The sequence below is a fragment of the Methylotuvimicrobium sp. genome (assembly GCF_050611805.1).
Classification (GTDB): Bacteria; Pseudomonadota; Gammaproteobacteria; order Methylococcales; family Methylomonadaceae; genus Methylotuvimicrobium.
Map to the genome: position 1 here is coordinate 282,690 of NZ_JBNGHF010000001.1, position 43,410 is coordinate 326,099.

General features: G+C 46.7%; 43 protein-coding genes and 1 tRNA gene. 36 read left to right on the forward strand and 8 right to left on the reverse strand.

The genetic code is table 11. From position 1 onward, the window contains the following. Nucleotides 1–218 precede the first annotated feature (218 nt). From ACRJJO_RS01270 to tatC, 14 genes are all read left to right on the forward strand, one after another. Nucleotides 219–2,216 carry a polysaccharide biosynthesis protein gene (locus tag ACRJJO_RS01270; protein WP_431064172.1) on the forward strand — a complete coding sequence of 666 codons (1,998 nt, stop codon included), beginning with the start codon at nucleotides 219–221 and terminating at the stop codon, nucleotides 2,214–2,216. A 561-nt stretch (nucleotides 2,217–2,777) separates the two neighbouring features. Then, complete coding sequence (locus ACRJJO_RS01275; RefSeq protein ID WP_431064173.1) at nucleotides 2,778–3,683, forward strand: LysR family transcriptional regulator; 906 nt, start codon at nucleotides 2,778–2,780, stop codon at nucleotides 3,681–3,683. Next, nucleotides 3,673–4,260 (forward strand): class I SAM-dependent methyltransferase, encoded by a 588-nt coding sequence (locus tag ACRJJO_RS01280; protein WP_431064174.1) that lies wholly within the window; start codon nucleotides 3,673–3,675, stop codon nucleotides 4,258–4,260. The genes ACRJJO_RS01275 and ACRJJO_RS01280 overlap by 11 nt, the downstream gene beginning before the upstream one ends. 248 nt (nucleotides 4,261–4,508) lie before the next feature. Continuing rightward, nucleotides 4,509–4,901 carry a rhodanese-like domain-containing protein gene (locus ACRJJO_RS01285; protein ID WP_431064175.1) on the forward strand — a complete coding sequence of 131 codons (393 nt, stop codon included), beginning with the start codon at nucleotides 4,509–4,511 and terminating at the stop codon, nucleotides 4,899–4,901. Nucleotides 4,902–4,996: 95 nt separating this feature from the next. After that, nucleotides 4,997–6,817, forward strand: coding sequence for a translational GTPase TypA (gene typA / locus ACRJJO_RS01290; RefSeq protein WP_404359077.1), 1,821 nt, complete (start codon nucleotides 4,997–4,999; stop codon nucleotides 6,815–6,817). 290 nt (nucleotides 6,818–7,107) lie between these two features. Continuing rightward, entirely contained in the window at nucleotides 7,108–7,701 is a 594-nt protein-coding gene (gene hisB, locus ACRJJO_RS01295; RefSeq protein ID WP_431064176.1) for an imidazoleglycerol-phosphate dehydratase HisB, read from the forward strand. 13 nt (nucleotides 7,702–7,714) lie between these two features. Next, on the forward strand, nucleotides 7,715–8,365 hold the full coding sequence (gene hisH / locus ACRJJO_RS01300) for an imidazole glycerol phosphate synthase subunit HisH (protein WP_431064177.1): 651 nt from the start codon (nucleotides 7,715–7,717) through the stop codon (nucleotides 8,363–8,365). A gap of 48 nt (nucleotides 8,366–8,413) precedes the next feature. Further along, nucleotides 8,414–9,151 (forward strand): 1-(5-phosphoribosyl)-5-[(5-phosphoribosylamino)methylideneamino]imidazole-4-carboxamide isomerase, encoded by a 738-nt coding sequence (gene hisA, locus ACRJJO_RS01305; RefSeq protein ID WP_431064178.1) that lies wholly within the window; start codon nucleotides 8,414–8,416, stop codon nucleotides 9,149–9,151. Nucleotides 9,152–9,154: 3 nt separating this feature from the next. Continuing rightward, entirely contained in the window at nucleotides 9,155–9,931 is a 777-nt protein-coding gene (hisF, locus tag ACRJJO_RS01310; protein WP_431064179.1) for an imidazole glycerol phosphate synthase subunit HisF, read from the forward strand. Next, on the forward strand, nucleotides 9,928–10,317 hold the full coding sequence (gene hisI / locus ACRJJO_RS01315) for a phosphoribosyl-AMP cyclohydrolase (protein WP_431064180.1): 390 nt from the start codon (nucleotides 9,928–9,930) through the stop codon (nucleotides 10,315–10,317). The genes hisF and hisI overlap by 4 nt, the downstream gene beginning before the upstream one ends. Continuing rightward, entirely contained in the window at nucleotides 10,314–10,631 is a 318-nt protein-coding gene (locus ACRJJO_RS01320) for a phosphoribosyl-ATP diphosphatase (protein ID WP_431064181.1), read from the forward strand. The genes hisI and ACRJJO_RS01320 overlap by 4 nt, the downstream gene beginning before the upstream one ends. Nucleotides 10,632–10,832: 201 nt before the next feature. After that, nucleotides 10,833–11,045: a twin-arginine translocase TatA/TatE family subunit gene (tatA, locus tag ACRJJO_RS01325; RefSeq protein ID WP_431064182.1), complete on the forward strand. Its 213-nt coding sequence runs from the start codon at nucleotides 10,833–10,835 to the stop codon at nucleotides 11,043–11,045. Nucleotides 11,046–11,048: 3 nt separating this feature from the next. Continuing rightward, on the forward strand, nucleotides 11,049–11,354 hold the full coding sequence (gene tatB, locus ACRJJO_RS01330) for a Sec-independent protein translocase protein TatB (protein ID WP_431064183.1): 306 nt from the start codon (nucleotides 11,049–11,051) through the stop codon (nucleotides 11,352–11,354). Nucleotides 11,355–11,359: 5 nt separating this feature from the next. Next, nucleotides 11,360–12,148 carry a twin-arginine translocase subunit TatC gene (gene tatC, locus ACRJJO_RS01335; protein ID WP_431064184.1) on the forward strand — a complete coding sequence of 263 codons (789 nt, stop codon included), beginning with the start codon at nucleotides 11,360–11,362 and terminating at the stop codon, nucleotides 12,146–12,148. A 417-nt stretch (nucleotides 12,149–12,565) separates the two neighbouring features. Here the strand turns inward: tatC and ACRJJO_RS01340 are convergent, their stop codons facing one another. Then, entirely contained in the window at nucleotides 12,566–13,183 is a 618-nt protein-coding gene (locus ACRJJO_RS01340; RefSeq protein WP_431064185.1) for a GDSL-type esterase/lipase family protein, read from the reverse strand. A gap of 18 nt (nucleotides 13,184–13,201) precedes the next feature. Here ACRJJO_RS01340 and ACRJJO_RS01345 point away from each other — a divergent pair, with 18 nt between their 5' ends. Continuing rightward, the gene (locus ACRJJO_RS01345) at nucleotides 13,202–13,933 is read left to right on the forward strand and encodes a pteridine reductase (protein WP_431064186.1); all 732 of its coding nucleotides are present in this window, start codon (nucleotides 13,202–13,204) and stop codon (nucleotides 13,931–13,933) included. 31 nt (nucleotides 13,934–13,964) lie between these two features. Here ACRJJO_RS01345 and ACRJJO_RS01350 read toward each other — a convergent pair whose 3' ends face one another. From ACRJJO_RS01350 to folB, 3 genes are all read right to left on the reverse strand, one after another. After that, nucleotides 13,965–14,798, reverse strand: a complete 834-nt coding sequence (locus tag ACRJJO_RS01350; RefSeq protein WP_431064187.1) for a hypothetical protein — start codon at nucleotides 14,796–14,798, stop codon at nucleotides 13,965–13,967. Nucleotides 14,799–15,389: 591 nt separating this feature from the next. Next, nucleotides 15,390–15,890 (reverse strand): 2-amino-4-hydroxy-6-hydroxymethyldihydropteridine diphosphokinase, encoded by a 501-nt coding sequence (gene folK / locus ACRJJO_RS01355; protein WP_431064188.1) that lies wholly within the window; start codon nucleotides 15,888–15,890, stop codon nucleotides 15,390–15,392. Nucleotides 15,891–15,893: 3 nt separating this feature from the next. After that, nucleotides 15,894–16,247, reverse strand: a complete 354-nt coding sequence (folB, locus tag ACRJJO_RS01360) for a dihydroneopterin aldolase (RefSeq protein ID WP_431064189.1) — start codon at nucleotides 16,245–16,247, stop codon at nucleotides 15,894–15,896. A 135-nt stretch (nucleotides 16,248–16,382) separates the two neighbouring features. Here folB and plsY point away from each other — a divergent pair, with 135 nt between their 5' ends. Next, nucleotides 16,383–16,958, forward strand: a complete 576-nt coding sequence (gene plsY, locus ACRJJO_RS01365; RefSeq protein ID WP_431064219.1) for a glycerol-3-phosphate 1-O-acyltransferase PlsY — start codon at nucleotides 16,383–16,385, stop codon at nucleotides 16,956–16,958. A gap of 128 nt (nucleotides 16,959–17,086) precedes the next feature. On the opposite strand, the gene tsaD is transcribed toward plsY, so the two are convergent. Beyond that, entirely contained in the window at nucleotides 17,087–18,097 is a 1,011-nt protein-coding gene (gene tsaD, locus ACRJJO_RS01370; RefSeq protein WP_431064190.1) for a tRNA (adenosine(37)-N6)-threonylcarbamoyltransferase complex transferase subunit TsaD, read from the reverse strand. A gap of 104 nt (nucleotides 18,098–18,201) precedes the next feature. Between tsaD and rpsU the strand changes: the two genes are divergently transcribed. The 10 genes from rpsU (at nucleotide 18,202) to ACRJJO_RS01420 (ending at nucleotide 27,809) form a co-directional block, all read left to right on the forward strand. Next, entirely contained in the window at nucleotides 18,202–18,435 is a 234-nt protein-coding gene (gene rpsU, locus ACRJJO_RS01375; RefSeq protein WP_014146611.1) for a 30S ribosomal protein S21, read from the forward strand. A gap of 22 nt (nucleotides 18,436–18,457) precedes the next feature. Next, nucleotides 18,458–18,907 carry a GatB/YqeY domain-containing protein gene (locus ACRJJO_RS01380; protein WP_431064191.1) on the forward strand — a complete coding sequence of 150 codons (450 nt, stop codon included), beginning with the start codon at nucleotides 18,458–18,460 and terminating at the stop codon, nucleotides 18,905–18,907. 41 nt (nucleotides 18,908–18,948) lie between these two features. Continuing rightward, nucleotides 18,949–20,673, forward strand: a complete 1,725-nt coding sequence (gene dnaG, locus ACRJJO_RS01385; RefSeq protein WP_431064192.1) for a DNA primase — start codon at nucleotides 18,949–18,951, stop codon at nucleotides 20,671–20,673. A gap of 87 nt (nucleotides 20,674–20,760) precedes the next feature. Continuing rightward, entirely contained in the window at nucleotides 20,761–22,572 is a 1,812-nt protein-coding gene (rpoD, locus tag ACRJJO_RS01390; protein ID WP_431064193.1) for an RNA polymerase sigma factor RpoD, read from the forward strand. Nucleotides 22,573–22,580: 8 nt separating this feature from the next. Then, nucleotides 22,581–22,657: transfer RNA gene (locus ACRJJO_RS01395), tRNA-Ile, on the forward strand. A gap of 63 nt (nucleotides 22,658–22,720) precedes the next feature. Next, nucleotides 22,721–23,881, forward strand: a complete 1,161-nt coding sequence (gene metK, locus ACRJJO_RS01400; RefSeq protein ID WP_431064194.1) for a methionine adenosyltransferase — start codon at nucleotides 22,721–22,723, stop codon at nucleotides 23,879–23,881. Between the two features lie 19 nt (nucleotides 23,882–23,900). Continuing rightward, nucleotides 23,901–25,193: an adenosylhomocysteinase gene (ahcY, locus tag ACRJJO_RS01405; RefSeq protein WP_431064195.1), complete on the forward strand. Its 1,293-nt coding sequence runs from the start codon at nucleotides 23,901–23,903 to the stop codon at nucleotides 25,191–25,193. A 60-nt stretch (nucleotides 25,194–25,253) separates the two neighbouring features. After that, on the forward strand, nucleotides 25,254–26,105 hold the full coding sequence (metF, locus tag ACRJJO_RS01410) for a methylenetetrahydrofolate reductase [NAD(P)H] (protein ID WP_431064196.1): 852 nt from the start codon (nucleotides 25,254–25,256) through the stop codon (nucleotides 26,103–26,105). A gap of 91 nt (nucleotides 26,106–26,196) precedes the next feature. Next, on the forward strand, nucleotides 26,197–26,937 hold the full coding sequence (locus ACRJJO_RS01415) for a 16S rRNA (uracil(1498)-N(3))-methyltransferase (RefSeq protein ID WP_431064197.1): 741 nt from the start codon (nucleotides 26,197–26,199) through the stop codon (nucleotides 26,935–26,937). Further along, the gene (locus ACRJJO_RS01420; RefSeq protein ID WP_431064198.1) at nucleotides 26,934–27,809 is read left to right on the forward strand and encodes a CPBP family glutamic-type intramembrane protease; all 876 of its coding nucleotides are present in this window, start codon (nucleotides 26,934–26,936) and stop codon (nucleotides 27,807–27,809) included. The genes ACRJJO_RS01415 and ACRJJO_RS01420 overlap by 4 nt, the downstream gene beginning before the upstream one ends. Nucleotides 27,810–27,815: 6 nt before the next feature. On the opposite strand, the gene ACRJJO_RS01425 is transcribed toward ACRJJO_RS01420, so the two are convergent. Both ACRJJO_RS01425 and ACRJJO_RS01430 read right to left on the reverse strand, forming a co-directional pair. Then, a complete protein-coding gene (locus ACRJJO_RS01425) occupies nucleotides 27,816–28,298 on the reverse strand; it encodes a YajQ family cyclic di-GMP-binding protein (protein WP_431064199.1) in 483 nt (160 codons plus the stop codon). Nucleotides 28,299–28,348: 50 nt separating this feature from the next. Next, on the reverse strand, nucleotides 28,349–29,596 hold the full coding sequence (locus tag ACRJJO_RS01430) for a multifunctional CCA addition/repair protein (RefSeq protein WP_431064200.1): 1,248 nt from the start codon (nucleotides 29,594–29,596) through the stop codon (nucleotides 28,349–28,351). Nucleotides 29,597–29,688: 92 nt separating this feature from the next. On the opposite strand from ACRJJO_RS01430, the gene ACRJJO_RS01435 reads away from it, so the two are divergent. From ACRJJO_RS01435 to tadA, 4 genes are all read left to right on the forward strand, one after another. Further along, nucleotides 29,689–30,480 carry a sulfite exporter TauE/SafE family protein gene (locus ACRJJO_RS01435; protein ID WP_431064201.1) on the forward strand — a complete coding sequence of 264 codons (792 nt, stop codon included), beginning with the start codon at nucleotides 29,689–29,691 and terminating at the stop codon, nucleotides 30,478–30,480. 116 nt (nucleotides 30,481–30,596) lie between these two features. Then, nucleotides 30,597–32,063: an IMP dehydrogenase gene (gene guaB, locus ACRJJO_RS01440; protein WP_431064202.1), complete on the forward strand. Its 1,467-nt coding sequence runs from the start codon at nucleotides 30,597–30,599 to the stop codon at nucleotides 32,061–32,063. A gap of 80 nt (nucleotides 32,064–32,143) precedes the next feature. Next, entirely contained in the window at nucleotides 32,144–33,733 is a 1,590-nt protein-coding gene (guaA, locus tag ACRJJO_RS01445) for a glutamine-hydrolyzing GMP synthase (RefSeq protein WP_431064203.1), read from the forward strand. Beyond that, nucleotides 33,724–34,188 carry a tRNA adenosine(34) deaminase TadA gene (gene tadA, locus ACRJJO_RS01450; RefSeq protein WP_431064204.1) on the forward strand — a complete coding sequence of 155 codons (465 nt, stop codon included), beginning with the start codon at nucleotides 33,724–33,726 and terminating at the stop codon, nucleotides 34,186–34,188. Before guaA ends, tadA begins: the two co-directional genes overlap by 10 nt. An 11-nt stretch (nucleotides 34,189–34,199) precedes the next feature. Here tadA and pgi read toward each other — a convergent pair whose 3' ends face one another. Then, the gene (gene pgi / locus ACRJJO_RS01455; protein ID WP_431064205.1) at nucleotides 34,200–35,843 is read right to left on the reverse strand and encodes a glucose-6-phosphate isomerase; all 1,644 of its coding nucleotides are present in this window, start codon (nucleotides 35,841–35,843) and stop codon (nucleotides 34,200–34,202) included. A 529-nt stretch (nucleotides 35,844–36,372) separates the two neighbouring features. Here pgi and ACRJJO_RS01460 point away from each other — a divergent pair. The 6 genes from ACRJJO_RS01460 (at nucleotide 36,373) to msbA (ending at nucleotide 43,102) form a co-directional block, all read left to right on the forward strand. Then, entirely contained in the window at nucleotides 36,373–36,966 is a 594-nt protein-coding gene (locus tag ACRJJO_RS01460; protein WP_431064206.1) for a hypothetical protein, read from the forward strand. 802 nt (nucleotides 36,967–37,768) lie between these two features. After that, on the forward strand, nucleotides 37,769–38,611 hold the full coding sequence (locus ACRJJO_RS01465; RefSeq protein WP_431064220.1) for a copper oxidase: 843 nt from the start codon (nucleotides 37,769–37,771) through the stop codon (nucleotides 38,609–38,611). 65 nt (nucleotides 38,612–38,676) lie between these two features. Next, nucleotides 38,677–39,108: a YqaA family protein gene (locus ACRJJO_RS01470; RefSeq protein WP_431064207.1), complete on the forward strand. Its 432-nt coding sequence runs from the start codon at nucleotides 38,677–38,679 to the stop codon at nucleotides 39,106–39,108. A 44-nt stretch (nucleotides 39,109–39,152) separates the two neighbouring features. Beyond that, on the forward strand, nucleotides 39,153–39,938 hold the full coding sequence (locus ACRJJO_RS01475; RefSeq protein WP_431064208.1) for a hypothetical protein: 786 nt from the start codon (nucleotides 39,153–39,155) through the stop codon (nucleotides 39,936–39,938). A gap of 284 nt (nucleotides 39,939–40,222) precedes the next feature. Continuing rightward, nucleotides 40,223–40,795: a YceI family protein gene (locus ACRJJO_RS01480; protein WP_431064209.1), complete on the forward strand. Its 573-nt coding sequence runs from the start codon at nucleotides 40,223–40,225 to the stop codon at nucleotides 40,793–40,795. A 531-nt stretch (nucleotides 40,796–41,326) separates the two neighbouring features. Further along, entirely contained in the window at nucleotides 41,327–43,102 is a 1,776-nt protein-coding gene (gene msbA, locus ACRJJO_RS01485) for a lipid A export permease/ATP-binding protein MsbA (protein WP_431064210.1), read from the forward strand. Nucleotides 43,103–43,410 lie beyond the last annotated feature (308 nt).

Sequence of the window (43,410 nt, forward strand, 5' to 3'; positions counted from 1 at the left end):
TGCCGATACATTTGATCGGCGTCGAATTCAGCAAGGAAAGCCGTTCGGTAGTCGGATTCGACATCGAAATGCTAGGTGACGGTGCATGAGCAAAAACTGGCGATCGGCATACAAGTCTTTCGATTGGAAATCCTTCATGTTACCGAGTTCGATTCGGATCAGGCGAGACCTGTACGTTTAGCAATTCGGTGAGTTTCATTTTGGAAGGGTTAAAGAGCATGGAAAATTTAGCGGACTGGTTTTTAAGATTATCGCGGCCTAAAAAAGCGTCGATAACGATGAGTGCTGACGTGTTTTTTGCGGTTTTCGCACTGTGGCTAGCGTTTTCTTTGCGGTTTGGTGAGTTTTATGTTCCAGAAGACCGCGTTTGGATCTTGTTTGTGTTGGCTCCTTGCATCGTCATTCCTATTTTTATCAGAATGGGATTATACCGGGCGATTATTCGTTATATCGGCGTCAGAGCGTTAGCGACGATCATTCAAGCGGTTACTTTGTATGCGTTGATATTTGCCGCATTGGTGTTTCAATTGAGAGTAGGCTTGGTGCCGAGGACGGTTCCGCCGCTAAATTGGTTGATCATGTTGTTATTTGCCGGTGGGAGCCGGTTTATGGCGCGATGGTGGTTTGGCGAGCAATATGCGCGCATGGCAAGGGGTGCCGATCCGGAATTGTGTCGCCGCAACAATGTCATCATTTATGGAGCAGGAAGTGCGGGGGTGCAGTTGTCTTCAGCATTGGCGCATGGTCATGATTTTCGGCCGATTGCATTTATCGACGACAATGCCTTATTGCATGGGCAAAAAATTAACGGCATTAAGATTCATCCGTTTACCGCGTTAAGTTATTTAATCGATAAATTTGCCGTTACCGATATTCTGTTGGCGATGCCGTCGGTTGCTAGAAGCCGGCGAAGTGAGATCATTCGCCTTTTGGAGCCTTATCCGGTCCATGTTCGGTCAATGCCCGGAATGTCCGATATCGCGCAAGGGAAGGTGACGTTCGATGAATTGCAAGAAGTGGATATCGCCGATTTGTTGGGTCGGGATGCAGTGGTTCCGGATCAAACTTTATTGACCGCCAATACGACCGGTAAAAAAGTAATGGTTACCGGTGCCGGCGGTTCGATCGGCTCGGAGTTATGCCGGCAAATTATTCAGTTGCAACCTAAGGTATTGATTTTATATGAGCAATGCGAGTTTGCGCTCTATGAGGTCGAGAGGGAGTTAAATCTTTATTTGGCAAAATCGGATGCTGTCGATACGCAAATCATTGCTGTTCTCGGATCGGTGGTTAACGGGAGTCGAGTCGAAAAAATTTGCCGGGCATTCGGCGTGGAAACGATCTATCATGCCGCCGCTTATAAGCATGTGCCGATGGTTGAGAAAAACCCGGGCGAAGCGGTTCGGAATAATATATTCGGCACTTTACACACTGCCCGCGCCGCTATCAACGCGAATGTAGAGACTTTCGTATTGATATCGACGGATAAGGCGGTACGGCCAACTAACACGATGGGGGCGACCAAGCGCTTTGCCGAGCTGATTTTACAAGCCTTAAGCATTGAAAATCAAAACCCGCGAGCAACGCGGTTTACGATGGTGCGTTTCGGCAATGTGTTGGGCTCGTCGGGTTCTGTCGTGCCGTTATTCCGTGAACAAATTGCCAAGGGAGGGCCGGTGACTGTGACCGATCCGAAAATCATTCGTTATTTCATGACGATACCCGAAGCCGCTCAATTGGTGATACAGGCTGGTGCAATGGGTCAGGGCGGCGATGTTTTTGTTTTGGATATGGGCGAACCGGTCAAGATTTTGGACTTGGCGAAACGTATGATCAAGCTTAGCGGTTTAACGGTCAAGGGTGATGCGCGACCTGACGGCGATATCGAGATTGTATTTACCGGTTTGCGATCGGGAGAAAAGCTCTATGAAGAGTTGTTGATAGGCGATAATGTTTCCGTAACCGACCATCCGCGTATCATGCGGGCCGAAGAAGAGGTTATTGCTTTGAATGAGCTTGAAAAATTGTTGTCGGCAATGGAGCAGGCTGCCTTAGTTGACGATTATCGGCAAGTCCGGATGATTTTGAAACAAGCGGTATCGGGCTTTTCCCCTCAATGCGATATCGACGATTGGCTATTCAACAACTCGACGAATAGTTATGCCGCGAATAATTCATCGCCGAATTATTTGGAAAAAATAGTAGAGCATGATTAAAGAGACAAAAAAAACCTCCCAATGCTTGAAAGCAGAGGGAGGTGAAAAATCAAGCAGAGTTTTGAGGAGGAACTGCTTGTTGGTACTACACCAGGAGGGTTAGAACATGGTAAACGAATCTGCATAGGAATTTTCTATCAAGTCGATGGTATTCCGGCAAGTTGCAGTTAAATTCAACGAATAAGGGTTCTCCGATGCATGGGTATCGTTGACTATTAGCGAGCCAATGAAGTTTTACAGCGGGCTTGGGAAATACTATACAGAGATTATTTCAGCAGACAATAGGCTGATTTGTTGATAAATTGTTTCTTGATTGGAAACAAAAAGGCATGCAAACTAGCGATCTTTTTCTTGGGCTAATTTATCGAGATGTTTGTTTGGAAGGTGGAGTCTTGAAATTTCGCTTATGGCGCTACTATAGCGGCGGGAATATTAAGTAAAAACGAAATAAATGGCAAGCGATAGTTGCGTATTGTAGTGGCGGATCGATTCTAAAACGGAATTATCGTAAGCAACGGGTTAAGCTGTTGACTCGAGCAATTGAAACTCAAAGAGAGATAAATGGACAAATTAACCAGTATGAATGTTTTCGTTCGGGTGGCAAAGGCCGGCAGTTTTGCCGGCGGCGCACGCGATTTGGATATTTCGAGAGCCATGGCGACCAAGCATATCATGCAATTGGAAGAACATTTAGGCACTCGGCTGTTTAATAGAACCACGCGAAGTCTGAGTCTGACAGAAATGGGCGCATCGTATTTGGAGCGTTGCCAACAGGTATTGGATGATATCGAAGAAATGGAAGCTACTGTAACGCAACTGCAGACCGAGCCGCGCGGAACGCTGAAAATCAGTGCGCCGCAAGTCATCGGCGCCACCCAAATTGCGCCGGCGATATCGGAATTTCTCAAGTTGTATCCCGATCTGGAGGTGACTATCATTTTGCAAGGCAATATGGGTGACCTGATCGATGAGGGTATTGATCTCGCGATAAATTTGGGCGGTGTCGAAGATTCCAGTATGATTGCGCGCAAACTCGCCAGTTCGCCTTTGGTGGTTTGCGGAGCTCCCGGTTATTTCCAACAATATGGCATTCCTAAAACGCCCGAGGACTTAACCGATCATAGCTGTTTGGTAAATTGGTCGATTCCGCCGAGGGATCAATGGCGGTTCAAGGGCCCTTATGGTGATTTGATGATCAAGGTGAAAGGGCGCATCGTCGCTAACGTGGCCGATCCGATTCGAGTCGGTGCGATAGAAGGCCTAGGAATGGTGATGTTGCCTAGATATATTGTCGGGAGGGATATAGAAAAAGGTAAGTTGATGCCGGTATTGGAAAGCTATGAGTTGGCGCCCCTGGAGATACACGCCGTTTATCCGCATCGAAAATATCTGTCTACCAAAGTCAGAAAGTTTTTGGATTTTTTGCAGGAGTGGCTGCCTAGGCGAGTCGGTATCGATGGGATCTAACGCAATTAATGAAATTGCGGCAAAATGGGATGCCGTTTACCGTCAAGCCAATATTTCGGAATACAGGCCTGCTGAAGTTTTATCGGAAAATGCTTTTTTGTTGCCGCAAAATGGCGCTGCTTTGGATTTGGCTTGCGGCTTAGGTGCTAATGCTCGATTACTTGCTGCGGCAGGTTTGTCTGTTTTTGCCTGGGATATATCGACCGTAGCGGTAGAAAAATTGCAGAATGATGCCGACAAGAAAGGCTTGGCTATTCAGGCGAAGCAATGGGCCATAGATAAAAAATCTTTCTCCGGCTATCGCTTCGATGTCATTGTTATCAGTCGATTTCTTGACCGGAGTCTGTGTGATGCGATAATAGACGCGTTGAATCCCGGCGGTTTGTTGTTTTATCAGACGTATACCCGCGAGAAAGTCGTTGAAAGAGGGCCGAACAATCCCGATTTTTTATTGGCTGAAGGCGAATTATTGGAATTATTTGCCGAATTAAAGCCGATTTATTATCGGGAATACGGATCGATAGGCGACATAGAGTTAGGCCTCAGAAATGAAGCTCAATTCATTGGTAGAAAATGATATACCGTTCACACTTGAAATTTCGGCAGTGCCAGAGGAGGCGCCTGGGTGTCCGATAATGGCTTTGCCTGCATGGACGTATTTACGGCGTCCTTTAGCGGACACCCAGTCGCCGAATTTTGATCTACGACGGGTATAATTTTATTCAAATTCTAATGGTTTTAAAAGCAAGAAATTGAATCCGTCCCGATCTGTTTGAAAAGCATCTCCCGAATACCATCCGTTAAATTTAGTCGATCGATTCCATTATGGTAGAAAACTTAGAACCGAAACAAGCATGGCAATTATTGCAAACCGATCGGAGCGCCGTACTGATCGATGTCAGGACTAAAATGGAACATAGCCACGTCGGACACCCGATAGGCGCGGTTCATATTCCATGGAAAGAATATCCGGATTGGCAAGTCAATAGCTCGTTTGTCGAGCAGGTAGCCGAAGCGGTTCCCGATAAAAATGCGCCGGTGTTGTTGCTGTGCCGAAGCGGGCAGCGATCGTTGGATGCGGCGGCGGCTTTAGCGGCGGCTGGGTATTCTCGTCCTATCAATATATTGCAAGGCTTCGAAGGGCCTCTCGACGACGGCAAACACCGCGGCAACCGGGGCGGTTGGCGTTTTCATGATTTACCTTGGGAACAAAGCTAACCATTCAATCTTGCCTTTCTCAATGTTCGGCGTCTGACTTCTCAATCAGAAGTTCAGGTTGCCACATAATTCATTAATCTTCAGAGTTTATTTAAGTGATCGAAAATTTAAGAAATATCGCAATTATTGCGCACGTAGACCACGGCAAAACCACCTTGGTCGATAAGTTGTTACAACAGTCCGGCACGTTCAAGAGCCATGAAAAGGTTTCCGAGCGGATCATGGATTCGAACGACATTGAAAAAGAACGGGGCATTACGATTCTGGCCAAAAATACCGCGTTGGATTGGAACGGTTATCATATCAACATCGTCGATACTCCAGGCCATGCCGATTTCGGCGGAGAAGTCGAGCGCGTATTGTCGATGGTCGATTCTGTGTTGTTGTTAGTCGACGCCGTCGACGGGCCGATGCCGCAAACTCGTTTCGTGACGCAAAAAGCGTTTGCATTGGGTTTAAAGCCGATTGTCGTGATCAATAAAATCGATCGCCCCGGCGCTCGTCCGGATTGGGTGGTCGATCAAACCTTCGATCTTTTCGACCGTCTTGGCGCGACCGACGAGCAATTGGATTTTCCGATCGTCTATGCGTCGGCGCTAAACGGTTATGCCAGTTTAGATACCGATGCGACCGACGGCGATATGACGCCGTTGTTCGAAACGATTGTCGAAAAAGTCAGTCCGCCGGATGTCGACTTGGACGGGCCGTTCCAAATGCAGGTCAGTAGCCTGGATTACAACTCCTATGTCGGCGTGATAGGAATCGGGCGTATTCAGCGAGGCAAAGTGAAAACCAATATGCCATTGACGTTGATCAATCGCGAAGGGGCGATCCGCAAAGGCCGTATCTTACAAATCTTCGGTTTCCATGGCTTGGAGCGCGTCGAAGTACCGGAAGCGCAAGCCGGGGACATCATCGCGTTTACCGGTATCGATAAGTTGGAAATTTCCGAAACCTTATGTCATCCCGATACGGTCGAGGCCTTACCGGCCTTGTCGGTCGACGAACCGACCGTGACCATGACTTTCCAAGTCAATACCTCGCCGTTTGCCGGTCGGGAAGGTAAGTTTCTCACCTCGAGACAAATTCACGATCGCTTGCAAAAAGAATTGCAGCATAATGTCGCATTAAGAGTCGAGAGCACCGACGATCCGGATAAGTTCAAAGTGTCCGGACGCGGCGAGCTGCATCTATCGGTATTGATTGAAAACATGCGCCGCGAAGGCTTCGAATTGGGTGTGTCCCGGCCGGAAGTCATTATCAAAGAAATCGACGGCGAAAAATGCGAGCCTTTCGAATTCGTGACGATCGAAGTCGAGGAAGCGCATCAAGGAACCATCATGGAAAAACTCGGCGAGCGCAAAGGCGATTTGTTGAATATGGTGCCGGACGGCAAAGGCCGTATTCGGCTGGAGTATATGATCCCGTCACGCGGTTTGATCGGGTTCCAAACCGAGTTCATGACATCGACCTCCGGCTCAGGGTTGCTGTATCATGTTTTCGATCATTACGGACCTATTAAGAAGGGCGAGTTGGGCGCGCGTAAACGCGGCGTGTTGGTCTCTATGGCTCAAGGTAAAGCATTGGCCTATGCCTTGTTTGCGTTACAGGAGCGTGGCGAGTTGTTTTTGGTGCATGCCGATGAAGTTTACGAAGGCATGCTAGTCGGCATTCATTCGCGAAGCAACGATTTAGTCGTGAATCCGACTAAAGCGAAGCAGTTGACTAACATCAGAGCGGCGGGAACCGACGAGAATCTGATTTTAACGCCGATTCAGAAAATGTCGCTGGAGCAAGCCTTGGAGTTTATCGATGAAGACGAACTGGTTGAAGTGACGCCGGTATCGATTCGCTTGCGTAAGAAATTGCTGCAGGAGCATGAGCGCAAAAAGGCATCGAGAACCGCGGCGGCCTAAGAAACATAAAAAAAGCCTCGAATCGACTAGCGATTCGAGGCATTTATCGCCGAGTGGTTGGCTTATGCGATCGTCCTTAAGACATCCTGTCGAAATCTATCCCTAACTCCTATGTTTTGGCGACGGCTTATTGTGCCGCAAAATGACTAAAAAAGAAGTCAGTCAAAGCTGAAATTTATGTACGCTTAGGCTTACAAAATAAGACTAGCCTTAATTTAGCAGCGAATCGCTGCATAATTGATTTTTTTCATAGTAGAATAAGCCCGCTAATTACTAACAACGCAGTCTTTATGACCTCACGAAGCGCGCGAATCGAGCGCAATACACTCGAAACACAAATAACAGTCGCAATTAATCTGGATGGTACCGGACGCGCGGTTTTTTCGACCGGCGTGCCTTTTCTCGAACACATGATGGATCAAATTGCGCGGCATGGTTTGATCGATCTCGATATTACCGCTAAAGGCGATCTGCATATCGACGATCATCATACCGTCGAAGATATCGGTATTACACTCGGTCAAGCTTTTGCCCAAGCGGTCGGCGATAAAAAAGGCCTGTATCGCTACGGTCATGCTTATGTGCCGCTCGATGAAGCCTTATCTCGCGTCGTAATCGACTTTTCAGGTCGTCCGGGATTGGTGTACGATGTCAAATTTCCTAGAGGCGCAATCGGCCGCTTCGATGTCGATTTATTCCGCGAGTTTTTTCAAGGCTTTGTCAACCATGCCGGCGTAACCTTGCACATCGATAACCTTAAAGGCTCCAATGCGCATCATATTGCCGAAACCATATTCAAAGCGATGGGCCGGGCGCTACGCATGGCGGTCGCGCAAGATCCACGAATGGCCGGAATGATGCCGTCAACCAAAGGAACTTTGTAACCCTACCCCCACTATGTCATCAGTCGCAGTTATCGATTATGGAATGGGCAATCTGCATTCCATTGCTAAAGCTTTGCAACATGCGGACCCTCGTACCGAAGTCAGGGTCGTATCCGATATCGAATCCGTTTTGCGGGCCGATCGAGTCGTTTTCCCCGGCGTTGGGGCGATCGGCGATTGCATGCAAGCGCTCAATGCTTCAGGTCTTGCTTCGGCGATCAAGACCGCCGCGCAAGAAAAACCGATGCTCGGTATTTGTCTAGGCATGCAGGCCTTATTAACCGATAGCGAGGAAAGCGATGCGACAATGTGTTTGAATATCATTCCGGGTCACGTGCAGCGCTTTTCGGATAACCTTCAGGATAACAACGGCGAACGGCTGAAAATTCCCCACATGGGTTGGAATCGGGTTAAGCAACAACCGCATCCGCTTTGGCAAAATATCGAGCCGGGCAGCCGATTTTATTTTGTGCATAGTTATTATGCCGTTCCCGAGGATGAATCAGTCGTATCCGGTACTTCGGATTATCCGAAGCCATTTGCCTGCGCATTGGCAAAGGCAAATATTTTTGCCGTGCAATTTCACCCTGAAAAAAGTCAATCAGCCGGCTTACAGCTGTTGAAAAACTTTTTGCAGTGGGATGGACAATTTAACGTTAATTGATAGGGCGTCCGGTTAATCCGGCATTAAAATCTTGAGGATGTTGATCTTATGTTGTTGATACCTGCAATCGATTTGAAAGAAGGAAAATGTGTCCGTTTGCGGCAGGGCAATATGGACGATGATACGGTGTTTTCAGACGATCCGGTGAGTGTTGCCGGGAAATGGGTCGAAGCCGGTGCGAAGCGCATTCACTTGGTGGATTTGGACGGTGCGTTTGCCGGTAAACCGAAAAATGCTGCGATTATCCGGAGTATTGTCGAAGCCTATCCGGATATACCGGTACAAATCGGTGGCGGTATTCGCGACGAGGATACGATTCAGGCGTATCTCGAAGCCGGCGTGCAATATGTCATCATCGGAACTAAAGCGGTCAGCGAGCCGCACTTTATCAAAGATGTTGCAATCGAGTTTCCGGGGCATATCATCGTCGGGCTCGATGCTAAGAACGGTAAAGTGGCCATCGACGGTTGGTCTAAACTTTCCCATCATGATGTGATCGATATGGCGCAGAAATTTGAGGCAGACGGTGTTGAAGCGATCATTTATACCGATATTTCACGCGATGGCATGATGAGCGGCGTCAATGTCGAGGCGACCGCCGAATTGGCCCGTTCGATCCGAATTCCGGTGATCGCCTCGGGCGGTATAACCAATTTGGACGATATCAAGGCGCTCGGCAAGCATGTCGGCGATGGTATTGTCGGTGCGATAACAGGGCGTGCAATCTATGAAGGAACGTTGGATTTTGCCGAAGCTGCGAAATTGGCCGAGTCTTTCGGCGATTGATTTATGAGTCTGGCTAAACGCATCATTCCTTGTTTAGATGTCGATAACGGGCGTGTCGTCAAGGGTGTAAAATTCGTCGATATCCGCGATGCCGGCGATCCGGTCGAAATCGCCAGGCGCTATGACCGAGAAGGCGCGGACGAACTGACTTTTCTTGATATTACTGCGACGCATCATGATCGCGATACGATCGTGCATGTGGTCGAACAAGTGGCCGGCGAGGTTTTTATTCCGTTGACGGTCGGCGGCGGTATCAGAACGCTCGACGATATCCGGCGCATGCTGAATGCCGGCGCCGATAAAGTCGGTATCAATAGTGCGGCGGTAAGCAATCCCGAATTTGTGCGCGAAGCAGCTTCGCGATTCGGTTCGCAATGTATCGTCGTTGCGATCGACGCCAAAAAAGTTAGTGAAGCGGGACAACCCGATCGTTGGGAAATATTCACTCATGGCGGCCGCAAGCCGACCGGTATCGATGCGGTCGAGTGGGCAAAAAAAATGACCGATTACGGTGCCGGCGAAATATTATTGACCAGTATGGATAGGGACGGAACGCGCGAAGGTTTTGATTTGGCTTTGACTCGCGCGGTCAGCGAGGCTGTGGCCGTGCCGGTGATTGCTTCGGGCGGGGTCGGCAATTTGGATCACTTGGCTGACGGCATTATAGAAGGCAAGGCCGATGCGGTCTTGGCCGCGAGTATTTTTCATTTTGCCGAATATACCGTGCAGCAGGCCAAGGAACACATGGCCGGAAAAGGTATCGAGGTGCGTTTGTCATGAGTGAAAGATGGCTAGATGAAATTCGCTGGACTAGTGACGGCTTAGTTCCTGTCATTGCGCAGCAAGCCGATAGCGGCAAGGTGATGATGTTTGCCTGGATGAACCGCGAATCGCTGGCGTTGACGGTCAGCGAAGGCTATGCGGTGTATTGGTCGCGTTCCCGTAACCGACTATGGCGTAAAGGCGAGGAATCGGGTCATCGGCAAAAAGTGCTCGGTGTTTATCTGGATTGCGATGAAGATGTTATTTTGCTGAAAATTGAACAGCAGGGCGACATTGCTTGTCATACCGGCCGTGAAAGTTGTTTTTATCGAACTTTGAAAGACGATCAATGGCAGGCAGTCGAACCGGTTTTGAAAGACCCTCAAACGATCTATAAAAAATGAATCAAGTATTGCAAGAGCTGGCTACAATTCTGGAGCAACGTAAAGAGGAGTCGGCCGACAAGTCTTACGTCGCAAGCCTTTATGCGAAAGGTTTGGATAGTATTTTAAAGAAGATCGGTGAAGAAGCGACCGAGACGGTCATGGCTGCGAAGGATGGCGATAAAGAAAAAATCGTTTACGAAACGGCCGATCTTTGGTTTCACAGCATGGTGATGTTGGCGCATCAAGGATTAGGCCCTGACGATGTGTTGCGCGAACTGCAACGCCGTTTCGGGCTGTCCGGACTCGAGGAAAAAGCGAGCCGGGGGAAATAGAGAAGGGTCAATAGTGAATAGTCAATGGATGGCGGAAAGTCATGTTGATTAGCGGGTTCATTGTGTCCTTGGTTTAAGCTTATGCTGCTGAATAGCCCGATGCATAAACACAAAAGCTAAAGTACGAACTCAATTTACGATTTTCCATTTACTATTCACCAACTATCATTCGCTATTCACTAAAACAACCGGAGTTAAGAAATGGGCATGAGTGTCACGCAATTGTTGATTATTTTGGTGATCGTGATTGTTTTGTTCGGTACCAAGCGCTTGCGCAATATCGGTTCGGATTTGGGCGGGGCGATCAAAAGTTTTCGTTCGGCGGTAAAAGACGGCGAGGAAGGTAAGCAACTGGCTGAGGACGACACCGAAAAGTCAAAAGAAAAAACGCCATCGGAGCAGGACAAAGTTTAAATTATGTTCGATGTCGGTTTTTGGGAATTAGTTCTGATCGGCTTGGTCACCTTATTGGTCATCGGGCCGGAGAGGCTGCCGAAAGCCGCCCGGATTGCCGGGTTTTGGGTGGGTAAATTGCGTAATACCGTTGCCTCGGTGAAAGCAGAAATCAAGCAGGAATTGCAAGCAGAGGAAATTCGTCAAGTGCTCAAAGAGCAATCGGCGTTCGATGAGATACAAAAAACCTTGGATGAAACCAAGGAAGCGGCACATTCGGTTCAATCCAGCATTGAATCGGCTTCGGAAGACCAAAGCAAACCAAAATAAATTTTATGAGCCGCGATAATTTTGACGAAACGCAAGAACAGCCGTTTATTTCCCATTTAATCGAACTGAGAAATCGTCTATTAAAGGTCGTTTTATCGGTTTTAGTCGTATTTCTCGGTTTAGCTTCTTATGCTAATGAAATTTATAGTTTTCTGGCGGGGCCATTACTTGCCCATTTGCCGGAAAACAGCACGATGATCGCGATCGATGTCGCATCGCCGTTTTTTACACCTTTCAAGTTAGCCTTGGTACTGTCGATTTTTATTGCGGTACCGATCATTCTGTATCAATTTTGGGCTTTTGTCGCTCCGGGGCTCTATAGAAACGAGCGTCGCATGATTTTGCCGCTCTTGATTGCAAGTACGTTTCTGTTCTATCTGGGCGTTGTGTTTGCGTATTTCGTTGTGTTTCCTTTGATCTTCGGCTTCCTGACCGCAGCCGCGCCGACCGGCGTCGCGGTAATGACCGATATTGCAAAATATCTGGACTTTGTGCTGACCTTATTTTTTGCCTTTGGCTTGGCGTTCGAGGTGCCGATTTTTACGATCGTATTGGTCTGGACCGGCCTGATTACCCCGAAAGCTTTGGCTGAAAAACGCCCTTATGTGATTGTCGGCGCTTTTATCATCGGAATGTTTTTGACGCCCCCAGATGCAATATCTCAGACTTTGTTGGCTATTCCGATGTGGCTTTTGTTCGAACTCGGTTTGTTGTTTTCCCGATTATTTGTGCGTAAGCCCGCCGAGGCGTTATCGGGTCAATTGCAGAGTTTTAACGATAGCGACAAAGATTGATAATTTTCTAAATTTTACTGTGAAAGTTCGACGATTTGCATACCTTATTTAATTTTTCGATAAGCAAAAGCTTAGCAACGAAAATGCGGTTCCGAAGAGGGTGCGGTTGCTCGTTCGACAGGCGTCGGCGGCAGGGTAGATTTTTGCTCCTCGGCAATTGCTCCTGCATTGCCCTAATACACGCCATCCATGGCGTAATGCAAAATCTGCATTCATGCCATCCATGGCAATCAGTCGCCGCCGTCGAGCCTACATGGACGTATTCACCCAGCACCTAAATTCCATAGCCATTTGGCTATGGTAACTATCTTGCATAATTTAGGTGCTGGGTTCACGGTGTCCTGTCGGGCGAGTGACCGCATCCTCCGACACGCCCGAACTTTTATTGCCGGGGCGATGATGGCTTCTTCATGATCGTTAGGCTGGCGCCAACGCGCCTGTTTTAATCAATAAATCTCGGATTTTTTCAGCGAGCTTTCTGTAGCCGGCAGGATTCAGATGAACCGGGTCCGATTTGAATTCGGTATTGCCGAGTAATTCAGGCAATGTATTCAGGTCTGCCGGAATGGCATGTTCTTCGGCTATGGTGCGATAAAATTCCGCGCTATCCAACAAAAATAACGCGGGCTTAGGGACGCCCATCATAATCACGCCGATATTGCGCTGCCGCGCTTCTGCGATCATCGAGTTGAGATGGTCGATGGTTTCCTGGGCGGAGATTTTCCGTAGCATGTCGTTACCGCCGTGAATCAAGATCAACAAGTCCGGGCGATATTCGTCGAGCAACGCCGGCAGGCGTTGCGCACCCGATTGACTGGTTTCTCCAGAGAGGCCTTCGTTGATGACTTCGCGGCCTATCAATTTGGATAATACGCGAGGATAGTCGTCACCGTCAGAGGCGCCGACGCCATAAGTCAAGCTATCGCCGAACGCGAGAATGACGGCATTTTCGGGTAGTTCGGGAAGTGTGGGTGGCGATTCGCTACAAGCGTTGATTAATAAGTAAAATCCGATGAGTAGTAAGGTTTTATTCATAAGCGAGAAGGGGCGTCCGTGCGCAAAAATGTATTAATTACCGGTGGCGCCAAGCGTATTGGCGCGGCCTGTGCAAAGTTGTTGCATGAAAGCGGATTTAATATTTTGTTGCATTATAGATCATCGGAGCGTAATGCTCTGCAGTTGCGCGATCTGTTGAACGACATTCGGCCCGATTCGGCGCAGATAATTAAGGCGGATTTGGCGGTAAAGGCTGAATTGTTATTGTTGGCCGATTATGCGAAAACGACCTGGGGCGGTATCGATGCCTTGGTCAATAATGCGTCTTCGTTTTATCCGACCGGAATCGGCCAAGTTTCCGAGCATGACTGGGATGAATTGATCGGTAGTAATCTGAAAGCGCCGTTTTTTTTAACGCAAGCCTTAGTCGAGGAGCTTTCGGCAAGGCGGGGCTGTGTCGTGAATATTACCGATATTCATGCGGAACGAGGGCTCAAAGGCTATCCGGTTTATAGTATAGCCAAGGCCGGTTTAGTGGCGATGACCCGGGTTATGGCCAAGGAACTAGGCCCCGACATCAGGGTCAACGCAGTGTCGCCCGGTGCAATTTTATGGCCGGAGCAGGATATGTCGGAAGCGGTTAAACAGGAAATTGTCGAACGGATTGCGCTGAAACGTAACGGCGCGCCCGAGGATATTGCTCGCGCGGTACGGTTTTTAATCAAGGAAGCAGATTACATTACCGGCCAAGTCATTGCGGTCGATGGAGGGAGAACATTGTTTTGCTAACCCTTCAGCGAACGCATTTGGGGAATCGTCTTTAGTTGCCGTAGTTTCTTAGGGTTTTGAGTGTTTGGTATGCGTATTTTGCATCTTTTCCTAAATAACGGTGCAGCAAAGCCAGCAGTCCGTAAATCAGCCAAACTTGTCTTGCGAAGGAAAGTGTATTGCACCACATGGATTTAGGCGCTAGCTGTCGGTAGACTTCGATGGCTTCTAGTATCATAGGCCGATCATCGGCCAGGTATCGATGTAAGCTATGGAAATAAAGCAAAGCATCGCGCAACATGCACTGAGCCGGAGTCAGTACGCCGCCCGGATCTTCCTCGAAATCTAAAAATCCGAAGAATTGACCATCGTAAGCCATGTCTCTGAAAGCGGGGCGGCCGTGCCACAGTCCTTGACTGTGAAGCAAGGCCAATTGTTCGGAGGCCTTTTTGACGATTGTGCGTTTTTGTTCCCGCGAAACTTCGGGGTCTCTAATCCAGCCTGTCAATGGGCGGCCGATATCATTAAGCATGAACCAGTCCTTGCCCTCGGCAACGATTTGGGGAACGCTGACGCCTAAAGCCGCAAGCTTTCTCAAGCGGTTAGCCTCGGCTTTCAATGCCTCGGGCCCTCCGGTAGCGACGGTGGGTTTTAGTAAGGGATTGCGGCTCAGTATCGCGACAACTGCTCCGAGCCAATGCCAAATTCTACGGTGAGCAATCTGGCTCTGTTTAATCCAAAAAGCTTGTTGTTGATGATAAATCTTGAATGTCCTTGCGCCTGCGTGTTCTTGCAGTTGTTGCTTCGCCAATCGATGTAAATCCGCGTTAAACGACTCAAGAGATTTATCGAGTCCGCGGTTTGTGTGAGAAATGTTTGAGGTCATCGAAAATTATAATGATTTATTTTAGTTAAGGATTTCGTGACAAATAAATTCCTGGGACTATGAGCTTTGTCAGCAATTCTCGGTTTGAGAAATTTCTCCGTGTTCAGGGTACGGGGTATGCCTGTCGAGGAACGCCGTAAACCCACCCATGGTGGCTTGGCGGCGGCTCCCTGCCGACGACATCCTCGCCAAGCACACTCCGCCCCCTTTTTTATTCTCAAATTGGGAATTGCTGGAGCTTTATTGAGGGGGCTTGACAGGGCGCCGTAAATACATCTGTGTAGGCTTGACGGCGACTGATTGCCAAGGATGGCATGAATGCAGATTTTGCATTACGCCATGGGTGGCGTGTATTAGGGCAATGAAGGAGCAATTGCCGAGGAGCAAAAATCTGCCCTGCCGCCGACACCTGTTAATCGAGCAACCGAACCAGCTTACCTTGCATTAAAAATAGGGAAGTTATTTATGACCGAATCCTAAGTATGAAAAATGCTGAGCGATTCGATTTTTTATCGACCAGATTTGAATGTAAGTTAAGAATGCCAGTGTAGCTTAAATTTTAATTTTAGAATGACGAAGTTAAAAAACAGATCATTGCTTAAGAGGCCAATCGGGTCGTATACGCGTTTGCTTGACATTGCCTTTGTCTAGATTTTGCCATAATTCTTTGTAACTTAATCGGCTAATCGGATGTTTGCTGTCCGGAGCAATTTCTGCGAGCGGTTCAAGGACGAAGGCGTATTGTTCGATTTCCTTGCGAGGTATTTGTAATCGCCCATCTTCGATAATTAGGTCGTCGTATAACAGTAAATCAAGATCTAGTGTTCGCGCGGAAAATTTTTTACTGTCGCGAACCCTGCCATGCTCTAGTTCGATTTGTTTGAGTATTTTGGCGACGCACTTGACATCGAGCTCGGTATCGAATCCCACGACAAGATTATAAAAATTATCGCCGTTGAAGCCAACCGCTTCCGATTCGTAAAGACTGGAAATGATCAGTTGGCCGAAATGATGGTCGAGCGCGCGCAAGCTAGAGGGGATGTTGTCATCCCGGTCAATGTTGCTGCCTATGCTTATGTAGCATCGGGCCATGATTTATTTTTTACCTCGTTCGATGATAATGCCGACATCGCTGGCTCCGCGAATGGCGCCTTTTTTGTTTAATACGATTTTTACCCATGGTACATGAAATTCGCTTTGTATCAGTTTAGCAATTTCTTCGATTAATTTTTCGACTAGAAAAAATTCGCTCGCTTCGACAAACGAGATAATGCGTTTGGAAACGGACTTATAGTCAAGGGCATGCTTGATATCGTCGGTCTCGGCTGCTTTGCTAATATCGAAGGCCATTTGGATATCCAGTACTACGGTTTGTTTTTGGGTTCTTTCCCAGTCATAGATGCCAATGATCGTTTCGATTTCTAGACCACCTAAAAAAATGATGTCCATTGAATTTTCCGTTTATTATGTCGTTGAGTTATTATCGATATAAGAATGATATAAGGCAAATTTATAGCAATTGGCCGTAAATATCATCAAATTTATTGAATATTGGGGAAATACAGTTCTATGTTGATAGGTGAAATAATGCTTGAAGGGTTGTTTGTGCTGTTCGCGTATTTGGCAGGTTCGGTTTCGAGTGCGATTATTGTTTGTCGAATGATGGGTTTACCTGATCCTCGTGAGCAGGGGTCCGGAAATCCCGGGGCGACGAATGTGATGAGAATCGGCGGAAAAAAAGCGGCCGGCATTACGTTGTTAGGCGATATGTTGAAGGGCTTATTGCCTGTGTATTTGGCAAAAATACTGGGCATGCCTGTCGATGCGTTGGCCTTGATCGGTTTGGCGGCATTTCTTGGGCATTTATATCCGGTTTTTTTCGGATTCAAAGGCGGTAAAGGGGTCGCGACATCGGTTGGCGTATTACTGGGTTTTGCCTGGCTGTTGGGTTTCGCGATCATTGCAACTTGGCTGTTAATTTATAAAATTTCCAAGATTTCGTCTTTATCGGCTTTGATTGCATCGAGCTTATCATCCGTTTATGCATGGTATATTGTCGAGAGTCCGGGTCTGGTCGGGTCTTGTGTGTTGATGACCGTATTATTATTGTGGCGTCATAAAAGTAACATACAGAGGCTATTGGCCGGCGAGGAGAGCTAAGCAAGGAGGGGTTGCTTATAATTTTAGTTAGCAGTTCAGGTGTGTTTGACGAGGGTTTCGGCGCTTCCTTAAGCAATGCCGAACCTCCACAGTGCCTAAAACTTGTAGAAGTAAATTTGTGCATATTCCTAAACCGGCAGCAGTTCTTCAATCGGCCAGCGCGCGCGTGCAAATATAACGCTTCCCTGGTGTTGGTCGGCCATCAATCGTTGGCAGCCGGCATAGGCAATCATTGCACCGTTATCGGTGCAAAATTCAGGTCGTGGAAAATAAATTAGGGCTCGTTCTTTGTAGGCCATTTCCGTCAAAGATTGGCGTATGACCGAATTAGCGCTGACGCCGCCGGCTACGACCAATTTATCCAATTGGGTTTGTTGTAGTGCGCGTTTGCATTTGATGCTCAATGTTTCAGCAACGGCGGTCTGAAAAGCGAAAGCGATATCGGCTTTGTCCTGATCGGATTGTGCTGTGTCGTGCAATGCATTCATTGTGTAAGTTTTTAGGCCGCTGAAACTGAAATCGAGCCCGGGTCGGTCGGTCATAGGCCTTGGGAATTTAAAGCGTGGCGTACCGCGTTTGGCTAGTTCGGATAGTTTGGGGCCTCCGGGATAACCCAGGCCGAGCATTTTGGCGGTTTTGTCGAAGGCTTCGCCGGCAGCGTCGTCGAGCGATTCTCCCAATAAGCGATATCGGCCAATACCTGTAACTTCGACCAGCATCGTATGACCTCCCGAAATCAATAGGGCTAGAAATGGAAATGACGGCGGATTGTTTTCCAGCATTGGCGCGAGTAAGTGCCCTTCCATGTGATGAACTGCGATCGCCGGTTTTCGCCAAGCCCAAGCTAAGCTGTTTGCGGTAGCCGCGCCGACTAGCAAGGCGCCCATTAATCCAGGCCCTGCAGTATAAGCAATACCGCCGATATCTCGGCTCGTTAGCCCGGCTTCGTTCATGCATTGTTTGATCAGCGGGACGAGTTTGCGAATATGGTCGCGGGAGGCCAGTTCGGGAACGACGCCGCCGTATTCGCTGTGCATGTCGATTTGACTGTAGAGCAAATGGTTGATGAGACCTTTTTCGGAATGATAAATAGCGACTCCGGTTTCATCGCAGGAAGTTTCTAAGCCTAAAACGTACATGGTTTTTGAAAAAATGCTAAGAGGGCGTATAATAATGAGTTCATTTTTATATAGGGACTATCGTCCCTCGATTTTTAAATATTAACACAGTTGGATCATTAATAATGCCGTCAGTAAAAGTTAAAGAAAACGAACCATTCGATATTGCTATTCGCCGTTTTAAGCGTGCTTGCGAGAAAGCCGGTGTCCTGTCCGAAGTCAGACGTCGTGAATTCTATGAAAAACCCACTGCCGAACGTAAAAGAAAAGGTGCGGCGGCGATCAAGCGTCATTTAAAAAAATTGGCTCGCGAACGTTATGCGTTGAAAAATCTGCGCCGCGGTCGTCCGCAATTATAATTCGACCGGAATTGATATTGGTATGGAATTACTAAAAGACCGTATCAAGGAAGATATGAAAGCCGCTATGAAGGGCGGCGAAAAAGCGAGACTCGCCGTGATACGTTTAATCATGGCGGCCATCAAACAGCGCGAGGTCGATGAGCGTATCGAACTCGATAATGATCAGATCATTGCCGTGCTCGATAAAATGGTCAAGCAGCGCAGGGAGTCGATTAGGCAGTACTCAGGGGCAAACCGCATGGATTTGGTCGAGGTCGAAGAAGCCGAGATTTTGGTGATTCAGGACTATCTGCCGCAGGCGCTAACCGAGCAGGAAATTGATGAAATGGTTGCCGAAGCGGTTGAGCAATCCGGTGCCGAATCGGTTAAGGATATGGGTAAAGTGATGGGGTTGCTGAGGAATAAAATGCAAGGCCGCGCCGATATGTCGATCGTTAGTGCAAAAATTAAAGCCGTTTTAGCAGGGTGATAGTCCGATTCGTCTATTAAAGTTTGAGTTCCGGGTAATCTATGTCCGGTAGAATTCCTCGAGACTTTATTAATGATCTCCTACTGCGAGTTGACATCGTTGATTTAATCGACTCGCACGTTCCTTTAAAAAAAACGGGTAGCAACTTTGTAGCGCGCTGTCCGTTTCACACAGAAAAAACGCCTAGTTTTTCGGTTAATCGTAAAAAACAGTTCTTTTATTGTTTTGGTTGCGGAGCCAGCGGCAATGCCATCAGTTTCTTAATGGATTTTAGCCATTTGGATTTTGTCGAGGCGGTCGAAGATCTGGCTGCATTTGTCGGTGTTTCGGTGCCGCGCGAGTCAATTGTAGCGCCGGCAGGAAGCTCCCGGAGCGATGTCGGGCCGATCTACGAATTGATGGATCAAGTAGCCGCATTTTATGCTGAACAATTAGCGAGCGGAGACGGCAAGAAGGCTATCGATTATTTAAAGCGTCGTGGTGTCAGCGGTGCAATCGCTAAGGCGTATCAATTGGGTTATGCGCCTGAAGGTTGGAATACGTTGGCTTCCCGTTTCAATTTTGAGGCGCTTACTAAAGCCGGGTTGCTTGTTAGCAAGGAGGGCGGGGGCGGATATGATCGCTTCCGCGGGAGAGTCATGTTTCCTATCCGCGATAAGCGTGGGCGCGTCGTGGGTTTCGGCGCGAGGGTATTGGATGATTCTTTGCCGAAATACTTGAATTCACCGGAAACGCCCATATTTTCTAAAGGTAATGAAGTTTACGGGCTTTATGAATTACTGCAAAGCCATTCAAGGCCGGAACGGATTCTGGTGGTCGAGGGCTATATGGATGTGGTGGCTTTGGCTCAGTTCGGTATTGGCTATGCCGTTGCGACCCTAGGTACGTCGACGTCCAAGGCGCATATGGAATTATTGTTCCGGTTTAGTTCGGAATTAGTGTTTTGTTTCGATGGCGACAAAGCCGGAAAAGAGGCGGCTTGGCGTGCGATGGAGGCAACTTTTCCCTGTTTGAAAGATGGTAGGCAGGTAAAAATCATGCTGCTGCCCGAAGGCCAGGATCCAGATTCGTTGATTAGGGCGGAAGGTGTTGCTGCATTCGAGCGTGGTATTGCTTTGGCTGCAACGCTATCCGAATATTTTTTCGGCCGGGTTCAAGGCGAATTGTCGCTGGAGTCAATGGAGGGGCGTGCACAGTTGATTAGTCGTTCGAAAAAGTATTTAGAGCAATTGCCGGTCGGCGTATTCAGGGAGATGATGTATCAAAGACTTCAGGATTTATCGGGTTTCAATAAACTGGACGTTTTAGAAAATACGGCTACACTGACAAAGGCGTCCAAGGCTGCCGTCCATAGGGATAAAAAGCGTTTATCTCCTGCAAGGGTGGCTATCTCATTGCTGTTGCAAAATCCCGATTTGATCGAGGTTGTCGAGCAAAAAGAGCTCGATTGGGAGAGTTTGAACTTTCCTGGCAAAGAATTGTTTAAGGAGGTTGTCGATCTGATTTCGAGCGAGCACCCGAAAAATCTTTCCATGCTTTTAGAATTGTTTCGTGGACGAAATAGTGAGAAAGTCGTGAAGCAACTGGTCTTTTTGGATGTAATGGTTCCCGAAGAAGGGGTTCGTGCCGAATTTTCAGACGCTTTGGAGCGATTGAATGCGCAAGCGAGAGAAAGTCGTATTGAGCGGTTATTAGAAAAAGAGTCGGCGGAAGGCTTAAGTCGAGAGGAGCGAGAAATATTAGGGAGATTACTGGTAAGCCGATAAAAGGGAATTCGTATTAACATAAAAAAGAATATGTTGTATAATTTCCTGTTCAGCGTAATTGTGCTGATCGTATTCTGTGAGTGAGTGATGAATCAAGAACAACAGCAGTCCCAACTTAAACAATTGATAGCCAAAGGTAAAGTACAAGGTTACTTGACGTATGCCGAGGTTAACGATCATTTGCCCAGCGATATTGCCGATCCGGAACAGATAGAAGATATCATCGGTATGATAAACGACATGGGTATTCAAGTTTATGAGGATGCCCCCGATGAAGACTCGCTCATTACCGACGGCGCTGCGGTTACCGGTGATGAGGATGATGATGACGAAGTAGCGGCCTTAGCCTCGGTTGATAGCGAGTTCGGCAGAACTACCGATCCGGTTCGCATGTATATGAGGGAAATGGGATCGGTTGAATTACTGAACCGGGAAGACGAATTAAAAATCGCCAAACGCATAGAAGAAGGACAGCAACAGGTTGTCAGAGCGATTTCTCGATCCTGTAAAGTCGTTGATGAATTCATTAGTGACTTCGATTCCATATCGGACGAAGAGGGCGGTATTCGTTTGACGGACTTGGTTTCCGGTTTCGTTGATCTTAGTGAACCGGAGGCGGTTTTCAGTAGTCAAGCGGCTAATGACGACTCGGTCGATGAGGACGCCGACGAAGATGAGGTCAAAGGACTTGACTATAATGATGTCAAGGAAAAAGTCGAAGTGTTGCGTAAGCTGCATAAATCGGCGGCGGCAGCAATCAAGAAATATGGTTACGGTGATCCTAAGGTCAATGAAAAACTAGATGAGCTTGCAGAAAGTTTTATCGAGTTTAAATGGGCTCCGCAATATTTTAAAAGGTTGACGGCTACCGTTTCAGAGGCGGTCGCTCTTATCCGTGAAAAGGAAAGATTAATAGCGGATTTGTGTGTCAATGAAGCCAAAATGACACGCAAAGAATTTATTATTGCAATGACCGGTCATGAGACCGATTACGAATGGTTGGTTCAATATCTGCGATCGACGGGAATTGATAATCAGGCCATCGCGGAAAATGAGCAGGAAGTCAAGAAGGCGCAATCGGTATTAGCCGATATTGCCAGTACCTATGGCTTGTCAGTTAGCGATATCAAGGATATCAACCGACGCATGTCGATTGGCGAAGCAAAAGTCCGGCGCGCTAAGAAGGAGATGATCGAAGCGAACTTACGCTTGGTCATTTCGATCGCAAAAAAATATACCAACCGCGGCTTGCAATTCCTAGATTTGATTCAGGAAGGTAATATCGGCTTAATGAAAGCGGTCGATAAATTCGAGTACCGACGCGGATATAAGTTTTCGACTTATGCGACCTGGTGGATCAGGCAGGCGATCACGCGTTCGATTGCCGATCAGGCCAGAACGATTAGAATTCCGGTGCATATGATTGAAACGATCAATAAATTAAACCGGATTTCAAGGCAGATTCTGCAAGAATTGGGTCGTGAGGCGACCCCGGAAGAACTGGCCGAGCGCATGGAAATGCCTGAAGACAAAGTTCGTAAGGTATTGAAAATTGCGAAAGAACCGATTTCTATGGAAACGCCGATCGGAGACGATGAAGATTCTCATTTGGGAGATTTCATAGAAGATGCTAAAGTATTGTCCCCCATTGAATCGGCGACGATTGCAGGTCTTAGAGAGTCGACCCAAAGCGTGTTGGCCGGTTTGACAGCTAGAGAAGCAAAAGTCTTGAGAATGCGATTTGGGATTAATATGAACACCGATCACACTTTGGAAGAGGTTGGTAAACAGTTTGATGTGACTCGCGAAAGGATACGGCAAATAGAAGCAAAAGCATTAAGAAAATTGAGACATCCGTCGAGATCCGAACAATTGCGCTGCTTCTTGGATGGCGAATAAAAGTTTAAGGGCCCTTAGCTCAGTTGGTTAGAGCGTCCGACTCATAATCGGCAGGTCGTAGGTTCAAGTCCTACAGGGCCCACCATCATTTGAAAGGCTGCTGATGCAGCCTTTTGTGTATTAGACATTAGATAGTAAAGGCGGTGTCGTGAGCAATAATTTTATTTTTACATCAGAATCGGTTTCGGAAGGTCATCCAGATAAAGTCGCGGATCAAATTTCCGATGCGGTATTGGATGCACTCCTAGAGCAAGACCCTCGCTCGCGGGTGGCCTGCGAAACAATGGTTAAAACCGGTATGGTTATTTTAGCCGGCGAAATCACGACCGATGCATGGGTGGATACCGAAGCACTGGTCAGAAAAGTCGTCTGCGAGATCGGTTACGATCATGGCGATATCGGTTTCGACGGACAAAGTTGCGCGGTCTTGAACGCAATCGGCAAGCAGTCGTCCGATATCGCGATGGGCGTCAACGAGTCCGATAATCATGAACAAGGTGCGGGCGACCAAGGCTTGATGTTCGGTTATGCGACTAATGAAACTGACGTGTTAATGCCGGCTCCGATCACTTATTCACATTTATTGGTCAAACGCCAAGCCGAAGTTCGCAAAAATAAAACCCTGCCATGGCTTAGACCGGATGCGAAAAGCCAAATTACTTTCCGCTATGAGAACAATAAGCCGGTCGCGATCGACGCAGTCGTATTGTCGACCCAACATTCTCCGGAAATCGGTGCCAAGCAGATTCATGAAGCCGTTATGGACGAGATTATTTTGCATGTTCTGCCTAAGGAATGGTTGCACAAAGACACCCAATATTTCATCAATCCGACTGGTAATTTCGTGATCGGCGGTCCGGTCGGCGATTGCGGTTTAACCGGCCGTAAAATCATCGTCGATACCTACGGCGGGATGGCAAGACACGGCGGAGGCGCATTTTCCGGTAAGGATCCGTCGAAAGTGGATAGATCTGCAGCTTACATGGCGCGCTATGTCGCAAAAAATATTGTTGCGGCAGGCCTTGCCGAGCGTTGCGAAATCCAAGTTTCCTATGCGATCGGTGTTGCCGAACCGACTTCGATCAGCGTCGAGACTTTCGGGACCGGAAAAATCGGTGAAGAAAGGTTGGTACAAATTATTCGGGAACATTTTGACTTAAGACCGAAAGGTTTAATTGCAGCTTTGGACTTATTGAAGCCGATTTATCAAGCGACTGCTGCGTACGGCCATTTCGGTAGAACCGAAGCGTCCTTCAGTTGGGAAAAAACAGATAAAGCCGATGCATTGAGAGATGCGGCCGGACTCTAATTAAATTTAGGAGATAACAATGACTCAACCGGACTACAAAGTCGCAGATATTAATTTAGCCGAGTGGGGCCGTAAGGAAATCAATATTGCCGAAACCGAAATGCCGGGCTTGATGGCTTTGCGCAAGGAATTCGGCAGTGAACAACCACTGAAAGGCGCACGGATCGCAGGCTGTTTGCATATGACGATTCAGACGGCAGTTCTGATCGAGACTTTGATCGCACTGGGCGCTGAAGTTCGCTGGTCGTCCTGCAACATTTTTTCGACACAGGATCATGCGGCCGCGGCGATTGCCGCTAAGGGTATTCCGGTTTTCGCTTGGAAAGGCGAAACTGAGGAAGAGGCTGAGTGGTGTATCGCGCAAACGATCGAAGGCCCGAACGGTTGGCGTCCGAATATGATCTTGGATGACGGGGGCGATTTGACGTTGATGATGCATCAGCAATATCCTGAGCTCATGGCCGATGTCAAGGGTCTTTCCGAGGAAACGACCACAGGCGTGTTGCGGCTAACCGAAATGGTTGCCAAAGGCAAGCTGATGGTCCCGGCCTTCAATGTCAATGATTCGGTCACCAAGTCGAAATTCGATAATCTTTACGGTTGCCGCGAATCCTTGGTTGACGGTATCAAGCGCGCAACCGATGTCATGATTGCCGGTAAAATTGCAGTCGTCTGCGGTTATGGCGACGTCGGCAAGGGCTGTGCGCAATCGTTACGTGGTTTGGGTGCGACCGTATGGATTACCGAAATCGATCCGATTTGCGCCTTACAGGCGGCGATGGAAGGTTATCGTGTCGTTACATTGGAAGAAGCCGCGCCGGTCGCCAATATTTTTGTGACGGCGACCGGTAATTTCAATGTCATTGCGCATGATCATATGGCGGCGATGAGAGATCAAGCTATTGTCTGCAATATCGGGCATTTTGATTCCGAGATCGAAATTTCTTCGTTACGACAATACCAATGGGAAAACATCAAGCCGCAAGTCGATCATGTTATCTTCCCGGACGGCAAGCGTTTAATCGTATTAGCCGAAGGGCGGTTGGTCAATTTAGGTTGTGCGACAGGTCATCCGAGCTTTGTCATGTCTAACTCGTTCTGCAATCAGGTCCTGGCGCAAATGGAGCTATGGAATCATGCGGATAAATACGAGAATAAAGTTTATGTGTTGCCTAAAAAATTGGATGAAAAAGTCGCCGCGTTGCATCTAAATCAATTGGGTGTGAAATTGACCCGGTTGACTGAGAAGCAAGCCGAGTACATCAATGTGCCGGCGGATGGACCGTTCAAGCCCGAACATTACCGTTATTGATCGATATAGACACAGACAAGTCATTGATTGGTTTGTCTGTTGTTTCAATAATCTGAAATCATGCAAACACAACAAAAATATCCCAAGCTGTTCAGTTTCGAATTTTATCCGCCCAAGACCGAAGCCGGCGAGGAAAGTTTGCAGGCGGTACATGAAAAGTTGAGCCGGTTGAATCCCGATTTTTTTTCGGTGACTTTCGGCGCCGGCGGGTCGACACGGGATAAGACTTTCGATACGGTCGTCAAAATTCAAGAGCGCGGCGTTGCTGCAGCGCCTCATCTGTCTTGCGTTGCATCGACGCATGAAAATATCAGAGAGATTCTGCACGGATACCGCTCGAACGGGATAAAAAAAATCGTCGCGTTGAGAGGCGATTTGCCATCCGGAATGATGTCGGCCGGGCAATTTCGTTATGCCAATGAATTGGTCGAATTTATTCGTAGCGAAACCGGTGATTATTTTCAGATTCATGTCGCAGCCTACCCCGAGACCCATCCTCAGGCGCGTAGTGCTGCCGAGGATTTAAAGAATTTCAAACGCAAAGTCGATGCCGGTGCGAATGCCGCGATTACGCAGTATTTTTATAACGCAGAGTCTTATTTTTATTTTGTCGATGCCTGCGAAAAAATGGGTATCGATATTCCGATTGTTCCCGGCATCATGCCGATTACGAATTATTCGCAATTATTCCGTTTTTCCGATATGTGCGGCGCGGATATTCCTCGCTGGCTGAGGAAAAAACTGGAAGGCTTTGGTGACGATAGGGAGCAAATCATCGCGTTCGGTTGCGATGTCGTAACGCGTTTATGTCAGCAATTGTTGGATAATGGCGCCCCGGGATTGCATTTTTATACGATGAATCAATCCGCGCCGTCGTTAGCGATTTGGAATAATTTGAATTTATCGGATTAATCGAAAAGGATCTGTGGTTTGTCGAGAAAAGGGCGAAAGCCCTTTTTTTGTGACCGCACGAAGTTTAACTCACAGGTCATGGGTATTTGAGATGAGAGTTTCCCGTTTGTATGTGCAAGAAGGTCTTGGCAAAAGTCAAACCGTAGAGCTTGACGACGATGCGGCTCATTATGTCAGAACGGTTTTACGACTGAAGAGAGATTCGAGCTTGATCGTTTTCGATGGCACGGGCGGCGAATATACGGCAGTTGTTGCAGAAGCGAGTAAAAAAAGAGTTGCTCTGGATCTGGGGCAATGGCGCGACCGGACGGTTGAGTCTAATTTGATGATTAATCTGGGCCTTGCGATATCGCGAGGCGATAAGATGGATTGGGGCGTACAGAAAGCCGTAGAATTAGGGGTTAACAGGATCACTCCGTTGGTGACCGAGCGTTGTGTCGTGCAATTGAAAGGTGAAAAGCAACAGCAACGGTTGATGCATTGGCAAAAAATTGTGCAACATGCGGCCGAACAATGTGGTAGAACCGTTTTACCCGCACTGAGTCCGATTTATGATTTGACCGATTGGGTCGATAAACAAGCAGGTTTGAGAATTTTCTTGGATCCTTATGCCGAAACGAGCTTGTCTCAGCTTAAGCCGTTAAATGATCGGGTTACCTTGCTATCCGGTCCGGAAGGTGGGTTTGCCGACCATGAGCGGGATATGGCCAAAGCGGCGGGTTTTATAGGGGTTCGTCTAGGGGGCAGGGTCTTGCGTACCGAAACGGCTGCGTTGGCCTCAATCGCCTCTCTACAGATGCTATGGGGTGACTTCAGTAGCACGCAATCATGAAATATCTTGTTTATATTTTAATGCCATTGGCGGTCTTGTTGGCGGCGGCGTCGCTGGGTTGCGTGGTGGGTTATCTGATATGGCTGGGTGTCGGCGATCAGCTTCCTCTGCATAAAATCATCAGCAAGGTCAGTAAGTTATTCTTGGTGTTGAGCATTTTTCCGGTCATGGCGGTGCTTCATCTCAAGGGGCGGGATTTGGGCTTTGCCGATAAGGCTACGATGCTGCGGCAGTTCGGTTACGGGTTAGGCTTAGGTGTTTTGACGTTGCTACCGGTTTTTATCGTGCTCTATCTCGCGGGCGTTCATGTCATCGATGAGACGCGATCCTGGTCTTTTGCTTGGGTTTTACAAAAATTCGTCACTGGGTTTTTATTGGCTTTATTGATATCGCTGGCCGAAGAGCCGATTTTTAGAGGTATTCTATTCGCTGGCCTTAAACAAAGAATGCCGGTGATCGGAGTGGTACTGATCAGTTCTTTTTATTACGGTATACTACATTTTCTCGATAGTCATAGTCGTTTTGCGAATGAAGAGGTTACCTTTTTTAGCGGATTCATTTTGTTGAAAGAGGCGCTGCTAAATGTTTTGAATCCCGATATTTTGCCAGCCTTTTTGGCGTTGCTCATGGTCGGAGTTTTTCTGGGAGTCGTTAGGTCGAGGGTGCCGAACAGCTTGGCTTTATGTATTGGCTGTCACACCGCTTGGGTTTGGCAGATAAAGTTTAATAAGTCCTTATTCAACGTTGATCCTCAATCGATTAATCTTTATTTGGTGAGTAGTTATGACGGTGTGGTCGGCCCGTTGGTGACAGTTTGGATGTTCTTAGTGCTATTCTGCTATATCGGTTATCGATATTTAAAATTACGCTGATTCGGTTTAATCGCGAAAATTATTGAATTGCAGAGGTATTTCAAAATTTTCCGCCTTGAGCATTTGAATGACTTGTTGTAAGTCGTCTCTTTTATTACCGGTGACCCTCACTTTTTCGCCTTGTATAGCAGCTTGTACTTTAAGTTTTTTATCTTTGACCAACTTGACGATTTTTTTGGCAAGTAGCGATTCAATGCCTTGTTTGAGCTCTATGATCTGTTGAGCCGTTCTGCCGGTAGTTTTGGGTTCGTTGATTTCCATGCAACTGATGTCGATGCCGCGCTTGGTCAGTTTCATTTGCAAGATGTCGAGCATCTGCTGCAATTGAAATTCCGAGCCGGCGCTCATCGTGACTGTGTTGTCCTTGAGTTCGTATGTCGCGCCGGAGCCTTTAAAATCGAAGCGTGTGGTAACTTCCCTATTAGCCTGGTCGACGGCGTTATGCGCTTCGTGCGAGTTGTATTCGGAAACTATGTCAAAAGATGGCATGGTGTAATTTATCGTTTAAAAGGGCAATATAAGGCGAATGTCTTTTTAATTCAAGACAGGTTTGCATTAGTGTTTTTTTGTTGTTTCAGATTTTCAGTAATCGCATGTATCCTTAACCTGCGAATTGCCGCACCAATTTGCGCACCTTCCAGGCCGGATTTGAGTACGCCGGAAATATCGATGGCTGCCGCTGCTTTAGCGGCTTCTAAAATGTAATCGGCCTGCGGATAGGCGGTGTTTTCTGTCCCGCCCCTGCCTCTCGCATCCGCCTCGCAAGCTAATAAGAAATCTTTTAGGGTTGAGGTATTTTTAAATGCCCCTAGGTCTAACAACAGGTCGGTTAAGGTAGCAGGCCGCAGTTCGAAAGCTCTATGCGCAAGTGTGTGGTAGCGCATGACCCGTTTAGCGAGCATTCTATAATGATTTGGTACTCGTATTCGGTCAGCTAATTGCTCAAGCAAAGGCAGACCGGTTTTTTCATGACCGTAGTGATGCGGAAGTCGTTCTTTCGGAGATATCGCCTTGCCGAGATCATGCACTAAGACGGCAAAGCGAATTTCGGGTTTCTCGGATAGGCGAGCCGCTTGTTCGAGACTCAGCATCGTATGAATGCCTGTGTCGATTTCAGGGTGATGTTGTCGCGGTTGTGGAATGCCGAAGAGGGCGTCTATTTCCGGGAAAATTTTGGCTAACGCTCCGCATTCTCTGAGGGCATAAAAAAATGCCGATGGCGTTCTTTCGATGAGCGCTTTATATAGTTCGGCCCAGACGCGTTCGGGAACAAGATAGTCGATTTCACCGCTACGTACCATTTGTTGCATGAGTCTCAAGGTTTCATCGGCAATATGAAAGCCTAAATGCGCATAACGAGCAGCAAAGCGTGCAACGCGCAACACTCGGACCGGGTCTTCGCTGAAAGCTGGGGAGACATGGCGTAAAATACGATTTTCTAGATCGGCAATACCGTTATACGGATCGATGACTTTGCCTTCCGAGCTCATCGCGATAGCATTAATAGTCAAGTCGCGGCGTAGAAGGTCTTGTTCCAGACTGACGTCTGGTGCGCTGTGAATACTGAATCCTTTGTAACCTGGGCCGGTCTTGCGTTCGGTGCGTGCCAACGCGTATTCCTCCCTGCTCTCGGGGTGTAAAAATACCGGAAAATCTTTGCCTACAGGGTTAAATCCTTTTTTCAGCATTGATTCGGGTGTTTCCCCGAGCACGACCCAATCTCTTTCCGTCACAGGGAGGTTGAGCAGCTGGTCGCGTACTGCGCCGCCTACTAAATAGGTTTTCATGATTATGATTTGTCTTCGTCTTTCTATGATGGCGTTAGTATAACGCTTGATTAGAGTCTTAAAAAAATACGCTGTTAACAAAAGGAGGGCAAGTGGTCGAAATTTTTATATTAAGCATGATTGCCGGCACGGTAAGCGGATTATTAGCAGGATTATTCGGCATCGGCGGCGGACTGATATTAGTGCCGATACTTGTTTTTTTGTTTAAGGTGCAGGGTTTTTCAGCCGATTTTATCATGCATATGGCTGTGGCCACGTCCTTGTCGACTATCGTGTTGACTTCAATTTCGGCGACTCTTGCGCATCACAGGTTGAAGTCTGTGATATGGCATAAGGTTTACAACTTGGTTCCGGGCATCGTAATTGGGTCGGTTTTAGGCGCCGTCATTGCCGACACTATTTCGGCAGACTCGCTGCGTATTATCTTTGCTATTTTTCTTTTGTACATAGGGTTTCAGATGGCATTTCAACTCAAGCCCGAAGCGGGCGCGATGCAACAATCGCGACCGCTGGATGCTGCGGTCGCCATAGTTATTGGAATCCTTTCGTCATTGTTGGGTATCGGGGGCGGGACGATGACGGTACCTTACTTAGTGCGAGGGCAGTATCCGGTACGCAATGCGGTAGGTATTGCCAGTGCGTGCGGATTACCGATTGCGATTGGCGGGACGCTCAGTTACATGTGCTTAGGCTATGGAAAAACCGGCTTGCCCGCAGGCAGTTGGGGTTATGTTTATTTGCCCGCGTTTGCAGGTATTGTGCTATTGAGTATGATCACGGCACCGGTGGGTGCAAAATTGGCTCATAAGCTTCCCGCGCAAACCATGAAGAGTTATTTTTCATTATTAATTTTTATCATGGCGGCAAAGTTACTTTCGGAATAATTGGGTTGTTAGCGCGATTGTCTAGCGGTTTGGAAACTATATCGATTAAGCTGATTCTAATGCAAGATATTTCATAGTATAATTTTCGGTTATTTTTCTGACTGTAAGGAGTGAGTATGCGAGTTATTCAGGAAGCTCTCACGTTTGATGATGTATTACTAGTTCCGGCCCATTCGGCGGTGTTGCCTCGCGATGTGGATTTGAAAACCCGCTTGACGCGCGACATTACGCTTAATATCCCTTTGATTTCCGCGGCTATGGATACGGTAACAGAATCGAGGCTCGCCATCGCAATTGCACAGGAGGGCGGAATCGGTATTATTCATAAAAATATGACTGCGGAGCAACAAGCTCGAGAAGTGTTGCGAGTCAAAAAATACGAAAGTGGGGTGATCAAGGATCCGATTACGGTATCGCCGAATATTAGTATTCGTGAAGTATTGGCGCTGACACGAGCAAAAAACATTTCCGGCGTGCCGGTTGTCGATGGCGATAATTTAGTCGGTATTGTGACGAGTCGCGATTTACGCTTCGAAACCCGTTTTGATGAGCCGGTTTCGAAAGTGATGACGCCAAAAGAACGCTTGATTACGGTTAATGAAAATGCCGACCACAAGGAAGCTATCGAACTGCTGCACAAATATCGGATCGAGAAAGTATTAGTGGTCAATGATTCATTTCATTTGAAAGGGATGATCACGGTTAAGGATATACAAAAAGCAAAAGACTATCCGCAAGCATGCAAGGATGAGCAAGAACGTCTTCGCGTAGGCGCGGCGGTCGGGACCGGTCAAGGTACCGAAGAGCGCGTTGAAGCATTGGTGATGGCAGGCGTCGATGTGATTATTGTCGATACGGCTCACGGGCATTCTCAAGGCGTATTGGATCGGGTCGGTTGGGTTAAGCGAAATTATCCGGAAGTGCAGGTGATCGGTGGAAATATCGCCACGGCAGCAGCTGCGAAAGCCTTGGTTGAGGCAGGAGCCGATGCGGTTAAAGTGGGTATCGGTCCGGGCTCGATCTGTACGACTCGTATCGTTGCCGGTGTGGGTGTGCCTCAAATAACTGCAGTCAGTAATGTTGCCGATGCGCTTAAAGGCACCGGCGTTCCGCTGATCGCGGATGGCGGCGTTCGGTATTCGGGGGATGTCGCCAAAGCATTGGCAGCGGGAGCTCATGCGGTGATGTTAGGTGGCTTATTCGCCGGTACTGAAGAAGCGCCGGGCGAAGTCGAGCTTTATCAAGGGCGCTCTTATAAATCGTATCGAGGCATGGGGTCGCTGGGCGCGATGTCGCAGTCACAAGGTTCCAGCGACCGATATTTCCAAGAGGAAACCGATAAAGTCGAAAAACTGGTGCCTGAAGGTATTGAAGGCAGAGTGCCTTACAAAGGCAGCCTGTATGCGATCATCCATCAATTGTTAGGCGGCATTAGGGCGAGTATGGGTTATACCGGTAGCCGTACGATCGATGACATGCATCAGCGGTCCGAATTTGTTCGGGTTACCAATGCCGGTATGCGTGAAAGCCATGTCCATGACGTTACGATCACCAAGGAAGCGCCAAATTATCATATGGAATAATGGTTAATCCATTCGGTAAGCTCATCAGGGGTTCGTTGGAGTCCTTTTAATTTTTGTCGTTACAATATTCGAGTGTCAACGTGAGCCAACAAGCATCGACCAACATTCATCTCTATAAAATCCTGATTTTGGATTTCGGGTCCCAATACACCCAATTGATCGCCCGAAGAATACGAGAAATCGGTGTGTATTGCGAGATACTTTCTTGTGATTGCGGGGTCGACGACATTATTCGATTTGCACCGAATGGCATTATATTGTCGGGTGGTCCGGAAACGGTCACTAGCGATGATACGCCGCGTGCGCCTCAACGGGTTTTTGAATTGGGTGTGCCGGTATTGGGTATTTGCTACGGCATGCAGACCATGACCGAGCAATTAGGAGGTAAAGTCGAGTCGTCCAGTCACCGTGAATTCGGTTATGCACAAATTCGCGCACATGCGCATTCCAAGTTATTGAAAGGTATTGAAGACCATACATCGTCGGAAGGCTTCGGTTTGTTGGATGTTTGGATGAGCCATGGCGATAGAGTTGTCGACTTGCCGGAAGGTTTTATCCGTATTGCCAGTTCCGACGGAGCTCCTATTGCCGGTATCGCGCATGAAGACAAGTTATTTTATGGGTTGCAATTTCATCCGGAAGTGACGCATACCCGGCAGGGTTCAAGAATACTGTCGCGTTTTGTACTCGACATTTGCGGTTGCGAGGCGCTGTGGACGGCCGATAATATCATCGAAGACAGTGTTCATGTGGTTCGCCGTAAAGTCGGCTCGGATCGAGTGATTCTAGGGCTTTCGGGTGGCGTGGATTCGTCGGTCGTGGCGGCCTTGTTGCATGAGGCAATCGGCGATCAATTGACTTGTGTGTTCGTCGATACCGGTTTGTTGCGCTTGCACGAAGGCGATCAGGTCATGGCTACATTTGCCGAACACATGGGCGTCCGGGTAATCAGGGTCGATGCCGAGCAACGTTACCTTGAGGCTTTGCAAGGAGTGGCGGATCCGGAGCGGAAACGAAAAATTATCGGTAACTTGTTCGTCGAGATCTTCGATGAGGAAGCCGCTAAACTGGCCGATGCGAAATGGTTGGCGCAAGGCACGATTTATCCGGATGTGATCGAGTCGGCCGGCGCGAAAAGTGGTAAGGCTCATTTAATTAAGTCTCACCATAACGTCGGTGGGTTGCCGGAAAATATGACGCTTAAGTTGCTGGAGCCCTTGCGTGAATTGTTCAAGGATGAGGTTAGAAAGCTTGGTTTGGAGCTTGGCTTGCCTTACGAAATGGTATTTCGTCATCCCTTTCCAGGGCCTGGCTTGGGTGTGCGGATTTTAGGTGAAGTCAAAAAAGACTATGCCGATTTGTTACGACAAGCCGATGCGATATTTATCGAAGAATTATATCGTCATCAATTATATGAGAAGGTCAGTCAGGCATTTGCGGTGTTCTTGCCGGTCAAATCGGTCGGCGTGATGGGCGACGGGCGGCGTTACGATTATGTGATTGCCTTGCGCGCGGTTGAAACCATCGATTTCATGACGGCGCGTTGGGCGCATTTACCTTATGATTTTTTGGATTTGGTTTCGCGTCGGATCATTAACGAAGTCTCGGGTATTTCTCGGGTGACTTACGATATTTCCGGCAAGCCGCCGGCTACGATTGAGTGGGAATAGCCGATAATCATAACGACGAAGCGTGGATGCGGCATGCCTTTAGATTGGCGCAACGTGCCGAGGGCATGGGTGAGGTGCCGGTTGGCGCGGTTATCGTCAAAGATGGCGTATGCATTGCCGAAGGGTGGAATCGGCCGATTGCGAGTCACGATCCTTCGGCGCACGCGGAAATGCTTGCGATTCGTGAAGCCGGGAAGGAATTGAAAAACTATCGACTGATCGGTACGACGCTCTACGTTACGCTTGAACCTTGTGTGATGTGTATGGGTGCGATCGTTCATGCCAGAATCGATCGCCTGGTGTTTGCTGCCAAAGATCCTAAGCGTGGCGCAGTATGCAGTGCAATCAATCTGTCCGAATCGCCAATTTTAAATCATCGAGTCGCATGGCGATGCGGTGTTTTAAAAGATGAGTGTTCCGAAATGCTTAAAGACTTCTTTCGGGCGCGTCGTTAGTTTGGTACTGATCAATTTTCTGCTTTACGTAATTCTTTATACGCATTAATCAGGCCATTCGTGGAGCAGTCATGACTGCTGATGGTTTCGTCATTTAGCAGTTCGGGTAAAATGACTTTAGCCAGTACTTTGCCCAGTTCAACGCCCATTTGGTCGAAAGAGTTGATATTCCAAATAGCGCCTTGCACGAAGATTTTATGCTCGTAGAACGCGATTAAAGAGCCTAATGTTTTAGGTGTAAGCTTATCGAAAAGAAAAGAATTAGACGGCTTGTTACCCACAAAGACTTTAGATGCGACTAATATGTCGTTATTTCTATCTTGTTCGGGTAGTTCAGCAATGACTTCTTCGGCGCTTCTGCCATGCATCAAAGCTTCCGGTTGGGCAAGAAAGTTTGAAATTAAAATATCATGATGTTTCGGTAGGTGATAATGTGAGTTAGCCGGAGCCAGGAAATCACAGGGTATGAGTTTAGTGCCTTGATGGATCAATTGGTAAAACGCATGCTGTCCATTCGTTCCCGGCTGGCCCCAGATGATCGGTCCGGTACTATAGTCGACCGATTGGCCCTCTCTGTCGATGCTCTTACCGTTACTTTCCATGTCGCTTTGTTGTAGGAATTCGCAAAAATAACGCAGTGATTGGTCGTAGGGTAATATCGCATGAGATTCTGCGCCATAAAAATTATTATACCAAATGCCTAGTAAACCCATGATGACCGGAATATTGCGGTCGAATGGCGTATGTCGAAAATGTAAATCGGCTTCGTGTGCGCCTTGCAACAATTGTTCGAAATTATCCATCCCTATTTGTAAAGCAATGGACAAGCCAATTGCTGACCATAATGAATAGCGTCCGCCAACCCAGTCCCAAAATTCGAACATATTTTCCGGATTAATGCCAAATTCAATGACATTTTCAGGGTGTGTGGAAATCGCGACAAAATGTTTACCGATGGCTTTTTCGTCATTAATTTGCTCGAGAAACCAGTTTCTTGCGGAGTGCGCATTAGTCATGGTTTCCTGAGTGTTGAACATTTTTGATGCAACGATAAACAGAGTCGTTTCGGCGTTGAGCGTTTTGAGTGTTTCGACGAGATCTGTTTGATCGACGTTTGAAACAAAATGAACATTTAATTTATCGGAAGCATAAGGGGTTAGCGCAGTAGCAACCATCTTCGGGCCAAGGTTCGAGCCGCCTATGCCGATATTGACGATGTCCTTAACGGGTTTTCCAGTGTGTCCTAGCCATTGTTCTTTTCTTACCTTATCCGTAAAGACACGCATTTTGGCCAAAACCTGATTGATGCTTGGCATTACATCGACGCCGTCAACTATGACCGGATGGTTGCTTTTGTTGCGTAATGCGGTATGCAAAACAGCTCTTTGTTCGGTATGGTTGATTTTTTCGCCGGTAAACATGGCTTCGATTTTTGAACTAAGTGCCGAATCAGTTGCCAAATCGACCAACAATGAACGTGTATCTTCTGTGATTAAGTTTTTCGAGTAGTCGAATAGAATGTCGTTGAAATGAAGTGAGAACTGTTCAAAACGACGAGGGTTTAGATTAAATGCTTCTCTAAGGTCGAAGTTTTGAAGGGCGGCGCAATGACTAACTAAGGATTTCCAGGTGGGGGTCCGGGTCAAAGATGGCATGTGATTAGTTTCCTGTATGAGTCGGTCAGGTTTGCAAAAGTCTACGAAAACACGGCTAATTGCTGATACAAATTAAATAAGCATTATATTACTATGTGCCTTTTTGGGGCAATTTACCCCGCGCCTAAATTCAAAGTGCATTGTTTTATGATGGATTAGGTGGTGTAGTAGCAAGGAAATCTAGTTGTAGTATTACAATATCTGAACGAAATAACGACTAATAAGCAAAAAGGTGTGCTGTATTTCGTAGAGATGTCGATAGCTGGTTAAAGCCGCCAAGCCACAGCGGATGGGTTCAAGGCGGTTCTCGACGGACATGCTTTAACCTGAATCGGTTATTGACTAAGAAGGGAGTGGCTTTATTTGTATTGGGTGATATGTTAGAGTTCATAAGTGCATCAGTGATAATAAAAAAAATTAATGCAGTTTTTTGCTTATTCGAAACTTTGGTTTATCGCTGGTTTTAATCTTTAAAAGAGCAACAAGCAATTATAAAAATTATAATTAACCGACAAAACTGGAAGGTATTATGAACAGAAAGAACATCGTAAGAAATAGTCTCCTAGCGCTTATGGGCTTGGTTTTTTCCGCTTCAGTTTGGGCTCATGGCGGTGCGGCTGGTACCGATACCGATCAATGTAAGTTTGAATTGGAGCCTGGGCACTGGGTTCATTACACGGCTTATCAACCATCTGCTTTCCCTGCCGAAGAGTTTTGTGCAAATATTCCTAACACTAACACTTTGACTCAATTAGTTTTCGATTATCAAGATCCACGATACAGAAAGATGTCTGTTGAGTTTGAAGTGACAAAAGAACCTGAAGGTACTCGTGTTTTTCATATGCCTGCGAAAAAACATAAATCCGGGACAGTCACTTTAACTTTAGATAAAGGTGTTCCAGAGGCGGGAAATTATCTGATTCATATCACACTAGTTCCAGACGAAGGCGAAAGGATGGATGTACATATGGGTTTTGTCGCGGGTAAAGGGCAAGAGACTAGTACAGGTTTGATGGCGCTATATGCCTTTTTTGTATTCGCGGGTCTTTATATCCTCTACCTGTCGCATGCCGGATTTAAGAAAAAAGTCGACGAGTTGTTAGGAAAAATCAAAGAAGTCTGAGATTTATTATGGCGGCAAATACGATCGAAAGGCGCCAATTTCATCTTCTCGCATACCAGGCTTAGTACATATATAGAAATGGGCTATGCCTGGTTATGGCAGAGGTGCAGTATTTCCTCTGTTCTATTTTCTAAAATTATTTCAATTAGCTATTTGCCCGGTTACGGAAATGATAGGAGCGTTTTACCGATCTAAAAAAGCTTTTGACTGTTGTATAGGCAGAGCAACGGTTCGGAAAAGGGCAGAAGAAAACCGCAGTTTTGAATGAGTGGAATAACTCAAACGAACGATTAAGGGCTTGGTTGTAAATATACCGGTCGTAGATGAAAATTCGGCACCGGGGAGCTCAAAGAACATCGTAAACCCGGCATCCAAATTATCCAAGACAATAAACCATGGCAAATGGGCTATGGAATTTAGGTGCTGGGTGAATTCGTCCAGGTAGGATGTGGCCAGCTCCATGCTGGTTCCTCGCCTAGCGTTATGTGAGGGACCGGGCACCCTGGCACATCCTTAGGCACTGCCGAAATGTGAAGTGCGAATGGTATATCTACTCTATTTTTAAAATAGGGTAGGCTGGTTCGGTTGTTTGATTGACAGGTGTCGGCGGCAGGTGCACTACCCTGTCAAGAGAGTAACAGAGGCCGCTACAAAGCTCATGGTTCTAGGATGTTATTTGGCACTAAATCCTAAACGCTCAGCTCAATTAAGAATGTCGACGAAAGTTGTTAAAGAAGACGAATTTTAAAGTTAAGGTGAAAATATGAGGTTTGGATTTTTCTCAATTGTTGCTACAAGTTTTATGTTGGCATCAACGGTGCTTCAGGCAAAGGAGTATGAAGAGCACAACAATATGATGGATCACGGTGGCGGCCATCTGATGGACATGGGCGGCGGAATGGTAATGGGGCAAAATACGGATACCTTGCCCGGTGGTTGCGATAAGATTGCTGCAACTAAAGAAATTACAGTTCGCGCAGGGCATCAATATGCCGAAAAATTTCCGGGGCGAATGTTTGCATTCGATACCCAGGAGTTTCAGTTCGAACCCTGTACCAAATTGACTGTTAATTTCATTAACGATGACAATGTTCGACATCAATGGATGATGCATGGTCTACCTAAATATTTGTATCCGAAAGGCATGTTTCATTTGGAGGTAACCGGTCCAGGAAAAATATCGGGTACATTAATTTTACCGCCTGGAGATAAGACCTATTTAGTACACTGCGATATCGCCCAGCACATGGAGAAAGGGATGAAGGCGCAATTGAAGGTAGGTAAGGGCGCCGGCGATTTGCCGAGTATCCCGGGCGTTACCCCCTATGTGATTCAGGATAGTTACGAAGTTTCTCCAATTCTTGATAATCCAATCCAGTCCCAAGACGCTTCCTCGGCAACATCAAGCAACACAGCTTCGCAAGAGAGTAGCTCATGGTTTTCAGGGGTTATGGTAATCGGTTTGGCGATTGGTTTATTAATCTCACCTTTATTAGCGAAGAAATTTAAAGGGATGAGTTTTTCCGAAGGAGTCTCTTATATATTTGAGTTAATCGGAAATGTATTAGGTTTTATATACAGACTTTTTTCCAAAGTGCTACAGTCCGTTTTTTCAGGAAAAAATAAAGTATTGCCTGAGAAATAAATGTAAAAGTTGGGTCAAGCCCCTGTAACCTTTGGGTTTCAGGGGCTTTTTTGTGGGTTAAGTAAATGCCGGAAGATTTTCTAGGTTTGGCGGGTTTATTTTTGAGTGCCTTTATATCGTCGACGATTGCTCCAGGAGGTTCCGAAGCCGTGCTGGCTCTGATGGTGTCGGAACATCAGGACCAAGTGATACTATTAGTCGGAATTGCGACGATCGGCAATACTTTAGGGGCTTTAACAACTTGGTTTTTAGGATATTTAGCGGCAAAGAAATATTCTATCGATTCATTGTTAGACACTAAAAAACAAAAAGCGATAATGTGGGTTAGAAAATGGGGACGATGGGCGCTTTTATTTTCATGGTTACCGGTTATCGGAGATGGATTTTGTTTTGCCGGAGGGTGGTTAAAATTATCTTTGTATTCATCAATAGCATTCATTTTTATTGGAAAATTAGTTCGATATGCGGCGATTTCCTGGGTATTTGCGGGAAATTAACGATGAGAGCTGCTTTTTAAATATGTGTTCAACGAGGAAGTTTGATGTTAAGACATTTTCCGGAGCCGGGTATTGCTTACGAGCATAGACCGCGCGACTATTTTATTGCAGGATTTACATTTTTTTGTGTGGCTGTTTGTTTGGTCGTAGATGCTAACGCTACCTTGGAAAAACAAAATGCATTGGGAGTTTGCGGATGGGTTTTTCTCATAGGTTTGTTGTTGGGCGAGTCGAGTGAAGTAAGGATGCAAGTTATTATTGCCGTAGCATTTGCGACAGTCGGCGAGCATTTTGCGTCTCCTTATATGGGGGGGTATACCTATCGTTTTGAAAATGTGCCGGCTTATGTTCCCCCAGGTCATGGTATGGTTTACTTGACCGCCGTTGCATTGGCGCGTTCCGGATTTTTTATGCGGCAAGCACGAATGATTGCGCTATTCGTTGTGACGGCTTGTGGTCTTTGGTCTATTTGGGGCATCAGTGGCCTAGCTGCGCAGGGTGACTCTGTAGGGGCACTGTTGTTTTGCATATTTTTAGGCTATTTATTCAAAGGGCGGTCTCCGCTGGTGTATCTGGCTGCATTTTTTATTACAACTTGGTTAGAGTTAATTGGGACGGCTTCCGGAACTTGGACTTGGGCTTCTATTGATCCTGTACTGAGTCTTCCGCAAGGAAACCCGCCGAGCGGAGTGGCTGCTTGGTATTGTTTGGTCGATGCGGTTGCAATGGGTGGGGCTGCGCCGGTTATGAGAGGGTTAACAAATGTATCTACTTGGTTGCCTATTATAGGGCGAAGCCGAGTCGCCGCTTATCAATCGGCGGATGAATAGATAGAGTTTACGTGAGCAAAAATTCTTTATCGTGAATGTTGCTATACCGTTGATCAAATTTAGGCACCAAAATTTGGTTGGTAATGAGCAAACAAAAAGGTTTTTCATGTCACTAGACCCAGTCTTAAAAAATGTGGTGCTTAGGGTTTAAGGCGTTGATTTATAATAGTCAAAAATCATGCCAATTTTTACTGAGCGTCTACAAATAAGTTTGGGTTGAATTATTGGCGTATAAAGTAGTCGCGTGTTTTTTGCATTGTTTGGGTTTTAAGCAGAGGTTGAAAATGAAAAAATTAGCATTAATTGTGTTGGTATTGTTTGCGCCAACGGCGTTTGCCGATTGGGTCTTGAATCAAAAATTATCGTCATTAAGTTTTCTCACTACTAAAAATGCAAGCGTTACCGAGAAACATACGTTCAATAAAATGTCTGGATCGTTAAGTGATGAAGGTCTGGCGAAACTAGTTATTCAGTTAAATAGTGTCGAAACCGGTGTGCCGATCAGAAATGAACGAATGAAGGAGTTGTTATTTCAAATTGAACGTTTTCCGGAAGCGTTAGTTGAGCTGAAATTTGATAAGACTAAGTTGGATTCGTTAAAGGCCGGACAAATGATGGACCTGCCCGTAACAGCGAATCTTAAATTGCACGGTTTTGAGCGTTCAATGGATGCTAATTTAAGGATTATTAAGTTAACCAATGCTCAAGTCTCAGTGACAACTGTCGAGCCGATTATCATGAATACCGAATGGTTCGGTTTGCAGGCGGGAGTTGAAAAGTTACGTGAAATCGTTAATTTGCAGAGCATCACCGGAGCGGTGCCCGTCACGATGAGTCTTGTTTACAATTTACAATAAAAAATTTTTCAATAGATTTGTTTGCACGGCCCTCTTCTTGGTTATTGAGGTTTAAGCGTCTGGTGTTTATCGGGAGAGTGTTTATATTTGCTTCATGCAAAATTCACATTCACTCATCCAGGGGGGGGCAGATTGCCGCAAGTTCCCATGAATGGATTCGCCCAGCACCTAATTTATATAAAGACAATTAGCCATGGCCAATGGGCTATGGAATTAGGTGCTGGGTAAATACGCCCATGTATGCTCTATGGCAGCAGCATGCCGGCAAGACTTTTGCCGAGCAGCCCGTCGTTTCCTTAGGCGCTGCCGAAATTTGAAGTGCGAAAGGTATAGACAGATCTCATACCTTTTATTCTTAGACGGGTTTTTGATCAAAAGGGAGTAAGTTGGGAAGTTGTCAATTTTTGAGCGAAAGGGCGACAAAAACTAAATCTTGAGCCTGCTTTCAGATAAATAAAAGAGAACAGGGCTAAATATAAATTAATCAGTTAATCGGCCGGTTCGTTTCGTTACGAATTAGACTGTGGGATCATGAAAATTTTTAAGTCAAAAAAAAAGAACAAATCAAAGACCGGTTATCTAGTTTATAAAAGATTACTGAGTTATGTTCGCCCCTATAAAAGCTGGTTTTTTTTCAGCATAATCGGTTTCTTGATATATGCGGCGACACAACCTTTATTTGCGGCAATCTTAAAACACATCATCGATTCGTTACAGAGCGGCTCGAGAGAAGATGTCGGTTTAATGCCCTTGCTCTTTATCGGCTTGATATTATTAAGAGGAACCGGATCTTATCTTGGTAATTATTTCATTGCCAAAGTGTCTACAAGTATCGTTCATGCATTGAGGTGTGAAATATTCAATCATTATACGGGGTTGCCTACGAATTATTTCGATTCAAACAACAGCGGTTACATGATGTCTAGGATCACGCATAATGTTGGAGAGGTGACGCAGGCAACGACAGACTCGGTACAAATCGTAATTAAGGAAGGATTGACTGCGCTTGGCCTAGTGCTGTATTTGTTTTATATGAACTGGTTGCTGACATTAGCATTTTTGTCAGTCACGCCATTTATAGTGTGGTTGGTCAAGTATGTGAGTAAAAGATTACGCTTATTGAGTAAAGATATTCAAAATTCGATAGGTAATTTGACGCACATAACGTCTGAGCTGGTCAGTGGGCATCGAATTGTGAGGAGTTATGGAGGCGAAGAATATGAAAAAAATAGATTTAAGATTAGTAGCCAATTTCATCGTCGACAATCATTAAAACTTGCGGCAACATCTGCGTTACATGGGCCATTGCTGCAACTAATTATTTCTATTGCCTTGGCTGGTTTAATGTATTTGTCTTTGACTCTAATGCAAGAGGCTACTGCGGGTGAATTTGTTGCGTTTTTAACAGCCGCTTTTCTTTTGCCGCGCCCTATTAGGCAGTTGAGTGATGCTAATTCAAAAATACAAAAAGGAGTGGTGGCAGCCGAGTCCTTGTTTACCATATTAGATGAGCCAGTCGAGAATGATTCTGGCGAATATGCGCCAAAGCATTGTGGCGGAAAAATTGAATTTAAAAACGTACGATTTAAATACCAGGGAGCGGAGAGCGAAGCATTAAAAGGAATTAGTTTTACGGTTGAGCCAGGACAGACTGTTGCTTTAGTTGGTGCTTCGGGAGGAGGCAAGAGCACGCTGATTAATTTATTGCCAAGATTTTACGAATATTCGTCGGGTCAAATCCTTCTTGATGGTGTAGACATAACCGCTTATAAGTTGGAAAACTTAAGGCGACAAATTGCAGTAGTAACCCAACAAGTCACATTGTTTAACGATACGGTAGCGAATAATATTGCTTATGGCGCTTTGCAAGGGGTATCTTTGGAAAGCGTGGAGCAAGCGGCAAAAGATGCCTATGCGATGAAATTCATCCAAAAAATGCCGAAGGGTTTGCAAACCGAAATCGGAGAAAATGGCGTCAAGTTATCTGGAGGGCAAAAACAGCGATTAGCATTAGCGAGAGCTTTATTGAAAAATGCGCCGGTTTTAATCCTAGATGAAGCAACTTCTGCTCTCGATACCGAATCAGAGCGGTATATTCAAAAGGCCTTGCAGAACATTCTTTCAAATAGGTCCACAATAGTAGTGGCACACCGTTTGTCTACTATAGAGAATGCCGATGTAATTCTTGTAATGGATAATGGTCAAATAGTAGAACAGGGCGGTCACAAGGAATTGCTCGCAAAGAACGGGCTCTATGCCAGGTTATACGACATGCAGTTCAATGGCGAGACCAATGTAGCCGGTTAAAGTATGCCTTTTCCACTTCAAATTTCGGTAGTGCCCGAGGAGGCGTCTGGGTGAATGACAAAGGCTATGCCAGCATGGATGTATTCACCCAGCACTTAAATCCATATCCTGTTGGCTATGGTTAACTGACTTGGATAATTTAAGCTCTGGGTTCACGGCGACCTTTGGCGGACACCCGTCTCCGAATTTTGGTCAACGGCGGGTATAAATTGACAAAATGAAAAAGGAAAAATAAATTCTTGACGAGTTGAGGGGGTGCTGTATAATGCTCGTCTTTCCCGCCGCGAAACAGCGGAATGACGGGGAAA

Excerpts from the sequence above, each read along its gene's own strand:
- ACRJJO_RS01415 (WP_431064197.1), top strand. The coding sequence starts at position 26,197 with ATGAGAGTTTCCCGTTTGTATGTGCAAGAAGGTCTTGGCAAAAGTCAA.
- ACRJJO_RS01475 (WP_431064208.1), top strand. The coding sequence starts at position 39,153 with ATGTTAAGACATTTTCCGGAGCCGGGTATTGCTTACGAGCATAGACCG.
- hisA (WP_431064178.1), top strand. The coding sequence starts at position 8,414 with ATGTTGTTGATACCTGCAATCGATTTGAAAGAAGGAAAATGTGTCCGT.
- ACRJJO_RS01340 (WP_431064185.1), bottom strand. The coding sequence starts at position 13,183 with ATGAATAAAACCTTACTACTCATCGGATTTTACTTATTAATCAACGCT.
- hisB (WP_431064176.1), top strand. The coding sequence starts at position 7,108 with ATGACCTCACGAAGCGCGCGAATCGAGCGCAATACACTCGAAACACAA.
- folK (WP_431064188.1), bottom strand. The coding sequence starts at position 15,890 with ATGGCCCGATGCTACATAAGCATAGGCAGCAACATTGACCGGGATGAC.
- guaB (WP_431064202.1), top strand. The coding sequence starts at position 30,597 with ATGCGAGTTATTCAGGAAGCTCTCACGTTTGATGATGTATTACTAGTT.
- tatC (WP_431064184.1), top strand. The coding sequence starts at position 11,360 with ATGAGCCGCGATAATTTTGACGAAACGCAAGAACAGCCGTTTATTTCC.
- hisI (WP_431064180.1), top strand. The coding sequence starts at position 9,928 with ATGAGTGAAAGATGGCTAGATGAAATTCGCTGGACTAGTGACGGCTTA.
- ACRJJO_RS01465 (WP_431064220.1), top strand. The coding sequence starts at position 37,769 with ATGTTGGCATCAACGGTGCTTCAGGCAAAGGAGTATGAAGAGCACAAC.
- pgi (WP_431064205.1), bottom strand. The coding sequence starts at position 35,843 with ATGCCATCTTTGACCCGGACCCCCACCTGGAAATCCTTAGTTAGTCAT.
- ACRJJO_RS01270 (WP_431064172.1), top strand. The coding sequence starts at position 219 with ATGGAAAATTTAGCGGACTGGTTTTTAAGATTATCGCGGCCTAAAAAA.
- ACRJJO_RS01350 (WP_431064187.1), bottom strand. The coding sequence starts at position 14,798 with ATGACCTCAAACATTTCTCACACAAACCGCGGACTCGATAAATCTCTT.
- rpsU (WP_014146611.1), top strand. The coding sequence starts at position 18,202 with ATGCCGTCAGTAAAAGTTAAAGAAAACGAACCATTCGATATTGCTATT.
- ACRJJO_RS01320 (WP_431064181.1), top strand. The coding sequence starts at position 10,314 with ATGAATCAAGTATTGCAAGAGCTGGCTACAATTCTGGAGCAACGTAAA.
- hisF (WP_431064179.1), top strand. The coding sequence starts at position 9,155 with ATGAGTCTGGCTAAACGCATCATTCCTTGTTTAGATGTCGATAACGGG.
- tatB (WP_431064183.1), top strand. The coding sequence starts at position 11,049 with ATGTTCGATGTCGGTTTTTGGGAATTAGTTCTGATCGGCTTGGTCACC.
- rpoD (WP_431064193.1), top strand. The coding sequence starts at position 20,761 with ATGAATCAAGAACAACAGCAGTCCCAACTTAAACAATTGATAGCCAAA.
- tsaD (WP_431064190.1), bottom strand. The coding sequence starts at position 18,097 with ATGTACGTTTTAGGCTTAGAAACTTCCTGCGATGAAACCGGAGTCGCT.
- ACRJJO_RS01275 (WP_431064173.1), top strand. The coding sequence starts at position 2,778 with ATGGACAAATTAACCAGTATGAATGTTTTCGTTCGGGTGGCAAAGGCC.
- dnaG (WP_431064192.1), top strand. The coding sequence starts at position 18,949 with ATGTCCGGTAGAATTCCTCGAGACTTTATTAATGATCTCCTACTGCGA.
- ACRJJO_RS01280 (WP_431064174.1), top strand. The coding sequence starts at position 3,673 with ATGGGATCTAACGCAATTAATGAAATTGCGGCAAAATGGGATGCCGTT.
- ACRJJO_RS01425 (WP_431064199.1), bottom strand. The coding sequence starts at position 28,298 with ATGCCATCTTTTGACATAGTTTCCGAATACAACTCGCACGAAGCGCAT.
- tatA (WP_431064182.1), top strand. The coding sequence starts at position 10,833 with ATGGGCATGAGTGTCACGCAATTGTTGATTATTTTGGTGATCGTGATT.
- metF (WP_431064196.1), top strand. The coding sequence starts at position 25,254 with ATGCAAACACAACAAAAATATCCCAAGCTGTTCAGTTTCGAATTTTAT.
- hisH (WP_431064177.1), top strand. The coding sequence starts at position 7,715 with ATGTCATCAGTCGCAGTTATCGATTATGGAATGGGCAATCTGCATTCC.
- ACRJJO_RS01380 (WP_431064191.1), top strand. The coding sequence starts at position 18,458 with ATGGAATTACTAAAAGACCGTATCAAGGAAGATATGAAAGCCGCTATG.
- ACRJJO_RS01285 (WP_431064175.1), top strand. The coding sequence starts at position 4,509 with ATGGTAGAAAACTTAGAACCGAAACAAGCATGGCAATTATTGCAAACC.
- folB (WP_431064189.1), bottom strand. The coding sequence starts at position 16,247 with ATGGACATCATTTTTTTAGGTGGTCTAGAAATCGAAACGATCATTGGC.
- msbA (WP_431064210.1), top strand. The coding sequence starts at position 41,327 with ATGAAAATTTTTAAGTCAAAAAAAAAGAACAAATCAAAGACCGGTTAT.
- ACRJJO_RS01460 (WP_431064206.1), top strand. The coding sequence starts at position 36,373 with ATGAACAGAAAGAACATCGTAAGAAATAGTCTCCTAGCGCTTATGGGC.
- ACRJJO_RS01480 (WP_431064209.1), top strand. The coding sequence starts at position 40,223 with ATGAAAAAATTAGCATTAATTGTGTTGGTATTGTTTGCGCCAACGGCG.
- ACRJJO_RS01420 (WP_431064198.1), top strand. The coding sequence starts at position 26,934 with ATGAAATATCTTGTTTATATTTTAATGCCATTGGCGGTCTTGTTGGCG.
- ACRJJO_RS01430 (WP_431064200.1), bottom strand. The coding sequence starts at position 29,596 with ATGAAAACCTATTTAGTAGGCGGCGCAGTACGCGACCAGCTGCTCAAC.
- ACRJJO_RS01470 (WP_431064207.1), top strand. The coding sequence starts at position 38,677 with ATGCCGGAAGATTTTCTAGGTTTGGCGGGTTTATTTTTGAGTGCCTTT.
- ahcY (WP_431064195.1), top strand. The coding sequence starts at position 23,901 with ATGACTCAACCGGACTACAAAGTCGCAGATATTAATTTAGCCGAGTGG.